This window comes from Paenibacillus chitinolyticus NBRC 15660 (assembly GCF_000739915.1).
Taxonomy (GTDB): domain Bacteria; phylum Bacillota; class Bacilli; order Paenibacillales; family NBRC-103111; genus Paenibacillus_F; species Paenibacillus_F chitinolyticus.
The window spans coordinates 1-57671 of record NZ_BBJT01000009.1; the positions used below are offsets into that span (position 1 = coordinate 1).

Consider the following 57671-nt stretch of genomic DNA (forward strand, 5'->3'; position numbering starts at 1 on the left):
CCGCGGGCGGCTCCGCGCAGCCGTCGTCGGCCCCCTCCGGCGGCACGGCCGCCGTGACCGCTCCTGCGGCAAGCGCGCCGCCGCAGAAGAATGCGTCCGCCGGGACCGGCGCCGCGGACAAGACTCCGGCCTCCGCGAAGCCGTCGGCGGCCCCTGCCAAATCTTCGTCCCCCGTGCTGAAGTGGACGGAGTTCTTCGACGACGAGAAGCAGGCGACGCCGTCGAACAAATTCTGGGATCTCAACGGGAAAAGCGTAGAGATCCGGGGGTTTATGGGCGAAGTCCTGTCCTTCGACAAACACTGGTTTCTGCTCATTCCCGCGCCCGGGGCGGAATGCCCTTTTGACAACGGGGACGAGACTTACTGGAACAAGATTATGATTGTATTCGTGCCGAAGGAAACGAAGCTGCGCTACACGTCAGGTCCCCTTAAAATCAAGGGCAGGCTCGACGTGGGCATTAAAGTCGACGAGTCCGGCTACAAAACGATGTTCCGGCTATACGACGCCTCTTTTGAATCGATAAAAGAATAGCTTATTCGTATTTCCGCCCGAGGATTGGCTCTAGCCAGCATTTCCCGTTTGCGATAAACTGGAAATAAAAAGCGTGTCGATACCGGGCGGAATTGCCTGCGGACGCGGAGGGGCGGACAGCCGGACTTCCAAGATACGGAGATGGCGATAAGAAAACCTGGCCGCTATTCCGGCAATCCGCAGATCCGAAGTCCGTCAAGGTGTCGTCCGAATACAGGGGGATCTCAGATGTCGAACAAACCGTTATCTATGGGAATCATTCTTGTCGGGGTGGCTCTAGTTCTACTGCTCGGAAAAATCGGCTTTTTCACGTTCATCGGGGCGCTTTTGTGGCCGCTTGTGCTGCTCGTGCTGCCCGGCCTCGTGCTGCACGCTCTCGTCTTCAACCGGACATTGCCATCCGCGGCGGTTTTTCCGGGCGGCGTTCTCGTTACGTACGGCATCCTCTTTTTTCTGTGCAGCTTGTTCGGCTGGGGGCTCATGTCCATTCTATGGCCGGGATTCATTTTCGGGATCGCGGTCGGGCTCTATGAACTCGTTTATTTCGAAAAGAGCCGGGATAACGGGCTGCGGATGATTGCCATCGGACTCGCGCTCATCTCCGTAGTGCTGCTGCTCTTCAACCTGGTGTTTACGGTGAGCATCTACGTGTTTATCGTGCTTCTGCTGGCTGCCGGCGCCGTACTGATCGTATCGGGCAAAAGAATCTGGTAGCGTGTAAAAAGTGCGGAAAGCGGAGAATAAAACCTCTTTTGCTGCCGAAAAATCTTGCTTTTAGAAGTTCTATCGCGTATAATCGGAACGTTGTAGCGTCGGAATGCATCCGGCGCTTATTTTGAAACAGATCCCGGTCGGGTGCTTCTGCGGTTCTCGCAACTGTCCCGGCAGACCGCCCGGTTTACAAAGCTGTCAAAGCTGTCAAAGCAGTCCCAGACAGGCATGTTCCCCGGAACGGCCGAAGCTCCGGCTTGCGGCTTTCCGCGTCACATACGGTACCACAACGTTTTTGCCAAGTTTCATGGCTTTGCCCATTCAATAAAAGCGCGCTGCGCCCAAGGAGAGAGGACCTACCTTTATGTTTCCCAGAGAGAAAATCCGCAACATCGCGATCATTGCCCACGTTGACCACGGTAAAACAACGCTAGTCGATAAGCTTCTCCAGCAGTCCGGTACATTCCGCGAGAACGAAGCCGTTCAGGAACGCGCCATGGATTCCGGCGATTTGGAACGGGAACGCGGCATTACCATCCTTGCCAAAAATACGGCCATTAACTATAAAGACCACCTGATTAACATCATGGATACTCCCGGACACGCCGATTTCGGCGGAGAAGTGGAACGGATTATGAAAATGGTTGACGGTGTTCTTCTGGTCGTCGATGCTTTCGAAGGAACGATGCCTCAGACGAAGTTCGTGCTTCGTAAAGCACTCGAGCAGAACCTGACTCCGGTTGTCGTCGTGAACAAAATCGACCGTCCGAACGCTCGCCCGCTCGAAGTTATTGATGAAGTGCTGGATCTGTTCATCGAACTGGGTGCCAATGACGATCAACTGGAATTCCCGGTTGTTTATGCATCCGCCCTGCAGGGCACGTCCAGCTTGGAATCTGATTCTCAAGGCGAGAATATGCTGGCTCTTTACGAGACGATCGTCAGCCATATCCCGCATCCGACGGAAAGCGTGGACGAGCCTCTTCAATTCCTCGTTACCCTGATGGACTTCAACGAATATCTCGGAAGAATCGGGATCGGCCGTGTGAACCGCGGTATCATCAAGCAAGGGCAGTCCGTAGCCGTTATGACCCGCGAAGGCGGAATGAAGCAGGCGCGCATCGAGAAACTGTTCGGTTTCCAAGGTTTGAAGCGTGTTGAAATCGAGCAGGCGGGCGCCGGTGACATTATCGCGATCTCCGGTATTAAGGACATCAACATCGGCGAGACGATTGCCGATCCGGCTAACCCGGAAGCACTGCCGGTTCTGAAAATCGACGAGCCTACGCTGCAGATGACGTTCATCGTCAACAACAGTCCTTTCGCAGGCCGCGAAGGCAAATGGGTTACTTCCCGCAAGCTTCGCGAGCGTCTGTTCAACGAGCTGGAAACGGACGTTTCCCTGCGCGTGGAAGAAACCGACAGCCCGGATATGTTTATCGTATCGGGACGCGGCGAGCTTCACCTCGGCATTCTCATCGAGAATATGCGCCGTGAAGGCTTCGAGCTTCAAGTTTCCAAGCCGGAAGTCATTATCCGTCACATCGACGGTCAAAAAATGGAGCCGATCGAGCGTCTTCTGATCGACGTACCGGAAGACAGCATGGGCTCCGTAATGGAAAGCCTCGGAACGCGCAAAGCCGAAATGGTGAACATGGTGAACCACGGCAACGGCAACGTTCGTCTGGAGTTCCTGATTCCGGCACGCGGCTTGATCGGTTACCGGACGAACTTCCTGACGCTGACACGCGGTTACGGCATCATGAACCATGCTTTCGACAGCTACGGCCCTTATGCCGGCGCGGGTGTCGGCGGCCGTCACGAAGGCGTGCTGGTTTCCATGGAGAACGGTGTAGCCACCACTTACGGTTTGATGTCGATCGAAGACCGTGGTACGCTCTTCGTAACGCCGGCTACTGAAGTGTACGAAGGCATGATCGTTGGCGAGCATACGCGCGACAACGATATCGTCGTTAACATTTGTAAAGAAAAACAGCTTAACAACATCCGTTCCGCAGGGAAAGACGATACCGTTAAGCTGAAAGTTCCGAGAATCTACTCTCTGGAGCAGGCTCTCGAATACTTGAACGATGACGAGTATTGCGAAATTACGCCGAAATCGATCCGTCTTCGCAAGAAGATTTTGAACAAGAACGAGCGTGAACGCGCGGAGAAGCAGCGCAAAACCGCTGACGCCAACGCGTAATAACTGAATCCATCTTTTCACCCACGAAGGGAAATAAGCGGGAATTTGTGTTCCTTCGCCTTATTTCCTTCTTTTTTAACTATACAAAGGGGGTTGCAGCATAATGTACCAATGGTTTGCCGAAAATTTTTGGCTGACGTGCCTCATTATCTTCATCATGATGTCCTTCGTGTATAACAAGGTTTTCCGGACACGCAGACTGCCGGTTTTGAAAGCGCTGATCGTTTACTTCCTGCTTGCGCTTGGTTCGTTTATGCTTACGTTTTTCCAAGTGCTCGGACCGCAAATTCCGATTGTTCCTTCGCTTGCCTTTGCGATTTTGCTTATGCTGATTCTGCGAATCCGTTATTTTATTGAGGGACGGCGCAAGAAGAAAGATTCCGGACCAGCAGGACAGTAAGGATATGCTGGTTAACATTTGATTTCAAACCGGGGGGCTGAATTCTATGACGCTTCAGGACGCTTTGTTTAACTGGCTGCAAATCCGCATTGTGGCCGATGCGAGACCTCTTGACGAGGCGGCAGGGAAGACGGTCGGCTTTTTCGAAGAGATTTTGCGGGAAGATCATGGTGTAAGCGAATTTGAGAAGACAGAGGCGGATGAGTACCGTCTGCGGATCGACTATGTGCGGCAGGGGGAGAAGCATTCCGTCTTTTTCGACCGTGAGCATGCCGAGCGCCTGCTTGCCGATATCGGTTCCAATCCCAAATATAACGAATAACTAGCGGTCTTTTTCATGCCGGGATAGACAGGGGTGACATATCTTCCTTGTGAAGACGAATACAATGGTTGTATCTGTCGCTAAAGGAGTGTGAATCCGTGTCTGACCGCTGCTGTACATAGCGTGAAGCTTTTTCCATATGATATAATGAAATCAGGCGGGCCTTGGTTCGCTAACAGCACTTATTTAAAATGATGCAGGAGGCGCTGCAGACATGGCGGAAGAAATTACAGCTCTCTCGGAACAATTGATTGCGGAATTTCAAAAGGAAAAGCTCGTCCTGCTGCATACGATCGACTCGGAAACGGGAGCACCTACGGCCAATGCCATTTCGTGGGTATATGCGCCGGACCCGGGAAGAATACGCTTTGCTGTTGACAAGCGCTCCCGTCTGATTGCTAACTTGGAGAAGAACCCGTCGGCTACCGTTACGATGATTGCCGCGGGGACCGTACACGCTATTTACGCGGAAGCCGCGCCGGCGGCCGAAGTTCTTGAAGGGGTTCCCTTCAAGCTGGCCTGCTATGATCTGAATATCCGTGCCGTTCGCGACGCGATGTTCTACGGCGCCCGTATTTCCGTTGACCCTGAATTCGAGAAAACTTATGACAAACGTGCAGCCGACAAGCTGGACGGACAAGTATTTGAAGCGATGAAAAAAGCCTAGGCACTTTTGTGCCCGGGCTTTTTGTCACTTTGGCGCTTTGTCTGAAAATGCCGTTTTCTGCGGAATCGGGGTATGCGGGCGAACGACGGGAAGACGCTGAGAGCTGGCGTAACCGCCGTAACCGCCGGGTATCGATCCGCGGGAAGGATGTAAACCTGTAGCTTTTCCCCAGGGGCCGTATCGTGGTAACCCCGTAAACATTTCAGATTCGGGAGGGAATTTCGGGAATGAAAAAAATTTTCGTGCTCGATACCAACGTACTGCTGCAGGATCCCAACGCGATGTTTTCTTTTGAAGATAACGAAGTTATCATTCCGGCCGTCGTGCTGGAAGAGATCGATTCCAAGAAGCGCAATGCCGACGAAATCGGACGCAACGCCCGGATGGTATCCAGACTGCTGGACGCGATGCGGACACGGGGACGGCTGCATGACGGAATTACGCTCGACAGCGGAGGCAGCCTGAAAGTGGAGCTTAATCATAAGAGCTTCAATAAAATGCAAGAAGTCTTCGCCGAGGTGACGAACGATAACCGGATTATAGCGGTGGCGCTTAATTACCGGACGGAGGAACAGACGAAATCCGAGCCGCGGCCCGTCATTCTGGTGAGTAAAGATACACTCGTCCGTATCAAGGCGGATGTGCTCGGTCTGACCGCACAGGACTACTTGAGCGACCGTGTCGTTTCCGATCACGAAATGTATGCGGGCTGCACGACGCTTCATGTCCATCCGTCCGTCATCGACGAGTTTTACTCGTTCCGGTTTCTGAGCGTGCCTACGCTGAATCTGGGCTACCGGTTGAACCCGCACGAATTCGTCATTCTCCGGGATGAGCTGGGCACCTCGAAATCGGCGCTGCTCAAAACGTCGTCCGACGGCAAAAAGCTGGAACCGCTCTTCTTGTCGAACGAGCCGGTGTGGGGAATTGCCGCCCGCAACGCTCAGCAGCGGATGGCACTGGAGCTGCTTCTGAACGACGACATTTCCTTCGTAACCCTTTCGGGCAAGGCCGGCACCGGCAAAACCTTGCTGACGCTGGCAGCGGGACTGCTCAAAGTGGAAGACGAGCGTAAATACAAAAAATTGACGATCGCGCGTCCTGTCGTTCCTATGGGGAAAGATATCGGCTACCTGCCGGGTGAGAAGGACGAGAAGCTCCGGCCTTGGATGCAGCCGATCTACGATAACCTGGAATTTCTCTTCGATACGAAAAAAGCGGGGGATATCGAGAAAATACTCGCCGGGCTCGGCAGTATTCAGGTGGAGGCCCTGACTTATATCCGCGGACGCTCCATTCCTGGACAGTTCATTATTATCGATGAAGCGCAGAATCTCTCCAAGCATGAAGTGAAAACGATCGTATCCCGGGTAGGCGAAGGCAGCAAAATCGTTCTGCTGGGTGATCCCGGCCAGATCGATCATCCTTACCTGGACGCGGCGAGCAACGGTTTGACTTATGCGGTCGAGAGGTTCAAGCAGGAAGAAATCAGCGGGCACGTAACGCTGGAAAAAGGCGAGCGCTCCCACCTCGCCCAACTGGCGGCCGATTTGCTGTAGCGCACGAAAAAGCGGCGGGCATTTAGCCCTGCCGCTTTTTGTTATGCCTGCCGGAGGTTTCCGGTGCAGCATTCATTAGTCAAGAGATGATAAAATCCACCGTGCAGCCGTAAGCCCGAGCCGTCCGGTCCATCAATTCGTCATGCTGGCGGTCAACCACGAAGTGAAGACCGTCCGCTTCGTGAAACCGGGCAATCACGTATTCGTCCATTTGCCGCTGGGCCAGCTCCGGTTCGGCTTCGGATGCGGTTTTCATGGGAGAATCCGTATCTTGTACAGCGCCCGTTCCGAGGCGGAAGACGGCGATGCCGGGTTCGTACAAGTAGAGGTGTCCGGCGCCGCTTTCAAAACCGTAATCCGAAAAATGTCCCGTCCGTTCCGCATGGGGAGGAAGCAGCACGAGATTCATCGTCTCGGCTTCGTAACCGTGCCGGCTGACCAGCTCCTTAGCTTGCCTTAGCTCCTCCTCACGGTTAAAAACAAAGACTTCTTCATCCTGATCGAACAGTTCGACCGTCTCTTTAAGTTCGGGATCAAACGGGGCGGAGTCTGCCGCCGGTCCGTCTTGGCGGAAATCTACGATTAGGGCGGGTTTTAGCTGCATAATCATTTCCTCGCTTTCGTATCCGGCGCATTCACGTTAACCCGATGAAGACTCTTCTTCCAGCGCACCTTATCATCCTTACGGAACAATAAACCATTGGCCTTACAAAAGCGGTGGATCACGACAGACGGGATCGGTTTACCAGTTTAGCCCGAGTTTAATGGCCAAAAGTCCGTCTTCCAGGGTAATATGTTCCACAGAAACGAAGGAGAAGAGTTTCTTCGGATAAATGCGCAGATTAAATTCCTTTTCCAGTGACTTACCCGTTGTATCAGGCAGTTTAAACCCGTTAAACACTAATTCCTGCACGCGGAAGGCGATGACGGGCTGGTCTCCGTCCTTTTCCATTTCGTAGGTGCCCTTTATGGAGACGTCCATATCGCCTTTGGTGCCGAAGGCCATGACACCGTCTGGCTTGAACTGGAACGTTAGATCGTCGAACTTGCCGTCTTTGCTGCGAAGGAATGCGTTAAGCTGATGATCGGTCATTTGAAACTTGCCTCCGCCCGATTCCAGGGTCAAATGACTGTCCTTGCCCCCCGGTGTCAGCAGTTCCGGGAAATAATCCATCACACCGGCGAGCGACCGGAAATAAGTACGGAACAACGGCAGTCCTTCCTGTTCCCAGCGTCCGTTGAGTTCCTGGATTAGAGCGAGAATCAGTTCGCTCCTTCCGCTTGCGTCCAGTTCCCGGTTCAGCTCGGACTGTAGAGCGAGAATCCGCTCCTTTTGCTTAAGATAGTTTTCTTTGGTTTTCTGCAAATCGGTGCGTTGATTCGCCAATTTCGTTTTCATGGCGCCCAGCTCGCGGTAAGCATCCTGATGAGCCGTCAGCGAACGGTGATCATGATCGAGAATGATGTCCAGATACTCGTACGTTTTGAGGAGATCCGGCAGCGAGCGGACCGACAGCAGGACGGACCAGAGCGATTCGCGCTCGCCGGCATAATAGGAGCGGATGACCTTGCCCGCCCGTTTTTTCGCATCTTTAACGACGATTTCCTGGGCGGCGATTTTTTTCTCTGTATCGGTCAGCTGCCCGCCAAGTTTGACGTCTTCCTCTGCGAGGCGGGCGACTTCACGGTCGATTTCATGGACCGTCAGCCCTTTCTGCAGAAGTGCTTCGGTTTCTTTCTTTTCCGCTTCCGTCCTGTTTTCCGCATGAACCGGAACGAAAAGGAGGCTTGTCCCGATCAGAAGGGCGCAGAAGGTGAGATAGAATTTTTTCAAAATCATGTGGCGACCCCTTTAATTCCGAAATTATCCCATTCTATGAGAACGGGTTCAAAAAAATACTTACCTCCCGCAGGCGGAAAGTAAGCAGCTTGCTCTATTGTTTGCCGGCGCTGCCAAGACTCTTGAGAACTTCATCGATAGACTTGGTTTGCCGGGGCAGCGGCTTCCGAAATTCCGGTGTTTGGTTTACGGCATCGAAAGACTGCTGGAAAGAGAAGGTCTGGACCGATGCGGAAGATTTATTCCCTCCGGGGCCCGTAAACTTAAATTCCATATCGAGCTTTCGTAAAAACCCTTCCTTGTCGACAATGACCGTCCATTTACCGGGGGCGGATAATTTAAACGAGTTTGCCGAACGCCCGAATTCGGCGGCCTGCGCCTCGGAAATAAGCCCGTTTGATTTCAGCGCTTCCAGAAAACGGGGAAGCTTCTCCTGTACCTTCTTATTCCAGGCGCCTGCGTTCATACGGGTTACGGAGGCCGTATACGACCGGGCTGCCGAACCGTCCGTCAGCTTGACTTCCCCGTCATGCTCAAACCAGGCTTCGTCGGCTCCTTCCTGCAGAAGCTTGGACAAATCGGAAGAAAGCCTGGAGAGATGCTCCAGCGCGGGAGAAGCCGCGGCTTTCGGAACCGTGCCCGTCTTATCCGCTGCGGAAGCCGGAGAGTCCGGCGGCAGCCCCAGCCGTGTCACGAAATATTCGTTATCCGGGTTAAGAAGTGGCATATGGAAAAACAATTTGTTATCTTGGAAAAGAAGAGGGACCGTCAGTTCGGCCGAACCGCTCCGCGAAGCTGCCTTGAGATCGGATTCCCACCGGACCGGATTTAAGGATGCGGCGCCTTTCCATTCCAGCTTGCTGTCCTTGAGAAACGAAAACAGCTGCCCCGGCACTGTGGACGAATCTCCTGCCGGAAGCCCGTCCAGGTGAAGATCGGCCTGGCCCGCGAAAGCGAAAGCGTTCATCTCCGTCTGCTTCTGCAGGGCGACTTTGACGGCGGCCTTGGCAGCTTTGCGCTCCGAACAGCCGGATATGAGAACGGCGGGAATGGCAATGGCTATAGAAAGTGAAATGAGTGCTTTGAACATGCTGGGAATCCCCTTCCTTTTCTACCTTTTCTATTATATCTATTCAGGTTCTATTTGTCTTTATCCCTACAATTTTCCTGGAGGCGAGAAAATGAGCGGATTTAATGGTCGTAGGGGCATTCCTTCGTCAGCCGGAGAAACCGCGGCGGATGCCGGCCACCCGGAAATCATCGCGATTTTGAAAAGAAAAATAGAAGAAGAGGGACCTCTTCCTTTTCGGGATTATATGACGATTTGTCTGTATCACCCGGAGTTCGGCTATTACCGCCGCGAAGAGACCAAAATCGGACGGGACGGGGATTTTTACACGAGCTCCAATCTGGGAAGCGTGATGGGAGAGATCATCGCCGGCGAGCTGTTGGCTTATGCCGTGAGCGTGCCGGCCGGCAGGCCCGTCGAATTCGTCGAATTCGGCGGAGGCACGGGCCGGCTGGCGAGGCACGTGCTGGACGCGCTGCGCAGCCGCAGCCCGGAGCGGTACGCGTCCGTTTCGATCACGGCGATCGAATCGAGCGCGTACCACCGCGCCCTGCAGCGGGAGACGCTGCGGGAGCATGCGGACCGCCTCCGGTTCCTGACGGAGGCGGAGTGGCTTGCCGAGCCGGCCGGCGGCGGAGTGTTCGCCGTCGCCAACGAGCTGGCGGACGCGATGCCGGTGCACCGCGTCCGCTGCCGGGACGGCCGGCTCGAGCTCGGTGCGGTCGGATGGGACGACCGCACGGGTTTTACCGAGCGGTGGCTGCCGCTCGGAGAAGGCCACCCGGCCGCGATGCATCTCGGCCGCGAGGGGATCCGCCTAGCCCACGGGCAGCAGGCGGAAGTGAATCTTGGCGCGGGGGAGTGGATCACCCGCACCGCGGGGCGCATCCGCAGCGGACGGCTGCTGCTGGTGGACTACGGCGATACCGCCGGAGAGCTCTATGCGTCCCACCGGATGAACGGGACGCTGATGTGCTACCGGCGGCATATCGCCGATGACAATCCTTACGCCGCCGCGGGGCGTAAGGATATCACCGCGCACGTCGATTTCACGGCGTGCATGCGCGCGGCCTGGGCGGCGGGGTGGACCGTCGCCCGGTACGAGACGCAGCGCGAGTTCCTCGTGCGCGGCGGCATCCTCGGCCGGCTCGTGGAGCATGCCGGCCGGGATCCGTTCAGCCCGGAAGCGAAAGCGAACCGGGCGATCCGGCAGCTGCTCATCAGCGACGGGATGAGTGAGCTGTTCAAGGTGCTGACGCTTGAGCGAGAAGAAAGCCGAATCCGCGATTGAAGTGCGCGGAAACCGATTTTTCCGGCACTCGTTGCGGCGTCTTATGACGGTAATCATCCGGCAATCTCTGCCCGATCCCTTCTGAGTCAGACCATCGGCCGGCCGGACAGCCGGTCATGCCGGGAAGTCTACCCTATGACCGAAGCAGGAATAGGGAAATGAAGTGATTCTCGTGCCGGCCGTACCTATCATGGTTTTTGGGGCCCGGTTCTATGGGACGGCGCAGAATCTGCACATATAAGTTTAAGAAGCAAAACCGGTTTAGCGGTGAGCGGACGCAAATTGTCTTCAAATCCAACGAAAAAAAGGTGATCCGCGAGTTCAATCGCGAATCACCTTTTTTGCTCAAGCGCCGTATGTAATTAGAGAGGCATTTTGAACACGGACCAGTACGTGAATCCGGTAAACGAAATAACCATATAGCCCCAGAACAGTACGATGTATGTACGTTCCGACAGCTTCAGATAGCCAAGTAGTACGAATACGACGGTTTGAAAAAAGAACAGCATGGACATGGGATACATTTCTCCCGCCAGACTCATCAGGGCGATCACCAGAGTCCAGAAACCCAGAACTCGGAACATGCGATCCATGAAAACTTCCCCCTCTCCTACCACGATGCGAAATAATCTAATCTTCATTATACCCAGCATACCCTGTAGTGTAAACATCCAATCGTCTACCTTTGTTAAAAAGTTGTGACAAGCATTGCCAATTCCGGAGGAAGCTCCCTCGGTTGTCTCTTAACCGGTCTTCTTTTTAGGTATGAGTGTCATAAAAATTGGAAATACCAAATAGTATCAAATAGATTCTATGAAATCTGCCAGGGGCATAGAGATATTACGAGCGGAACCGTTCACGGATAAATCTCCTGCCCGGCTTATGAACGGTCCGGCCGATTGGGCATGAAAGTCGAATGCGCGGTAGGACGTGATCTATTTTGGACACTAGGTTAGGAGGATTGTAAAACATGACGGCAATCAGGCAGGATGCTTGGAGCGACGAAGATGATTTGATGCTCGCGGAGGTAACGCTGCGCCATATCCGGGAAGGCAGCACTCAACTGGCCGCGTTTGAAGAAGTGGGGGAGCGTATCGGGCGGACGGCCGCGGCATGCGGGTTCCGGTGGAACAGCTTCGTACGCAAGAAATACGAGGCCGCCATTTCCATTGCGAAATCCCAGCGACAGAAAAGAGCGCAGCTCAAAAAGCACGCGGCCGTTTCTACTATTTCCGGGGGAGCCTCGCTAGCCGTTCTAGACGTTCTGGACCCGTCGGGCCGTGAAGTGACGGAAGAGGCGCTTTCCGTTGATGCGGTAATCCGGTTCCTGCGGCAGTGGAAGCAGACTTATCAGGATCTGATGCGCCATATCAAACAAATGGAGCGCTCTTTGAACGACAAGGAAGAGGAGCTTTCCAAATACCGCAGAGAGAACGAGCAGCTCAACAAGCAGGTCAATGAAGTTGAAACCGATTACCGGGTTGTCAACGATGATTATAAGGCACTTATCCAAATTATGGACCGTGCCCGGAAAATGGCCTTTTTAGTAGAAGAAGAGGAAGAAAGCAAGCCGAGGTTCAAAATGGACGCAAACGGTAATTTAGAGAGAATAGATTAAAGATCTTCCTGGAATCCTTCCGGTATAGTGCCGGGGGGATTTATTTTTTTGAAGCGTCAAGAAGGATTCCGCCGGCCTTGCGGTGAATGGCTGAAAAATGGCGAATCATGCAAACAAGGAATAAGGGGCAGAATGCAAAATAAGTATAAAGGAGTGGGGGCCATGCTGGTAGAAGTCGTCGGAGGAGGCTCGCTGGGACTGCTGTTTGCGGCTAAGCTGGCCGCAACCGGCTGCCGGGTAAAACTGGTAACGAGGAGCAGGGAACAGGCGGAAGCCGTAAACGAGAAAGGAATCCGTGTGGAAGGCTGGACGGAGTTAACGGCTGAAGTCCCCGCACTCGCTTTTCGGGATGCCGTGAGCGGTTTGAATTCCGCGGATCGATCCGAGGCAAGGTTTATTCTCCTGGCAGTAAAACAGACGGCTTTTACGAAGGAATTGGCGTCTTATCTGATTTCTTCCATGGAGAACGGCGCGGGGCTTGTTTCGCTGCAGAACGGCATCGGCCACTGGGAGAAGCTGGACAGCGAGAAAGCCCGTCCCTTCATGATCCAGGCCGTGACCACGGAGGGGGCAAGACGTTTGTCGCATTCGGAAGTGGCGCATACGGGCCGCGGCTGGACACGGATCGGCCATGTTCATGCTAAGGATACGGAACCGTATATAGAGAAGGCGCCGCAAATAAATTTGAAAACGGTTCAAGATTGTTTAAAGCAAGCAGGATTTGACGTTTTTGTGTCGAAGAGTATAGAGCGCCATATATGGAGCAAGCTTTTGATCAATGCGGTGATTAATCCGCTGACGGCTCTGCTCCGGGTTCCTAACGGGAAGCTGCCTGAGACTTCGGACTCACTGTTGCTGATGAGGAAACTCTTCGAGGAAGGAAGGGATTTGGCGCTTACACAGCACGTAACGGTTGAAGAATCTTTATGGGACGAAATCCTGGAAGTTTGCCGGAAGACGGCTGTCAACCGATCTTCGATGCTGCAGGATATCGCGGCGGGCAGGACGACGGAAATTGAGGCGATCACGGGTGGTCTGCTCGGAAAAGCGGAGCGGGCCGGGATGTCTATGCCCACTCATGAAACCGTATACCGGCTGATTAAAGCTGCGGAGCAAAGTGGGTGATGATGGGATTGGATTCATTCATAGACGGATTGTCCAGCATATATGCGGTACTCGCAATGCTCCCTTTTCTTTCCTTTGTGCTGATATGGATAATCGTATATATTGTAACCAAAGAAAAGAAAAAATCCACCCGGATTACTATGGATCTCACGACCTTCCTGCTGCTCGGATCCGTCGCATCACTGTGGAACTCTTTGTTCTCCAGCTCGTTCGGATTGTGGTTTCTTCTGCTGGTCATTCTTATCGTTTTCGGCCTTATAGGCGGACACCAGAACGACAGGAAAGGGAAGATGGAACTGGGGAAATCGCTGCGGATCGTATGGCGGCTCAGTTTTATGGGACTTTCTCTTCTGTATGTCATGTTTATGGTGGTTCGCATGGGGACGGCTGTTCTCGGATAGCGGTCTTCCTTTTTCGACATGAATTGACCGCAGTTCAACTAATTGCCGAATTAACGCTCTAAAGCAGCGCTGGCGCAGGCCAGGCGCGGTTCTGAAGTCTCAAATACTCGTACCTATGTAGAAAATTACAAGTAGATTTTATTGACCTTTGGTTGTATAATAGGTAATTAGTAACAGTTTAGCCTTTACAGCTTTTTAACATTTTTGCAAGAGAAAGTTCTTTTTCTAAAAAAAGATTCTGGACTTCCTGACAAACTGTGTTATAAAATGTAACATGTAAAGGCGAAAGGCCGATATTGTCGCTTTAGCTCGGAGAAGTGCCTCAATTAGGGGAAGCGGTGTCATTGGAAAATTCAAAATTTTCCGTCAAACACCTTTAACCATAAGATTTATTATTAAAGGGAGGAATAATTACCGTATGAAAGCTAAAAAGTGGGTTTCCACAGCGGTTGCACTGACGCTTGTCGGCAGTATCGCAGCAGGTTGTGGCAGTGACGACAAGGCAGCAACGGGGGACAACGGCGGTACAGACAAAGCAAATGCCGCTAAGCAAGAACTTCGCATTAACTTCAATGCCGAGCCACCGGTTCTAGACAGCTCCAAAGGTACTACAAACGCAGCATTTACGATGCTGAACGCACTGAATGAAGGCCTCTACCGTCTCGATAAAGACGGCAAACCGCAGCCTGGACTTGCAGCTGCCAAACCGGAAATTTCCAAAGACGGTCTCGTTTACACCATTAAGCTCCGTGACGCGAAATGGGCTGACGGTCAGCCGGTCAAAGCAAGCGATTTCGTTTATTCCTTCCAACGTACTCTCGATCCGAGCACCAAAGCGCAATACAATTTCATGACTGCCTGGATTAAAGGCGGAAATGACATCATCAAAGCAAAGCCTGAAGAAGTAGAAGCTAAGAAAAAAGCTCTGGGCGTTAAAGCGATTGATGAAAAAACACTCGAAATTACACTGGAAAAGCCGGTTACCTTCTTCGAAGATCTCCTTGCTTTCCCGATTTTCTTCCCGCAACGTGAAGATCTGGTTACCAAAAACGGTGAAAAATACGGCGGCGACGCTGACAAAATTATCGGTGCAGGTCCGTTCGTTCTGAAACAATGGAACCACGACCAAAACCTCGTATTCGAGAAAAACCCGAACTACTGGGATGCTGCCAACGTAAAACTGGAGAAACTGACGGTTAACATCGTGACAGACTCCAACAGCTCCTTGAACCTGTATGAAACCGAAGAGACAGACGTAACGAACCTGAGCAGCGACCAGTTCAAAGCGAAATCTCAAACGGACAAAGAAAACATCAAAGTGAAGAACGAATTGACTTCGATGTACTTCATGTACAACCAGAAGAACAAAGTTCTGGCCAACGCAAACATCCGTAAAGCACTGACGCTTGCGGTTGACCGTGACGCTTATGTACTGACGCTTGCCAACAACGGTACTGCAGCGGCAAGAGGTCTTGTAGCCGACGGTACTCAGGACGGCAACAAGAACGAATTCCGTAAAACTGCCGGCGACACGCTTCCGAAAGCAGATCCGGCCAAAGCGAAAGAATACCTGGCAGCAGGTCTGAAAGAACTCGGCATCGACAAACTTCCAGAACTGAAGCTCCTCGGCGACGAGCAGGGCTCCGGTAAGAAATCCATCGAATTCCTGATGGGCGAGTGGGAGAAAAACCTCGGTTACAAAGCAGTCGGCGAGCCGGTTCCGCACAAACTTCGTGTAGAACGTCAAAACAAAGGCGACTACGATATCGTACTTGCACTTTGGGGCGCTGATTACAACGATCCGATGACTTTCCTCGACATGTGGGTAACGGGCAGCGAGTTCAACAACGTTTATTACAGCAACCCTACCTATGACGAGAAAATCAAAGCCGCTGACAAAGAAGCGGATCCTGCTAAACGTTCTCAGCTGTTAGTAGACGCAGAGAAAATCCTGATGGAAGATATGGCTGTAGGTCCTGTCTATTCCCGTAAAGTTCCTTACCTCGTTCGCAACACGGTACAAGGTCTTGTACTGCCGAACTACGGTATGGAGTGGGATGTTAAAGGGGTAACAATTACGGAAGCGAAGAAGTAATTCTTTATTCCGCAGCTAGCTTAATAAGCAGCTAAAGTCAGAAGGGGACGCACCTCGCGGGACGTCCCCTTCCGGCTTCATTTTTCCAAAAGGAGGACCCTATGTGTTCAGATATATCCTACAGCGGCTGTTCTATGCCATCATTACACTTTGGCTCGTCATCACGGTCACCTTCGTTCTGATGAAGCTGCTTCCGGGCGACCCGTTCGGAGAAGCTGTACTGAAAATGTCCAAAGAAAACTATCAGATTCTGCTAGCACAATACGGGCTCGATAAGCCGCAATGGCAGCAGTACCTGCTCTACCTGAAACATGTTATACAAGGTGATTTGGGGGTATCCTTCCAATTCCCGGCTCGTGATGTAACAAGCATGATCAGTTCCGGTTTCAAACCGTCTTTTGAACTTGGTATTTACTCCATTTGTGTCGCACTCGTATTCGGTTTGCTGCTCGGTATCATCGCCGCGCTCAACCATAACAAATGGCAGGACCGCACGGCTATCTTTATCGCGGTTGTCGGTGTATCCATTCCATCGTTTGTTCTTGGACCGCTCCTTGCTTACTACGTCGGAAACAAGTTGGGCTTGCTGCCCGCCGCATTGTGGAAAGGTCCGTCCTACAAAGTTTTACCGACCCTGGCGCTTTCGTTCGGTACACTTGCCAACGTAGCCAGAATGATGCGTACGTCCATGCTGGATGTATTGAATCAGGATTATATCAAAACTGCGAAAGCAAAAGGTTTGGCGAGTCACACGGTTGTATGGCGTCACACGATTCGTAATGCCATCATGCCGGTTGTCACCATTATCGGACCGGTTTTTGCGGGATTGATTACCGGTACGCTTGTTGTGGAACAGGTTTTCTCCGTTCCGGGATTAGGTAAGCAATTGGTTAATGCGATCTACTCTAATGACTATACCGTTATTTCAGGTATGACCATTTTCTACTCTGCGATTCTAATTATCGTAATTCTTATTACCGACATCCTCTATGGTTATATTGACCCGAGAATTCGTCTGGGGAAAGGCGGGAAGTAAACTATGCAAAATCCAGGACAATCGACTGTAAACGCATCCGGTAAATTTGCGCCCTTGATTAAGGACGAACATTTACAGGAGCAAATCGTCCGCCCGTCGCTGACCTACTGGAAGGATGCTTGGCGTCGACTTAAGAAAAATCGACTGGCTATGGCCGGCTTGTTTATACTCATTCTTCTGACTCTCGTTTCGATCGTGGCTCCATTCTTGTCGCATTTTGAGTATAGTGCGACGAATCCGTCCATCGCCAACCAGAAGCCGAATTCCGTGCACTGGTTCGGTACGGACGATCTGGGCCGCGATTTGTGGACCCGCGTATGGTGGGGGACTCGTATCTCCCTGTTTATCGGGATTGTGGCTGCTGTCATTGACTTGATCGTCGGTGTTATCTACGGCGGTATTTCCGGCTACTACGGCGGCAAAGTCGATTCCGTCATGCAGCGTTTTATCGAAATTATTTATTCCATTCCGTTCCTGCTGATCGCCATCCTCCTTATGATGGTGCTAAAGCCGGGCATTACGTCCATTATCATCGCTTATTCGATCACCGGCTGGGTTCCGATGGCGCGGCTCGTACGCGGTCAGGTTCTTCAGCTGAAGGAACAGGAGTACGTTCTGGCTTCCCGCACGCTGGGCGCCAACACGGGCCGTATTATTCTGCGCCACCTGATTCCGAATGCGCTTGGTATTATCGTGGTTCAAATCACGTTCGTAGTTCCTTCGGCGATATTCGCGGAAGCCTTCCTGGGCTTCATCGGTATCGGTATCCGTCCGCCGCTCGCGTCGCTCGGATCCCTTCTGTCGGACGGAGCAGCTTCCATGCGTTACTATCCGTTCCGCCTGCTGTTCCCGACAGCCGTATTCAGTCTTATTCTGCTAAGCTTCAACGTGCTCGGTGACGGTCTTCGTGACGCGCTCGATCCGAAGATGCGTAAGTAAAGGGAGGGAGTACCTTGAGTAAGCCCAAAGAAAATATTTTGGAAGTAAATGATTTGAAGGTCTCCTTTAACACCTACGCAGGTGAAGTTCAGGCGGTTCGCGGTGTCACATTCGATCTTAGAAAAGGCGAAGTGCTTGCAATCGTAGGGGAGTCCGGCTGCGGTAAATCCGTAACCTCCCAAACGCTCATGCGTCTGATTCCTTCACCTCCCGGCGTTATTAAAGGAGGGTCCATCCTTTTTGACGGTAAAAAAGGCAAGGTGGACATCACCAAGCTTTCCAATAAACAAATGGAATCCGTTCGCGGTTCCGAAATGGGTATGATTTTCCAGGACCCGATGACATCGCTCAATCCGACCATGACCGTGGGCAGACAGATCAGCGAAAGCTTGATCAAGCACCAGGGGATGACGAAGGAGCAGGCGCGTCAGCGTTCGATGGAACTTCTTCGCCTCGTCGGTCTCTCCAACGTGGAAGGCCGTATCAAGCAGTACCCGCACGAGTTTTCGGGCGGTATGCGTCAGCGGGTTATGATCGCCATCGCCTTGGCCTGCAACCCGAAGCTGCTCATCGCGGATGAGCCTACAACGGCTCTCGACGTTACCGTACAAGCCCAAATCATCGATCTGATGAGAGAACTGTCCGTAAAAACGGGTTCCTCCATTATCCTGATTACGCATGACCTTGGCGTTGTTGCCGAAATGGCTGAACGCGTGGTCGTGATGTACGCGGGTAAAATTGTAGAAAAAGGGACTGTAGACGAAATTTTCTACGATCCGAGACATCCTTACACATGGGGACTTCTGAAATCCGTTCCCCGTCTCGATACGCGGGCGGACGAAGAGCTCATTCCGATCCCGGGAACGCCGCCGGACTTGTTCGCTCCGCCGAAAGGTTGCGCGTTCGCGGCACGCTGCCCATACGCCATGAAAGTGTGCGTAGAGGAAGATCCGGCACACACCCAGCTTTCGGCCGAGCACAGCGCAGCCTGCTGGCTGCTCCATCCGGATGCGCCTAAAGTCGAGCGTCCCGTTGAAGTAGGAGGGAAGCAGCATGTCTGATCAAACGATCTTATCCATCCGTAATATGAAGAAGCATTTCGACCTCGGCCAGGGCAAAATCCTGAAAGCGGTCGATAACTTCTCGATCGATATCAAACGCGGTGAAACTTTCGGTCTGGTCGGTGAATCCGGCTGCGGTAAATCCACGGCAGGACGTACGATTATCCGCCTCTACGAGGCGACGGACGGCGAAGTTATTTTTAACGGTGAGAACGTTCATAAACTGAGCGGCCGCAAAATGCGCGAATTTCACCGGAACATGCAAATGGTGTTCCAGGATCCGTACGCCTCGCTTAACCCGAGAATGACGGTAGGCAACATCATCGCGGAAGGTCTCGACATCCACGGTGTCGCTTCCGGCAGCAAACGCCGCGAGCGCGTAATCGAATTGCTGGATGCGGTAGGCCTTAACGCCGAGCACGCCAGCCGCTTCCCGCACGAATTTTCCGGCGGTCAGCGTCAGCGTATCGGGATCGCCCGCGCACTCGCAATCGAACCGCAGTTCATTATTGCGGACGAGCCGATTTCCGCACTTGACGTGTCCGTACAGGCACAGGTCGTCAACCTGTTCAAGAAGCTGCAAAAAGACCGGGGCCTGACTTACCTGTTCATCGCGCATGACCTTGCGATGGTGAAGCACATCTCCGATCGTATCGGCGTTATGTACCTGGGGAATCTGGTGGAAGTCACCACTTCCAAAGAGCTTTATGCAAACCCGCTTCACCCGTACACCGAATCTCTGCTTTCCGCGATTCCGATTCCGGATCCGGAAATCGAGCGCAAGCGTGAACGCATCATCCTGAAAGGCGAAGTTCCGAGCCCGCTCAACCCGCCTAGCGGCTGTCCTTTCCGGACCCGCTGCCCTAAAGCTATGGATCAATGCGCGGTAACGATGCCTCCGATGAAAGAAGTGGAACCGGGGCATTTCGTGTCCTGCCACCTGTACTAATCATTAATCGCTTTGTCATAGAACCGCCCGTCCGCTCTCCGGTCCAGGAGATGCGAGACGGGCGGTTTTTTTATCGTGCTGCCGCATATATCTATGGTAGGCGTAACGCGTTAGCCCGATACGGACGCGGCCCCTTGCACGGGTTTCTCTTGAGACTCTTTCGGAGCGGACTCTTCCTCGGCAGCCTGTTTGGGAAGCTTGAGAGTGTAAAAGACGGCCACGACAAGCATAAGCACGCCCAGTACTATGTAAATCCAGTCCAGCGAAACAAACCTCGGGTAGAACAAGGCGATAAGTCCGAGCGCCAGAGACTGTGCTCCCATCATCAGCGGATCGATCCACGCATTCACCCTTCCCATCATTTTGCCCTCCACAATTTGCGGCATCCAGCCGCCGATAGCTATATTGGCAGGTGCAATAAAAATTCCCATAAGGAGGAGGCCGAGTAGAAACAGCCAGACGTCATTGATATAACTGCCTCCGATCACCATAAGTCCGGTGGAGACGACGCTGCCTATGATCATGGCGTGCGGCTTTATTTTTTTGGCAAAAATGGTCCCGAGAGCGCTGCCGACCAACACCCCGACGCCCAGGCAAACGGAATAAAGCGAAGCGAATTTCTCATACTCGTCGACTGCGAGTTTATATTTCAGCGTGAACAAGGGAAGAACGGCAAAGCCCCCGTTAACGAAACCGAAAAGAATAAATCCGCTAATCATGGACAGTAGAAGAGGCTTCCTCCAGATATATCGCATGCCTTCGGCAAAATCTCCCCAAACGGTTTTAAGGCTCATATCCCGCCATTCTCCGGGTCCGTTAGGCTGCTGTACCTTCTCTTCAAAGCTGCAGGAACGGATAAGGAGAGCAGAAAGAACAAACCCCAATCCGTCGATTATGACGGCGCCTTCTACTCCGATCCAGTGATACGCCAGAGCTCCGAGGGCCGTTCCGAAGAGCATGAACAAGCCGAACACCGTTTGGTTCAAACCGGCAGCCTGCATATACTGCTCCTTGGATAAGATGCCCTGCACAAGGCCGATTTCGGCCGGGGCGAAAAATTTCGCGACTGCGCTGCGAAGGAACAGAATCAGGAACGTGAGCGGCAATATTTCCAGAAAAAGCGAGAGGAAGAGCAGGACGGTCAGTCCGATTCGGATATAATTGGAATATAAGCAAATGGACTTCCGGTTCATCCGGTCGGCCGCGACTCCGACGATAAAGAACACGAACAAGGTCGGTAGGGAATACATCATCTCCGCCAGCGTCATATAGAAGGGCTGGGAGCTGAAGCGATCGAGCAGGAAGAAGGCAAACGCCATGTTTCCGATCATGGTACCGAGCTGCGAGAAAAAGCTGGCGGTGAACAGTTTGACAAACATACGGTTATGGAACACATTCATCAGTATCGATCCTTTCTATTTTCGAGCGGTACGTTCTATATTCATAATAGAAGATATTGGAAGAAGATGAAAGAGGCGCGCGAATGAAGCTTTCAGCAGCCTGAGGCGGTAAGGGATCTAGGTCTGCAGACGGAGAGAAGGAACGGCATTTTTTGTACCCGATATAAAAAAATTAGCAACTTCCATTTTGACGTCAAGGTCATTGCCGTGTACAATCAATTAAGAGTAAAAATCCGACAGTGGTTACGGGGGAGGCGGCTGCAGAGAGATGCCGTGGAAAGCTTATCAATGGAAGAAGAGCCAACCTTTAACCGAGGATTACATCCATCATTTCGACCGTGTGTCGGCATTGTTTGATTATAATCCATGGGACAAAGGAAGTTTGCACCGCCGCGCCGAAGCGGTTCGCCATACGGAAGGAAACCGGGCGGACCGGAAGCGTCTGGCCGAGGTGCTTCTTGAATATAACCGCCGTATCGGCAATCAAGAGACGGCGCTCAGTGCGGCCGCCGGTCTGGCCGAGGAGAATTCGCTTACCGTAGTGGGAGGCCAGCAGGCAGGCTTGTTCGGTGGGCCGCTGCTTGTCATCTACAAAGCGATTACCGTTCTTATCGCCGCAAGGCAAGCCCAGGCGGAGCTGGGTACGCCGGTCGTACCGGTATTTTGGATCGCAGGAGAGGATCACGACTTCGATGAGGTCGATCACATTCAGGTACAGCGTCCGGAACTGGACGTACATAAGCTGTCGATCCGGCGTCCGTGGAATTTGCGGACATCGGTCAGCCGCTGGCAGGCGGACGAACAGGCTTGGGAAGACGCGTTCCGCCGGCTGGATGAGTCGCTGCCGGATAGCCCGCATAAGACGGAGCTGCTGAGCCGTATGCGCTCGTCGATGAACGGTCTGACCACGCTCAGCGACACGTTCGCCGGCTGGATGGCCGCGCTGTTCGGCGACAGCGGGCTAGTCCTCCTCGACGCGGACGATCCCGCCCTGCGCAAGCTGGAGTCGCCGATGTTCACGCGCCTCATCGGCGCTAACGAGCTTCTCGCGGACGCGCTGATGCGCGGCCGCCGCGAACTTGAGACGCTCGGCTATACGCCTCAAGTGGACGTGACGGACGAACAGTCGCATCTGTTCGTCATCGAGCCTGACGGCGAGCGGGTCCTGCTGCAGCGCAGCGGGGAAGGCTTCGCCGACAAGAAAGACCTGCGCGCCTACAGCAGGGAAGAACTGCTGGCCCTCGCGGAGAGGGAACCGGAACGCCTCAGCAACGGCGTTCTTTCCCGCCCGCTCATGCAGGAGTTCCTGCTTCCGGTGCTGGGCACCGTGCTCGGTCCCGCGGAGGTGGCCTACTGGGCGATGACGCGGGACGCGTTCGCGCTGCACGGCATGACGATGCCGATTCTCCTGCCGCGGCTGGAGTTCACGCTCGTCGAAGATGCCGTAACGAAATGGATGGACCGGTACGACCTGTCCATGGATGACGTTACGGAGGGCATTGACGAGCGTAGAGAAGCGTGGCTCCGCGCGCAGAGCCCTTTTCCGGTCGGGGAACGGTTCGAAGAAGCGCGCGTGCGCGTGAAAGAGGCATACACCCCTCTCGTGGACTCGCTTGCCGCTATCGAAGCGGGATTGCCGGAGCTGGGGCATACCAACCTGGATAAGATCCTTCACCAGATCGATTACCTGGAACGCAAGGCGGAGCAGGCGCTTGTCCGCCGGCATGATGCGGCCTTATCCCAGTGGAAGCGCATTGAGCTGGCTCTGATGCCGTTGGGCAAACCGCAGGAGCGGGTATACAACTTATGCGCCTATTTGAATCGATATGGGGATAAGTGGCTTAGCGAGCTGCTGGACGCGGATTTGCCGATGGACGGGGGCCACTACCTGGTTTATATTTAACTAGACAGCCTATATAGAAGAAGATTTTAGCAATCGAGGAGGAATAGTTGAATGAACGCAGTAGAACGCAGCATCGTAGCGGATCAATCCCTGGCGCCCGAAGGGCATTTGAAAATCGATTGGGTTAAGGCGCATATGCCGGTATTAAACCGTATCCGCGAGCAGTTCGAGAAAGAGCAGCCGTTCCGCGGACTTAAAGTAGCCATTTCTCTTCACTTGGAAGCGAAAACCGCCTATCTGGCGAAAGTCGTTCAAGCGGGTGGAGCGGAAGTGACGATTACGGGAAGCAACCCGCTATCGACGCAGGACGATGTTTGTGCGGCTTTGGCGGAAGACGGCATCACGGTGTTCGCCAAGTATAATCCGGATCCGAAGGAATACAAAGAGCTCATGATCAAAACGCTCGAAACGAAGCCGGACCTGATTATTGACGACGGCGGCGATCTGGTAACTATTCTTCACTCGGAGCGCAGAGATTTGCTGGCAGGCGTGCGCGGCGGAGCGGAAGAAACGACGACCGGCATTCTGCGCCTGAAGGCGCTTGACAAGGAAGGCCGTCTGGAATTCCCGATGGTGGCCGTGAACGATGCGTTCTGCAAGTACTTGTTCGACAACCGTTACGGAACCGGACAATCCGTATTCGACGGAATCAACCGTACGACCAACCTGGTGGTCGCCGGCAAAACCGTTGTCGTGGTCGGCTACGGCTGGTGCGGCAAAGGCGTTGCGATGCGTGCCAAAGGTCTGGGCGCTCAAGTTGTCGTTACGGAGATCGACGCGATTAAAGCGGTTGAGGCTTACATGGACGGCTTTACCGTTCTTCCCATGTCCGAAGCGGCTAAAATCGGCGATTATTTCGTGACGGTGACGGGCAACCGTGACGTGATCCGCGGCGAGCATTTCGAAGTGATGAAGGACGGCGCGATTTTGTCCAATGCGGGGCACTTCGATGTCGAGGTCAACAAACCCGAACTGGCAGCTCAGTCTTCTTCCGTTCGTACGGTACGCCGTAACATCGAAGAGTACCAGCTGAAAGACGGACGTAAAATTTATCTCCTGGCGGAAGGACGTCTGGTTAACCTGGCGGCGGGAGACGGCCATCCGGCGGAGATTATGGATATGACCTTCGCGCTTCAAGCGTTGTCGCTCAAGTACGTGAACGACCGTTACGAAGAGATCGGTAAAACCGTCGTGAATGTTCCTTATGAGCTTGATGAGCAGGTAGCGCGTTACAAGCTGGAGTCGCTCGGCATTTCCATCGACCGGCTTTCCGACGAGCAGAAGGCTTATCTGCAAAGCTGGCAGGAGCATTAATCTATTGAATGGTTAAAAATCGCTTCTTGTTTCCGGTGTATAACCGGAAGCGGGAGGCGTTTTTTTGTTGGCTGTACATGCGGCCGCAGATGGCTCCAAGGAGCGGAAAATTTCACTGGTCTGATTTTGCAACTTCCCCGATAAGAATGCGTCAAAAGGTTGAATAGAAAAATATGGAATAACCATAGGGGGTCTTATGAAACACAACCATGCGGTAAGGGGAAGGAAGCGGGAGAGTGACGGAGACGGCAAACGGGACAGTTTTAGAATAGCAAGGCGGGGATTGATCGTCGCACTGCTTGTAGGTGCAAGCTTGACGGGATGCAGCGCCGCCGATAAAGGGGCTTCAACGGCTGACCAGAAATCGGGAACCGCTGCAACTGCGTCTTTGAACACGGAAATGATGAAGAAAGAAGGCGCGTCCAAGCAAGCCGATGGGAATAGTGCCTCCCCGGCACCGGCCGCCGTTAATCCGTCCGCAACTCCGGCAGCCGCAGACGGATTTGACCGCAAGGTGATCTACAAGGGAAATCTCGTAGCCGAAGTGGAGGATTACGCCAAAGCGCAAAGGGCTTTGCGTGAGCTGGTGACAGCGAGCGGTGCGTATATCCTGCAGTTTACCGAAGACAACACCGCCTCCGAAATAGGGGGCACATTTACTATCAAAGTCGCAGCGGGAGGTTTTTCTTCGCTTCTCGACGGCATCGAGAAAATCAGCCCCACCCGGCAAAGAAATATAACGGGTCAGGACGTGACGGAGGAGTACGTGGACCTGACTTCCCGGCTTAAAGCGAAGGAGGTCGTGGAGGCCAGATTGCTCGCGTTTATGGAGAAAGCGACGAAGTCGGACGAGCTGCTCGCTTTTTCCGCGGAGCTTGGCAAAGTCCAGGAAGAGATTGAACGGATCAAAGGCCGGATGCGTTTTCTGGATCAAAACGTAGAGTACTCGACGGTGGAACTCAAGCTGGTTCAGCCGAAAGAAGGCGTTCTTTTAAAAGGGGCCGGAACGCCTTTTGGCAAGCAAATCGGAAGTACATTTACCAAAAGCATTGACTTTATTTTTACGCTTTTAAAAGGCCTCGTCATTTTTGTAACGGCATTGCTTCCTGTCGCGGCCATCGCTCTGGTTATCGGACTGCCGATTTATTTCGGGGTCCGGTCGAGAAACAGACGCAGAATGAAGCAAGTCGAAGCACAGAAGTTTACGCAAGCTTTCGAATCGCGGCAGCCTGACTCATCGTTTCATGAAAAAGGCAAGGCGTTAGAAGACAATACGGACCCGATTAGGCAGGACGAATCCACCGTTCCGGAAAAAGAAAAACAATAAAATTATCCACAGTCTGGTGCGCTGCACCGGACTTTTTTATTTTTTTAGCCGACTTATCCACAAAATGAGAAAAATTAATTTTGACGATTTATGCTTAATAGAAGGATTTTACGTGTAAATGAAGAAGTAAACATACTGAAGTGGAGAAAAGTGGCGCAAAGTGGGGCGAAAGGGGTGAGGGTCAATGTTTATGGGGGAATACCAGCATAACATTGACGAGAAGGGCCGGCTTATTATTCCGGCTAAGTTTCGCGAAGCCCTCGGAGTATCCTTTGTCGTCACCCGCGGTTTGGACCAATGTTTGTTTGTGTACCCTAAGTCTGAATGGAGCGTTCTGGAACAGAAGCTGAAAGCACTGCCGCTTATGAAAGCCGATGCGCGCGCTTTTACGCGTTTTTTCTTTTCCGGGGCTACGGAAAGCGAGCTGGACAAGCAGGGAAGGGTCAATATTCCGAACAACCTGGTGGAGCATGCCAAACTCGAGAAAGACTGCGTTGTGCTCGGCGTTTCCAATCGAGTCGAGATTTGGAGTAAGTCGGTTTGGGAAAGCTATTTTGAGCAGTCGGAACAGTCTTTTAACGAAATTGCCGAGAAGCTGGTTGATTTCGATTTTGACTTATAACATCACGAGTAAGCTCTGCGAGTTACTTAGGGAGGGAAATGGGTTTGTTTCATCACATCACCGTTTTAAAAGAAGAAGCAGTTGACGGTCTACACATACAACCTGACGGCGTATACGTGGATTGTACGCTGGGAGGAGCGGGGCACAGTTCCTTAATCGCCTCCAGGCTGGGTCCGGAAGGACTTCTGATCGCCCTGGATCAGGACGATGCGGCGCTTGCGAACGCCGAACACATACTTGCGCCCTACCGGGACCGGGTCAAAATTGTCAAAACGAACTTTCGACGAATTGAAGAAGTGCTCCGGGATGAGCCGAGAGCGTTCCGCGATGGGGTCCCGCAGGTAAACGGAATTTTGTTTGACCTTGGAGTTTCCTCGCCTCAGCTTGATGAGGCGGAACGAGGGTTCAGCTACCACCAGGAAGCCGAATTGGATATGCGCATGGACCGCAGTACGGAGCTTACCGCCAAAATCATCGTAAACGAATGGCCGGAGGCCGAAATCGCCCGCATTTTGTTCGTATACGGGGAGGAGAAATTTTCCCGCCGTATAGCAGGCGCTATCGTAAGAGCAAGGGCGGACGGCCCGATTGAAACGACGAGCCAACTGGTCGAGCTGATTAAGGAAGGCATCCCCGCAGCCGCGCGGAGAACAGGCGGACATCCCGCCAAAAGAAGCTTCCAGGCTTTGCGGATTGCCGTTAACGACGAGCTCGGGGCTTTCGAGGACGCGCTGCATCAATCGGTGCGGTGTCTGGCCCCTGGCGGGCGGATTTCCGTCATCACGTTCCATTCGCTTGAGGATCGTATATGCAAACAAATTTTTAGCAGCTATGTGGGACGGTGCACCTGCCCTCCGGATTTCCCCTTGTGCGTATGCGGAAACACCGGTGTGGTGAAGCTTGTGAACCGGAAGCCGATTACAGCAGGTTCTGCTGAACTCGAACACAATACTAGAGCCAGATCAGCCAAATTACGAATCGCAGAAAAGCTGTAATCAGGAGGAACTTATGCCCGGATATATCCAAGGAAATTTAGCCGAAAAGTCGACAGCAACCAGTCAACGCGTGACCGTTCGGGAAACGAAGAAAGTGATTGTCAAAAACAAGCCGCTGCCTGTCGGAGAGAAGCTCATGTATTTGCTTTTGGTTATAGTCTGCGTGCTCGTTGCCACCGGAATCGTATGGCGCTACACAACTATCTATCAGATCAACAGCGAGATTAAGACGACCAAGACCGAGATTACAATGCTCAAAGCGGAAAACGATGCCAACCAGCAGGAAGTTCAGAAGCTGAAAGATCCGGAAAGACTCGAAGCCATCGCAAAGGAAAAAGGGCTAAAGCCTGCCGGTGACAATCAGGTCAGACAAGTGACGCCTGGCTCGGGTCAAGCCTCCATAGATAAGAAAAGTTCCGTCGCGGCGGGTCGCTAGCGGGCAGGCAATTTCGATTTGAGGTGGGGACGTACATGGTTAAGAAAATGAAAATGCGCTCACTACTAATTGGAGGGTTTTTTACCCTTCTTTTTATTGTTTTTTTAGGCCGGATTTTATGGATCCAGGGAGTCAGCGCCAGCAAACTTCTTAATGAAGCGGAGAAAAGGTGGGAAACCGACCGGATCGTACCGGCCGAGAGGGGGAAGATTCTCGACCGGGAAGGCCGAATTTTGGCGGAAGAGGTTCCGGCTTACTCGGTTTCGCTGAATCCGAAAGTGATCTACCAGACAGGGCTCGCGGACGATATTACGGCCGGGCTGACGGAGATTTTAAAAGACAACTCGGATTCTCCAAACCTGTCCGATAAAATCAAAGGCCTGGCTACGAAGAAAAGAGCGGTAGATCCTGCAGCTGCCCAGTCAAATGGAGCCAACGCAGCCGCTGACGATAAGAAAGACAACAAAAAAGACGCGAAAAAAGAACCGAAGCCGGAGGACGCGTATCTCGTCAATGTCGAGGTCAATAACGAAGGCAAAAACATCGACAAGGCGAAAGCCGATGAAGTGCAGCAGCTCGTTAAGAAACTCCAGCAGCAATTGAACGACAAAGATAAAAAGAAATACGGTACGCAGGCCGATGTCGGCATTTATCTTACGACCGGGAAGAAGCGTTATTACCCGGGCAATTCTTTGGCCGCGCATATTCTCGGGTATACAAACCGTGAAGGCAAGGCGAGCATGGGAATCGAAGCGCAACTGGACGAACAGCTCAAAGGTACGCCGGGCTCTCTCAGCTATAACAGCGACAAAAACGGTGTCGAGCTCGTTCAGAGTAAATCCGTGTATGTGCCCCCCGTTAACGGGAATTACGTCAAGCTGACGATTGACAAAAACATTCAATACTACATGGAGAATGCCCTCTCCAAAGTTATGGATCAATGGCACCCGAAAAGTTTGATGGCGATTGCGGCCGACCCGAAGACGATGGAAATTTTGGGGATGGCGAGCTACCCGAATTACAACCCGAATGAATTTTGGAAGGGCGGGGACCAGACCAATCACAACGTCCAGTCCCAGTACGAGCCGGGTTCCACGTTTAAGCTGGTTACGCTGGCGGCTGCGGTGGAGGAGGGGGTTTTTAATCCCGGGGCTACTTTTAAATCGGGTTCCGTCCAAGTTCCCGGTCGAAAACCGGTTTATGATCATAACAAAATCGGATGGGGGCCTATTACGTACTTAGAGGGACTGAAAAGATCCAGTAACGTGGCTTTTGTCAACTTGGGTTATAAAATGCTCGGTGTCGAGCGTTTGAAGGATTATATCGACCGATTCGGTTTCGGTAAAAAAACCGGAATTGATTTATACGGCGAGGTTGCCGGACAGACGAACCTTGCCTACGAGGTCGACTATGCGGCGGCTACGTATGGACAAGCATTGACGGCAACGGCCATTCAGGAAGCGGCCGCGTACGGAGCGATCGCAAACGGCGGCAAGCTGATGTGGCCGCATGTCGTGAAGGAAATCATTGACCCGAAGACCCAGCAGCCTATCCAGAAAATAGAACCTAAAGTCGTAGGACAGCCGGTTAGCGCCGCGACGGCCAAAAAAGTCGGCGAATATCTGGAGCAGGTCGTAGCGGATCAAGTGAAGGGAACCGGTAAAGACGCCTACATCGAAGGCTACCGGATCGCGGGCAAAACCGGTACCGCCAACAAAGTCGTACCGGGACAAAAAGGATATGCCGCGAACAAGTGGGTCATTTCTTTTGCGGGTTTTGCGCCGGTGGAAGATCCGCAGTTCGTTCTCATTATCATCGCCGACGAGCCTGAGCTCGGAAATAACTACCTGCTCGGCCACTATGTGGCGGCTCCGGCTTTCAAAGAAATCATGCAAAATTCCCTTCGTTACCTGCGCATCCCATCCAGCAAGCAGCAGGCTCAGGTTGCGCCGGTTCAGACGTCCACGCAGAAAGCCGTGGATTTCGGCAACATGACGGCGGCCCAGGCGAAAGCCGCGGCGGAACGCGCCGGAGTGGACATTGAAACCGTAGGCCAGGGCGCCAAGGTGGTAGCCCAGTACCCGAAAGCCGGCACCGAGATCGGCCCTTACCAGCGGGTATACCTTGCCATGCAGGCTCCCGCGGAGATCGCGGTACCGGATATGAAAGGCAAGGCGTTGCGGGATGCGCTCGAGCTCTGTGCGCTGCTCGGCATCCGCACTGCCAGTACCGGCGAAGGCTACGTCGTCTCCCAGGTTTTGCAGGGCGAAGGAAGCGACCGCGTGCTCACGCTGCAGCTCCAGCCTCTGGGAGGAGAAATCGTAACGCCGCCGGAAGAGAAGCAGGTCGTTCCGGAAAAGTCCGAATAAGTCGGACGTGCCTGTTCTATCCCCTGCTTGTTCGGAATAGTCATGAGAAGAACGGTCATGACTTGTCTGGAAGGGGAGCGAATCCATGCGAGTGTCCAGCTTTACCGTGCGGCGCCGGTTGTTTGCCGCACTCATTTTGGGAACGGTCTTGTTCGCCGCTCTGATCATCCGGCTGGCGTATGTGCAGCTTTGGCTCGGCCCCGGTTTATCGGCCAAAGCGGAGGACTCCTGGCGGCGGGAGATTCCTTTTATGGCCAATCGCGGCGAGATATGGGACCGCAACGGAGAGAAACTGGCGTATAATATCAGCACGCCGTCCATAATGGCCATCCCGGTCCAGCTTAAAGATCCGAATGCAACGGCGGCCAAGCTTGCGGAAGTTTTGCAGGCGCCCGTCGATTCGATTTACAAGCAGATTACGAAGCGGGAACGCATTAACGAGATCAAGCCCGCCGGACGGAAAATTACGCTGGAGAAGGCGCAGGAGATTAAAGCCCTGAACCTGCCCGGTATCGTGGTAGCCGGCGATAACCGCCGCTATTACCCGTTCGGCAGCCTCGCGGCGCATATTCTCGGTTTCACGGGAACGTACAACCAGGGGCTTACGGGTGTGGAGAGCAAGTACGATAAGCTGCTCACGGGCATCAAAGGCAATGTCTCTTATCTGGCAGACGCTGCCAATCGCAAAATGCCGGGTTCCACCGAACAGTATAGTGAGCCGAAAGACGGTCTGAACCTGCAACTGACGATCGACCAGCACTTGCAGGCGGTGCTTGAACGGGAGCTGGACCAGGCAATGGTGAAGTATCAGCCGAAGCATGCCATTGCCATTATGATGGACCCGAACAACGGGGAGATTCTCGCCATGGGAAGCCGGCCGACTTATGAGCCCGGTAATTTTGGGAAATACCCGGTGGAGACCTATAACCGGAATCTTCCGATCTGGATGACGTACGAGCCCGGCTCTACGTTTAAGATCATTACGCTGGCGGCCGCGCTGGAAGAGAAGAAGGTCGATCTGAAAAACGAGAGGTTCCATGATCCGGGAGCTATCGAAGTAGGCGGAGCGAGGCTGCGCTGCTGGAAGCGCGGCGGACACGGAAGCGAATCGTTCCTGGAAGTCGTGGAAAACTCCTGCAATCCCGGTTTTGTCGTTCTGGGACAGCGCCTGGGCAAGGAGACTCTTTTCGACTATATCAAACGTTTCGGCTTCGGAAGAAAAACCGGAATCGACCTCGGCGGAGAAGAGAACGGAATTATGTTCAAACCTTCGCAAGTGGGTCCGGTCGAGCTTGCGACGACCGCTTTCGGACAGGGGGTATCCGTTACGCCGATTCAGCAGATCACAGCCGTTTCGGCGGCGATTAACGGGGGTAAGTTATTCAGGCCGCATGTCGCCAAATCATGGATAGAACCCGAAACGGGGCGTGTGATCGAAACGGTCAAACCGGAGCTGGTGGATACGGTAATCTCGGAAGCGACGTCGAAGCAAGTCCGCGAGGCGCTGGAAAGCGTCGTGGCGAAAGGGACCGGCGGCAATGCGTTCATTGACGGCTACCGGGTCGGAGGCAAGACGGGGACCGCCCAGAAAGTCGTAAACGGCCGTTATTCGCCGAATGAGCACATCGTATCCTTTATCGGGTTCGCTCCGGCCGACAATCCCAAGGTGGTTGTCTATGCGGCGGTCGATGATCCGCAGGGTATTCAGTTCGGGGGATTGATCGCCGCTCCGCTTGTCAAAAACATCATGCAGGATGCGCTTCGGTACATGAAGGTGGAACCGGACAAAAACCAGTTGACCAAAAAATATAAATATGGCGAAACGCCGATAGTAGAAGTGCCCGATCTGGTGGGAGCCACCGTTCAGGATATCTACGAAGACCTGAACTCCGACTTCCTGATTGCCAAGTCCGGCACGGGAAATACGGTGATCAGCCAGGCGCCGAAGCCGGGGACGAGAGTAGACCGGGGTTCAACAATTCGTGTATACTTATCTAATCCGCCGGAAGGCGCTATGGACAAAAAAGAGGGGCGCTGATTGTTTCGGCGCTTCTTTCTTGTCAGGCTTTTGTCCATACTGATAGAAAGAACACATAGAATAGCAAATGAAACGTGCCAATGGTGGGAGGCGATTTGACATGGAGCTGAAGGAATTGGCTTCTCAGCTTTTAATTTGTCAACTCATAGGTGAAGAGACAACAGAAATATCAGGCATCGCTACCGATTCCCGTCAAGTACGTCCCGGTGATTTATTCGTCTGTGTGCCCGGATTCGTGTCCGACGGCCACGACTTCGCTCCGAAGGCGATAGAGCTCGGGGCGGCAGCGCTTGTGACGGAACGGAAACTGGAGCTTGATGTTCCGCAACTGATCGTAAAGGATGCCAGATACGCGATGTCGGTTTTATCGGCCTGCGTTTACGGATACCCGAGCCGGAAGATGAAAGTGATCGGCATTACGGGGACGAACGGCAAAACGACGACAAGTTTTCTGGTCGAACATATTTTACGTGACCAGGGCTTCCGGACGGGGCTCATGGGAACGATTTCCGCCAAGATCGGTTCGGAGTTTATTCCAATGGAACGCACAACGATGGAAGCGTCGGATCTGCAGAGGACCTTCCGGCTTATGGCGGACGAAGGAACCGACTACTGTGTCATGGAAGTGTCTTCCCATGCGCTTGATTTGGGCCGGGTCAAAGGAGTCCGTTTCCGCGGAGGCGTTTTTACGAACCTGACGCAGGATCATCTGGATTATCACGAAACGATGGATAAATACGAATCAGCCAAAGGACTTCTGTTTTCACGCATGGGGAACGAGTTTACAGGAGATGCCGGAGATAAACAGTATGCGGTTTTAAACGCGGATGACCCTTCGTCGGAACGTCTGGCCAAATTGACCGCGGCTGAAGTCATTACATACGGAGTTAACCGGGATTGCGACGTCAAAGCGGCCAACATAAGCATTACGGCCAAAGGGACGGAATTCGACGTGGTTTCCTTTGCGGGAACGGAGCCGATGCGCATGAAGCTCGTAGGTTTGTTTAACGTTTATAATGCGCTGGCAGCCATTTCCGTATCCCTTGCCGAAGGGCTCTCTCTGTCCCAAATCCGGGAAAGCCTCGGCAGCATGCCGGGAGTGGACGGCCGTATGGAGATTGTCGATGAAGGCCAGGAATTTCTCGTTCTGGTGGATTACGCCCATACGCCGGACGGTCTCCGGAACGCGCTCGGTTCGATACGCGAATTCGCGCAGGGCCGGATCAAATGCGTGTTCGGATGCGGGGGTGACCGAGACCGGACGAAGCGTCCTCTCATGGGAAAAGTGACGGGGGAGCTGAGCGACGATGTGTACGTGACCTCGGACAATCCGCGGACGGAAGATCCCGGTGCGATCCTGCTCGACATTGTTCCCGGACTGGTCGAAGCGGGCGTCGACGAGAGCCGTTATAAGCTTCTTGTCGACAGACCGGAAGCGATCCAAAAGGCTATTGAAGAGGCAGGCCCTCAGGATGTAGTATTGATAGCGGGAAAAGGACATGAAACCTACCAGGATATTGCCGGAGTCAAGCACGATTTCGACGACAGGCTTATAGCCCGTGCCGCATTAAGGAGGCTACAGTCATGAAAAAACTTCCATTATCGACTATAGCCGAGCTGGCCGGTGCGAAGCTGCTGATTCCGCCGGGAGCGGATAACGGCGCCGGCGGAATCGTGATTGACGCGGTATCCACGGATACGCGTACGATCGCGCCCGGAAGCTTGTTCGTTCCTCTTGTCGGAGAACGCTTTGACGGGCACGAATTTGCGCCGGATGCCGCCGCCAAAGGCGCTTCAGCCGCTTTGTGGCTGGAAAGCCGGCAGGAAGGCCGTCCGGAAGGACTGCCGCTTCTTCTGGTTGACGATACGCTGACCGCTCTGCAGAAGCTTGCGCACGCATATCGGAAAACCTTGAACGTTAAAGTGGTCGGCATTACGGGCAGCAACGGGAAAACGACGACGAAGGATATGATGGGAGCCGTTCTAGGCACGGTATACAACGTACACAGAACTAAAGGCAACTTGAACAATCACATCGGTCTTCCGCTTACGCTTCTCCAGCTTGACGATACGACGGAAGTGGCCGTGGTCGAAATGGGGATGAGCGGCCGCGGGGAAATCGAGCTGCTTTCCGAGATTGCCGAGCCGGATATCGCGGTCATTACGATGATCGGTGACGCTCATCTGCTGCAGCTCGGCTCCCGCGAAGAGATTGCCCGCGCGAAGACGGAAATTTTGAGCGGCCTGAAAGACGGCGGCACCTACGTGTTCCACGGGGATGAGCCGCTGCTGCCGCTTGTGCTGCCGGAAATGAAGCAGCCGGCCCGTATGAGCCAGATCCGCTTCGGACGCGGCCATACGAACGATTTGTACCCGACTCTTATCCAAATGGACGGGGAAGGCACCCATTTTTCGATCAACCCGCGCGATACGGAAAGCGACAAGGATGCGCAGAAGTACTACATCCCGCTTCTTGGCGAGCACAATGTCGACAACGCTTTGGCGGCTATCGCCGTAGGCACCGCGTTGGGAGTTCCCGATGCGGACATACGCAGAGGACTGGCCGGCATGCAGATGACCGGCATGAGAATCGAGAAGCGTCTGACCCCCGGTGGAGTGACCGTACTTAACGACGCTTACAACGCTTCGCCAAGCTCCATGAAGGCTTCCATCCGGCTCGTCGAGCAGTTGGAGGGGTATCCGCGCAAATATGTGGTCCTTGCCGACATGCTGGAGCTGGGCGAGGACGAAATCCGGTATCACCGGGAAATCGGCTCCCTTCTGTCGCCGGACGCTTTGGCGGGCGTATATGCCTACGGCTCGCTCGGCAGACATATCGCGGAAGCGGCCGGAGAGTCGTTCGGGCCGGAACGCGTCCGCTGGTTCGAGGACAAAGCGGAATTAACCGCAGCGCTCCACGCCGCGTTGAAATCCGGGGATCTCGTTCTGATCAAAGGGTCCCGGGGGATGAAGCTGGAGGAAGTGGCGGAGGCGCTCTTGGCAAAATAGGCGCTATCGCCGCAACCTGGCGGCGTCTGCCGCCGTCAGAGAAGCATGAGAGCAAACTCATCCGGCTTGGACGGCAGCTGCTGAATCGGCAGGCTTCACCCGCTTGCCGTGTCTATACCCGAATCGAAACACGGAGCAGCTTTCCGGCAGGAGAGCTTGTAGGAGGATATCAAACGTGGAGTTAAAAGTGATCTTATTCACGATGGGAGTCGCATTTCTGCTTGCTCTTATCATGGGCCCTCTGTTCATTCCGCTTCTTCGGAGACTGAAGTTCGGACAGACCATTCGTACGGAAGGCCCGCAAAGCCATCAGAAAAAACAAGGAACGCCTACCATGGGCGGCATTATCATATTGATCGCGCTCGCGATAGCGGCGCTCCGGTTTTCCGACAGCAACACCGAGCTTTGGATTCTGCTGATCGCGTCGCTCGGATACGGGCTCGTCGGTTTTCTCGATGACTATATCAAAATTGTGTTCAAACGCTCTCTCGGCCTCACAGCCAAACAGAAACTAATCGGCCAACTGGTCGTATCCGCCGTAGTCTGCGTGCTGCTTGTTACGTCCAATCACAGCACGACTTTGTTCGTGCCGGTGCTGGATGTCTCCTTCGACACAGGCTGGCTGTATTTCCCGCTGATGACGATTCTAATGCTTGGCGCATCCAACGCGGTTAACTTTACGGACGGCCTTGACGGGCTGCTTGCAGGCACGAGCGCGATCGCGTTCGGCGCTTTTACGATCATCGCGATGAACAATACTCAACCGGAAGCGGCTATCTTTTCTGCAGCTATGGTGGGAGGCGTTCTCGGATTTCTTGTGTTCAACGCGCATCCGGCGAAAGTATTCATGGGCGATACCGGCTCGCTGGGAATCGGCGGAGGTCTGGTTGCGGTGGCGATCATGACCAAAGCGGAGCTCCTGCTTGCGGTTATCGGCGGCGTTTTTCTGATTGAGATCTTATCGGTTGTCATCCAGGTTATTTCGTTTAAAACAACAGGCAAACGCGTCTTTAGAATGAGCCCGATTCACCATCACTTTGAACTGGTCGGCTGGTCCGAGTGGCGGGTTGTCACCACTTTCTGGGCAGCGGGTCTTGTTTTGGCGGCACTGGGACTATACATGAATGAGGTGTTGTAGCAAATGAAGCATCCGAGTGAGTACCGGGGTGAGAAAGTGGTCGTACTCGGCCTGGCCCGCAGCGGGGTTGCGGCGGCTAAGTTTTTTCATGAAATGGGAGCGGACGTAACGGTCAATGACCGGAAAACGCGTGAAACGAGTCCCGAGGCCGACGAATTGGAAGCCTTGGGAATTTCTGTTGTGTGCGGGGGGCACCCGCCTGAACTTGTGGGAGAGGACACGGCTCTAATCGTCAAAAATCCCGGCATCCCTTACGGGGCGCCGCCGGTCGTCCAGGCGGCTGAGCGCGGAATCGAAGTGGTGACGGAAGTGGAAGTGGCGTACCATATCTGTGCGGCTCCGATGATCGGGATTACGGGAAGCAACGGCAAAACCACGACGACGACGCTTATCGGCCTTATGCTCGAAGCGGGCAAGCTGAACCCGATTGTTGCGGGCAACATCGGCCGGGCTTTGACGGAGGCGGCGGCGGAAGCGAAGCCATCCGATTGGATGGTCGTAGAGCTGAGCAGCTTTCAGCTTAAAGGCACGAAGGAATTCAGGCCGAAAATCGCCTGCCTGCTCAACTTGTACGAAACTCATCTGGATTATCACGGCTCCATGGAAGACTATGTGGCCTCGAAAGCCAAGCTGTTTGCGAATCAGAAGCAGGATGATGTTGCGGTGCTGAACGCCGATGACGAGGTATGCAGGAAGCTGGCCGGTGAAGTATCTTCGGAAGTCCTTTTGTTTTCCAGGCAGCGGGAGCTGGACAAAGGGGTTTATCTCTCCGGGGACGGCGTGCTGACTTACCGGGATGCAGAGGGCGGTACATACCCGATTTTACCTGCCAAAGAGCTGGGCATTCGCGGTTCTCATAACATCGAGAACGCCCTTGCGGCATCCGCAGTCGCCTTGAGCGCAGGCGTGCCGGTCGAGGCGATCGCAGACGTCCTGCGGACATTCCGCGGCGTGGAACACCGTCTCGAATTCGTGGGGGAATTCGGCGGCGTGGCTTATTACAACGATTCGAAAGCGACGAACCCCGCCGCCACGACGAAGACTGTCGAATCGTTCGAACAGAAGGTCATTCTGATCGCAGGCGGTTTGGACCGCGGTTCGGACTACAAAGAAATGCTTCCGCTGCTTGCTTCGCGCGTGAAAGCCGTCGTAACGCTCGGCGAGACGAGGGAGAAAATAAACCGCGTTGCCCGTGAAGCCGGATTGGCCGCCGTCGAAACGGTCGATACTGCTAACAGCACGGAAGCAATCGGCGAGGCCGTTCACGCTGCGAGCAAGCTGGCAGGGGAAGGGGACATCGTTCTGCTCTCTCCGGCATGCGCCAGCTGGGATATGTTTGCTTCTTACGAGGAACGGGGACGCATGTTTAAGGAGTCCGTGCATAATCTGTAAGGAACGGGTAGTCAAGCCTCCTTCGTCCGCTTCCGGATTGCGGCAGCGTCAGTCATCTTAGTTTTCAGGCTGTAGGCACCCGATATTCTTATTCGTAAGAGGTGTCCCTATGGCTAAAGCGCGTTCCGCTCCGGATGTATGGATTCTGGTTTCGACACTGCTCATTTTGACGATTGGCGTAATTATGGTGTACAGTGCCAGCGGAGTGCTGGCCTTCCGTGAGTTTGGCGACTGGTTTTATTATTTGAAAAGGCAGCTGCTTTTCGCGGTGCTCGGTATCGTGGCCATGTTTTTTACGATGAACACCGACTACTGGGTGTGGAAAAAGTACGCGAAGCTCGGCCTGCTCATTTGTTTCGGCCTTCTGCTGGCGGTTCTGATCCCGGGGATAGGCGTGGTTCGCGGGGGCGCCCGGAGCTGGCTCGGAATAGGGTCGTTCGGGATTCAGCCTTCCGAATTTATGAAAATCGGCATGATTGTTTTTCTGGCCAAGCTTTTGTCCGACAGGCAGTCCCAGATCACGCTGTTTACGAAGGGGCTGCTGCCTCCTCTGGGGCTTGTGGGACTGGCCTTCGGCTTGATCATGCTTCAGCCGGATCTTGGCACCGGAGCGGTTCTTGTCGGCGCTTCCCTGCTCGTGATCTATACGGCGGGGGCCCGCATTCTTCATTTATCCTATCTTGCCATGGCCGGCGTCGCAGGCTTCGTCGGTCTGATTATTGCGGCCCCATACCGGCTGCAGCGGATTACGGCCTTTATGGACCCGTGGTCCGACCCGCTGGGAGCGGGCTATCAGTCCATCCAGTCGCTTTACGCGATCGGACCGGGCGGGCTGGCGGGACTGGGACTCGGAATGAGCAGGCAGAAGTACAGCTATCTGCCCGAGCCCCAGACGGATTTTATCTTCTCGATCATCGCCGAGGAGCTCGGTTTTATCGGCGGTGCGGCCGTACTGATCCTGTTCACGATTCTCATATGGAGAGGGATGCGCACCGCTATTACAGCACCCGACACGTTCGGCAGCCTGGTTGCCGTAGGTATTGTGGGAATGATCGCCGTTCAGGTGATTATCAACATCGGCGTGGTGATCGGAATGTTTCCGGTTACGGGAATTACGCTTCCGCTTATAAGCGCGGGAGGCTCATCCCTTACCCTGATGCTGACGTCGATCGGCGTGCTGCTCAACATATCCCGCTATTCGAGGTGAAACGAATGCGTATCGTATTCAGCGGAGGAGGAACCGGCGGGCATGTTTACCCGGCTTTGGCCATTGGGGAACAGTGCCTGCAGGACCACCCCGATTCGAAATTTTTATACATCGGCACAAGCTCCGGCCTGGAGCGTGACATTGTCGCGCGTTCCGGGCTGGATATGCCTTTTGAAGCCGTAGAAATTACAGGGTTCCGGCGTAAGCTGGCGTCTTTGGATAATGTCAAAACCGTGCTGCGCTTTCTGCGCGGTGTGGGCCGTGCCAAAAGCTTTCTCAGAGAATTCAAGCCCGATGCGGTGGTAGGGACGGGAGGATACGTTTGCGGCCCGGTCCTGTATGCGGCCGCCAAACTGGGCATTCCTACACTCGTGCATGAACAGAATGCCATCGCGGGACTTACGAACCGTTTTCTGAGCCGCTACGTGTCGACGGTAGCCGTCAGTTTTCGGGGAACGGAAGGAATCTTCCCTCAGGCCAAAAAAGTCGTCTACACGGGCAATCCGCGCGCGACTTCTATGGTAAATGCGGATGCGGCACGCGGGTTCTCCTCGCTCGGATTAACGCCGGATGCGAGACTCGTTGTCGTTGTGGGAGGGAGCCGGGGAGCCAAAGCCATTAACGAAGCGATGGTCGAACTGGCCCCGCTTGTACATGAGCTGCCCGGTGTGCAGTTTGTATTCGGAACAGGCCAGCCCTATTTCGAATCAACCGCGCAGCGGATTCAGGAGGCGGCGGGTTCGGTTCCGGTTAATCTTCAAGTCCTTCCGTATATTCATAACATGCCGGAGGTTTTGGCGGCGTCCAAGCTTGTCGTGAACCGTGCCGGAGCGTCTACTATGGCAGAGATTACCGCCCTTGGAATTCCTTCCATCTTAATTCCGTCGCCAAACGTGACGAACAACCACCAGGAGCATAACGCCCGTTCTCTTTCCGACGAGGGCGGCTCCGTAACGCTGCTTGAGAAAGATTTAAGCGGCCGGGTTCTTTTCGATCAGATCGGCAAAATCATGGAAGATTCCGTCCGCTGGGAACATATGGCGAAGCAATCCGCGAAGATGGGCCAGCGGGATTCCGCCGCACTTGTCGTCCGGGAGCTGGAACAGATTGTATCCGCCGGGCAACGGAGGCGTTAAAAGGCTGCCGGATGAAGCTTTTACGGGGAACTAGATGGGCCATTGTCACACTCTATCCGATTTAACATAAACTACACTATAACCGTGGCAGACACCTAAGGCAAAGCCGCCCGTACCGACTCCCGCTCTTGCCGGTAACGATAACCGGGAACCGAAGAATGCCGGGAAAGGGGCTTTTCAACCTTGAGTTCTGTGAAGGAGGTTTTCCCATGCACCAGTTAATTACAGACTTGCAAGCGGCTCAGGTGGGTGAGGTCCTGAAGAACGAGAAGCTGGCACCGTACACAACCTGGAAAATCGGCGGTCCTGCCGATCTGCTCGTTATCCCGCAGGATAAACAGAAGTTGGTTGAGACGATCCGGCTGCTCGGGCAGCATAAGGTTCCCTGGACAGTCGTCGGGCGCGGATCCAACCTGCTTGTGGGGGATAAGGGGATCCGGGGCGTTGTCATCAAATTAAGCCGGGCACTGGAAACGCTGCGTTTCGACGGCAGCACCGTCTACGCGGGAGGAGCCTACTCGTTTATCAAATTATCCGTCATGACCGGCAAGGAAGGGTTAACGGGTCTCGAATTCGCCGGAGGTATTCCGGGATCGGTGGGAGGCGCCGTTTACATGAACGCGGGGGCTCATGGTTCTGATGTGTCACGCATTCTTAAACAGGCTGAAGTGCTGCTGGACACAGGGGAATTGATCATCATGCAGAACAGCGACCTGCAGTATGCTTACCGGCATTCGGTGCTGCATACGCTGCCGGGCATCGTAACGGAAGCGGTCTTCGAGCTGCAGCCGGGCGACCGGAAGGAGATCGCGGGTGCAATGGCGGCGTACAAGGACCGCCGGCTCAGAACGCAGCCGCTGCAGCTCGCCTGCGCAGGCAGCGTATTCCGCAATCCGCCGGGCAATCATGCCGCCAAGCTGATCGAAGAAGCAGGCCTGAAAGGCACGCGGGTAGGCGGTGCGGAGATTTCTCCGCTGCATGCCAATTTCATTGTGAATACCGGAGATGCATCGGCCGAGGATGTTCTGGCCCTCATTGCTTTGGCGCAGAAGACTGTACGGGAGAAATCCGGTGTGGAGCTGCAGCCTGAGGTACTGGTGGTGGGCGAGAGGTAATTCGGAGGTGAGACATTGGAGAAGTTGGTAATCGAAGGCGGCATTCCCCTCTCGGGAGCCGTTCGGATCCAAGGTGCCAAAAATGCGGCGCTTCCTATTCTTGCAGCCAGCATAATGGCGTCTGGAACCCACACGCTGCGCAATGTCCCGAAGCTGCTCGACATTGAAGTCATGCTCGGCATACTCCGTTCCCTGGGGTGCGGCGCCGAGCACAAAGAGGACACGGTTGTGCTGGACACAACCGGTTTGAACAGCACGCACGTTCCCGAAGAACTGATGAAGCAGATGCGTTCGTCTATTTTTCTGATGGGTCCGCTGCTTTCGCGCTTCGGAACCGTCCAGGTTTATCAGCCCGGCGGCTGTGCGATCGGTGAACGGAAGATCGATCTGCATCTGAGAGGGCTGCAGGCGCTCGGAGTTACGATCGAGGAAACCGGCAGTACGATTATTTGTACCGCCGAGGACCTGAAGGGCGCCGATATAACGCTTGATTTTCCAAGCGTGGGGGCCACGGAAAACATTATGATGGCTGCCGTTCTAGCCGACGGGATCACAACCATCTCCAACGCCGCACGGGAGCCTGAAATCCAGGACCTCCAAAACTTCCTGAACGCGATGGGAGCGGACATAATCGGGGCGGGGACCGATACTATCACTATACGTGGCGTCCGCTCTTTACATGCCTGCACGTACCGGATCATTCCGGACCGTATCGTGGCCGGCACCTTTATGGTGGCGGCGGCCGCAACGAAGGGCAGCGTAGCCCTGGAAGGAGTGTGTCCCCAGCATCTGAATGCCGCCATTCATGTGCTGAGGCGCGCAGGTGTTCAAATTACGGTGCACGATGATATAATAAATGTGCACGCTCCAATAAGACCGCGGGCGGTCGAGCGTATCGTTACTGCACCTCATCCGTCTTTTCCGACAGACTTGCAGTCGCAAGTTATGGTGCTTCTTTCCCTAGCAGATGGAATCAGTATAATGAAAGAAACGATTTTTGAGAGCCGATTCAAGCATGTGGATGAACTCACCCGGATGGGAGCGGACATTCGCGTGGATTTCAACTCGGCGTTTATACGCGGGGTACCGAGGCTCTACGGGGCCACGGTAGAGGCTACCGATCTCCGTGCCGGCGCTGCGCTTGTCATAGCGGGGCTGGCCGCTCACGGCACTACCGTCGTGGAACAAATCCACCATGTCGACAGAGGGTACGACCGGATCGAAGAAATGCTCACCCGGTTGGGTGCGCGCATTCGCCGGCAGGCTCCCGTACCGGATCAAGCGCCGGTCACCGGTGAATAATGCAGTGCCTCTAGTCCCTTCCTGTTTACCAGGAGGGGATAAGAGGGTTTAACACGTTCACAAGGTTATGCAAAAGGAAGCGGGGGTGTCAGGCTTGCCAGAAGAGAATAAAGTTCCGGTGCTGCCGAACCCTAAACCGAGAAGGACGCGCGCCAACCGGAAGCTGCTTACGCTCTTGTTCCTGTTTTTCGTAACGATTCTGGCCGTTCTCTTTTTTCGCTCGTCCTTGAGCCGGGTCAGTGAAATCAAGATCGCAGGCAACGAACTGCTTTCTTCCGAAGAAATCGGACAAGCCGCCGCCGTCCGGAAGGGCGATCATTTTTTTGCGGTCGGGTCAGAGAGCGTACGCGGTAGGGTTGCGGCCCTCCGTATGGTTCAGTCCGTTGAAGTTTCCAAGCATTTTCCGGGACAAATCAGCATCGTGGTGCACGAGTATCCGCGCGTTGCGTTCCAGTTCGGGGCGGACGGCGTGAAGCAGGCGGTGCTTGCCGACGGTTCCACCGTTCCCGTAGTCAAAGAGGACATGCCGGTGGACAAACCCATTTTGACCGGATGGAAAGAGAACGATCCCAACCGCATCGCTCTTTGCAAAGCGTTGGCAGCCATTCCGGCCGGGTATTTATCGGACATTTCGGAGATACGCCCGGACCCGTCGGAAGCCTACAAGGACAAGATCAAGATGTACACCCGCACCAAGTTCGAAGTCGTGACGACAGTCGGTTATCTGCCGAATAAAATTATGAATTTGTCCGCTTACATCACGAGCATGCAGGGAAGCGAAGTGAATTCCGGCATTCTGATGCTGCTGGAAACAGACGATCACTTGCCGCTGGATACGAGCGCCGCCGGAAACAAAGGCAAAGCCGGAACCGGCTCAACCAAAAAACCCGATCCCACTCCGAAACCAGGCGGTAGCGTGAAACCGACTTCCACTCCCCAAAAGGATACCCGCTAATCCGATACGGGCGGTAAGGAAGACAAAACGGACGCTGCAGGAAAAACGAAGGGATCGCCTGCTCCTAATTTAGGAAGGGAATTCCGCCGGACAGGCCTCTTTATTTAAAGGAAGGGATTGGTAACAGGCGCCGTTGCGCCCTGTAATCTATGAGACTTTCAAGGGAGGAATCGATAGGGAAGCTGCGAGCTTTTCGAACGGCCGAAAGCCCGTATGAAAGGCGCTAGATTCATGAATTTTTCAGGGTTTTCTCAGGAAAATATTACTATCCACCCTATTAAATTAGTGTTAGAATCGATTTTATGGTATTCTATTTTTACCGGTTTAGAAGGCAAAAAAAGAGGAAATACAGCGTTCACAAAAAAAATACGCAAATAAAGAGGGAAACCAGCCGTCATGTTGAATAAGTAGAAAGCAGACGGGCTGTGCCCTGATTTCATTTAACAGGAGGTGCCAAAGCTTGAGCAACAATGACATCATTGTTAGTTTAGACATCGGTACATCCAAAGTTCGTGCTATTATTGGGGAAGTCGTAAACGGAACCATTAATATAATAGGGGTAGGATCAGCCGACTCGGAAGGCATCCGCAAAGGTGCCATCGTCGATATCGACCAGACCGTTCAATCGATCCGATCCGCGATCGATCATGCCGAACGTATGGTGGGCATACAAATTTCTGATGTTTACGTCGGGATTACGGGAAACCACATCGCGCTTCAGGACAGCCACGGGGTTGTGGCCGTGTCCAATGAAGACCGCGAGATCGGCGAAGAAGACATCGAACGAGTTATACAAGCGGCTAGAGTCATAGCGCTGCCTCCTGAGCGCGAAATTATCGGAGTAGTACCTAACCAATACTTAGTGGACGGCCAAGAAGGCATACACGAACCAAGAGGAATGATCGGGGTCAGACTTGAAGTCGAATCCACGATTATTACCGGAGCCAAAACAGGCATACATAACCTGCTTCGCGTTGTTGAGAAATCCGGACTTAAGGTGGCAGGACTCATATTGATGTCTCTGGCTTCCGGACAGCTTGCGCTTTCCAAGGATGAGAAATCGATAGGAACCGTATTGGTCGATATCGGAGCAGGTTCGACAACGATTGCCGTTTTCGATCAAGGTAATCTTGTTGCAACATCCACGCTGCCTATCGGCGGCGATTTCATTACCAACGACATATCAATCGGGCTCCGCACCCAAATGGATATTGCGGAAAAAATCAAGCTTAAATACGGCTGCGCGACGATTCAAGATTCCGCGCCGGATCAGGTGTTTAAAGTCAACCGGATCGGCAGTCAGGTGGATAAGGAATTTTCCCAGGTCGATCTGGCGAATATCATTGAACCCCGTGTTCAGGAAATTTTCCACCTGATTCGCGCGGAAGCCAGCCGGTTAGGATACAGTGATCCCGCCGGAGGTTATGTCCTCACGGGAGGTACCGTATCCCTGCCGGGGACTCTTGTCATTGCACAGGAAGAGCTGGCTGCTCCCGTACGTATCGCAGTGCCCGATTACATCGGTGTCCGCGACCCGGCTTATACGAGCGGAGTAGGGATCATCCAGTTTGTTTGCAAATTTTTGCGTAACCGTCCGGTTACGGCGCCCAAGAAGCAAACGGCCAACAAACCTGCCAGTGTCAAAACACCCCAGACTGAAGCGAGCCCTGGCTGGTTCGACAAAGTCAAAAATTTCCTTAAGGAATTTATCTAACGGGACGAGCTCTGCTGTTTCTGAATGCATCTTTCCCGGTTATGGATACAAGTGTCCCGTCACTGGCTCTGCAGCCTGCAACCAGGGGGACACGCGCACAGACACGCTTCAGAACCATGTTCGGGCTATGTGCGAGCTCTTACGATTACCGTGCCGTCAGGCGCGTTACCCATTTTGAGCTTACAGCTCACGGAAAGTTAAGTTAGGGGGACATTGACTGCTATGTTTGAATTTGATCTGGATATGGAACAATTGGCCCAGATAAAAGTCATCGGTGTGGGCGGCGGCGGCAGTAATGCAGTTAACCGGATGATCGAGAATGGAGTGCAGGGTGTCGAGTTCATTACGGTCAACACCGATGCACAGGCACTTCATCTGGCCAAATCGGAGCACAAGCTCCAAATTGGTGATAAATTAACGCGCGGCTTGGGAGCCGGCGCCAACCCCGATGTGGGGAAGAAAGCCGCTGAAGAATCACGCGATTTAATTATGAACACGCTCAAAGGCGCGGACATGGTATTCGTAACCGCAGGTATGGGCGGGGGAACCGGTACGGGTGCTGCTCCGGTTATCGCGGAAATCGCGAAAGAGTGCGGCGCGCTGACGGTGGGTGTCGTAACCCGCCCGTTCACGTTCGAAGGGCGCAAACGCGCCGCTCAGGCTGAACAGGGCATCGCGGCGCTCAAAGAAAAAGTGGACACGCTGATCGTAATTCCAAACGACCGTCTCCTTGAGATTGTAGACAAGAAGACGCCTATGCTGGAAGCGTTCCGCCAAGCGGATAACGTCCTTCGTCAAGGGGTACAGGGGATTTCCGACCTGATCGCCGTGCCGGGTCTTATCAACCTTGACTTTGCCGACGTAAAAACCATTATGACCGAGCGTGGTTCGGCTCTTATGGGTATCGGTATCGCGACAGGCGAGAACCGTGCCGCCGAAGCCGCCAAGAAAGCCATTATGAGTCCGCTGCTTGAAACCTCTATCGAGGGTGCTCGCGGGGTTTTGATGAACATCACGGGCGGTACAAATCTTAGCCTCTACGAAGTAAACGAAGCTGCGGACATCGTTGCTTCGGCTTCCGATATTGAGGTGAATATGATTTTCGGTGCGGTGATCAACGAGAATCTCAAAGAAGAGATTATGGTTACCGTTATCGCTACCGGATTCCAGGACAATCCGCAGCAGCAGCAGCCTCCTCAGCCGAATAACCGCCGTCAAGGCGGCGTACAGTCGCAGCAACAGCAGCAACAGGAGACACCTGCCGAAACTCAGCAGCGTGTGAACAATTTGCGGCCGTTCGGCGGTCAACCGGGAGACCTGGAAGTCCCGACGTTCCTGCGCAACCGCGGACGTAACAATCTCGACAAATAATTCCGCTAACGGAATGGCATAGGTGGAGAGCAGCAAGCTGAGCCCTCCCGGAAAAGCCGTCACAACTGACCTAAGGTCAGTTGTGACGGCTTTTTTCTTTTCCCCACTATGCGACAAAAATAGTTGGCGGACTCCGGCACGTTTAGACAGACTTTGAATTCGTCTTTTAATATACTAATCTCATCCGCTTGGGGGTGAGGAAAATTGGTCGTATACGCGGATCTGATTTTCCTGGTGAATGTCGTCATGGATGCCGCCGTTTTACTAGTGACCGCGCGGACGCGACGATTGTCCTTCAAACCTTGGAAACTGGTGGTGTCCTCTGCGCTGGGCGGATCTTATGTACTGCTTATGTTCGTACCTTCCTTGTCGTTCTTGTTTACTTTTGCGGCAAAGATCATTATGTCTCTCTGCATGGTATGGATTGCTTTCGGCTATGGCAGCTTGCAGCACTTTTTGCGCAACACGGGCACCTTCTATGTAGTCAACTTTGTGGCGGCGGGGGGCGTTTTCGGCCTGAACTACGTGTTTCAAACATCGGGCGATGTGATGAACGGGCTTCTGTTCAGCCAAACGGGTGCGGCGAGGTTCAGTATCCGGATCGAGACTTGGGCAGTCATCGTGTTAGGAGCAGGTTCTCTGGTGCTGCACAGACTGGTGATGGCGGGAGTAAAGAAGAAGGAAGAACTGGCCGTCCATCTGGCGGAAGTAAGTGTGATCGTGGACGGTGCGGATTTCCGTTGTACAGGCTTGATCGATACGGGTAACCAGCTCTACGATCCGCTGACACGGACTCCGGTGATGGTCATGGAGGCTTCGCAGCTTGCGAGTATGCTGCCGGAATCGTGGTTGAAACGAATCCGGGCAGCCGAGGTGGAACAGATTATCACGGCGATAGGTACGGAAGAAGACTTTGTATGGCAGGACCGTTTGCGGTTGGTGCCTTACCGGGGAGTAAACCGGAATACGCAGTTCATGCTGGCGATTAAACCCGACAAGGTGGTCATCACGTACGGCAGCGGTCAAGTGGAAACGACGAAAGTACTTGTAGGGCTGGACGGAGGTCAACTCTCCGGTGACGGGGCGTATCATGCCATTATTCATCCGACGCTGGTTGCTGCCGGCTAAAGAAAGGTTATGAGTGGGAGGAAGCGGTTATGCGGATCAAATGGAAATTGCAGATGCTAATTTTTTATTACAAGATTCTTATCTTTTTCGGTCTGAAAGGTGAAGAAATTTATTACATAGGAGGAAGCGAAGCACTGCCTCCTCCGCTAACGCGGGAAGAAGAGGAATATTTGCTTGGAAAACTGCCCTCCGGGGACGCGGCCATCCGTGCCATGCTGATTGAACGCAACCTCCGGTTGGTTGTCTATATAGCCCGTAAATTTGAAAATACGGGCATTAACATTGAGGATCTGGTCTCCATAGGAGCGATCGGTCTTATTAAAGCGGTTAATACGTTCGACCCTGAGAAAAAAATTAAATTGGCGACTTATGCGTCACGCTGCATCGAGAATGAAATTCTCATGTATCTCCGCCGCAACAGCAAAATACGGACAGAAGTGTCGTTCGACGAACCGCTGAATATCGATTGGGACGGAAACGAGCTGTTATTGTCCGATGTGCTGGGCACCGAGAACGATACGATCTACCGCAACATCGAAGAGCAGGTAGACCGCAAGCTGCTGCATAAAGCGCTCGATAAGCTGACGGACCGGGAGCGAACGATCATGGAACTTCGTTTTGGTCTCCAGGACGGTGAGGAGAAAACGCAGAAAGACGTTGCGGATCAGCTCGGCATTTCCCAGTCCTATATTTCCCGGCTGGAAAAGAGGATCATCAAACGGCTGCGCAAGGAGTTTAATAAAATGGTTTAACCCAAAGCCTATCACCTGTGTGGTAGGCTTTTTAGTATGACATTTCCATACGATTTTAAGGAGGTGCCGGATAATCTCCCCGAACGGGAGACGTATCTGCCTTCTTTTAAAAAAATTATCGGAAACTGAAAGCGAATACGGGCCAACAGCGGCAGGAGAGAGCAAGCATCCGGGCACTTGTCAAGGGGGGAGACACGCTCTTCACAGCGCATAAAAACACGGGTCGCGGAGATAATTAACAGTAATGTTTCTCCTTGGGAGGTAAATCACCGTGACCCGAAATAAAGTCGAAATATGTGGTGTCGATACCGCCAAACTTCCTGTTCTGACGAATGTGGAAATGCGTGAACTGTTCACCAATCTGCAGACGAAGAACGACCGATCCGCAAGAGAGAAACTGGTCAATGGCAACCTGAGACTGGTACTCAGCGTGATTCAGCGTTTCAACAACCGAGGCGAGTTCGTCGACGACCTTTTTCAAGTGGGCTGCATCGGCCTGATGAAAGCGATCGATAACTTCGATCTGGGCCAGAACGTGAAGTTTTCAACGTATGCGGTGCCGATGATCATCGGAGAAATACGCAGATATCTGCGGGATAACAATCCGATCCGTGTCTCCCGTTCTTTGCGGGATATTGCTTACAAAGCGCTTCAGGTCCGCGACAGTTTAACGAACAAAAATTCCCGCGAACCGACGATTTACGAAATTTCCGAAGTGCTGAATGTTCCGAAAGAGGATGTCGTGTTCGCGCTTGACGCGATTCAAGACCCCGTTTCCCTGTTTGAGCCGATTTACCATGACGGCGGGGACCCGATCTATGTGATGGATCAGATCAGCGATGAACGCAACAAAGACATGTCGTGGATTGAAGGAATCGCGTTGAGAGAAGCGATGAGAAAGCTCGGCTCCCGCGAAAAAATGATTTTGTCGATGCGCTTTTTCGAAGGCAAAACCCAGATGGAAGTCGCCGATGAAATCGGAATTTCGCAGGCGCAGGTGTCAAGGCTGGAGAAATCGGCGATCACCCAGATGCAGAAACATGTCAAAAGCTGATTGATCACCGCCTGCCCGATTTACTTGCACGCACATCTATCGAAAGCCCGGATTCCGGGCTTTTTGTTATGCCCGCTTTTCCGGTTGGACCCCGTGAGCCGCTTTTCTTGGTTTTTCAGGACATTTTGGCCGTGTCCCTCATATACTAGAACAAACGGGCGAATAACCTGAAAGCGTGGGGTAAGCAGATGAAAATATCCGACTTTCAAACGAAAGACGTTATTAATATTGTGGATGGCAAGAAACTGGGCCAGATCAGCGATTTGGAGCTTGAACTCCGTCAAGGCCGGATCGATTCCATTGTCGTTCCGAACAGCAGCAAGTTTTTCGGTTTGTTTGGGGGAGGAACGGATCTTATCATTCCCTGGAAGAATATCGTCAAAATCGGAGCCGACGTCGTTCTGGTCAAACTGGAGGAAGCGAAAACTTACCGGGCCGTCGAGGAGAGCGATTCCGCTGATTATAACCGCAGCCCACGCGGGTAATAGAAGTGGATATGAGGACGGTCGTACTTTCGGGCGCTTCGTTAGAAGGCATCGGTTATAAAACATCGGCTATAAAACGAAGACGCCCCTTTTTCATAACTGCCGCACCGCCAATTTTTGTCGTCTTATGACCGATATGGTAAACTTGAACAAGCAGAAAAGGCCGCTGTAGGCCGGGGATACGGAGGGGACAAGCAGTGGAACCGTTTGTACGCAAGAAATCAAATTCCGGTGAACCGGAGCTTTTTGTGCTGGAAAGGCTTCAGGAACGTTTTCCTTTCGTTCAGGCCGGATTTACATCGCGTCACGGAGGAGTGAGTTCGGCTCCTTTCGATTCGCTTAATCTGGGCTTGCATGTAAACGATGCGGACGAGGATGTCGTCGAGAACCGGAAGAGACTTGCCGCAGCGCTCGGAGTGCCCTTTGAAGCGCTCACGTTCGGCGAACAGGTGCACGGCAAAGAGGTAGCGGTCATCGAAAAGAAACAGATGGGAAGCGGACGCATATCGCGTGCCGATGCGATTCAGGGCAAGGACGCTTTTATCACGGCCGGAAAAGGAATCATGCTCTGCGCCTTATACGCGGACTGCGTTCCGCTTTATCTGATCGATCCGGTGAACAGGGTCGTAGGAATCGCCCACGCCGGCTGGAAAGGAACGGTCCAGAATATCGGCGCGGCCGCGCTTGCTTCAATGACCCGCTCCTTCGGAAGCAGGCCGGAAGACGTGCACGCCGTAATCGGGCCTTCCATAGGCGGCTGTTGTTACGAAGTGGATGATTTTGTCGCGGGCCGCGTTTACGAGAGCCATTTGGATACCGGCATTTCCAAAAAACAGACGGAAACTGTCGTTATCCCCCGTAAAGAAGGCAAATATCAGTTGAATTTGCAGGAATGCAACCGACAATTTCTTGAGAAAGCAGGAATTTTGTCGTCGCATATAGAAGTAACAGAGTTATGTACGAGCTGTTCGACCGATCTGTTCTTTTCCCATCGTAAAGAAGGGGGTTCGACCGGGCGTATGGCAGCCTGGATTGGTCTCAGAAACGACTGATCCGGCCCGACAATATATAGACAGCATGGAGGGAGTGAACCGCTGCTGATGAATTTGCAGGCGCGTATTGAAGATGTGCACCACCGCATTGAGGCGGCTTGCCGGCGGTCCGGCCGCAGCCCTGAAGACATAAACGTGATCGCGGTTACGAAATATGTATCTCTGGAAGCCACGCGCGAGGCTCTCGACCATGGGTTAACACAGGTGGGAGAGAACCGCTGGCAGGATGCCAAAGAAAAATGGGAAGCACTCGGGGACCGGGGCGACTGGCATTTTATCGGGCATTTGCAAACGAACAAGGTGAAGGACATTATAGGGAAATTCGCGTATATCCATTCTCTGGATCGTGCTTCGCTGGCCAAAGAACTGGAAAAAGAGGCCGCCAAGCGGGATCTTTTCGTCAAATGTTTTATACAAGTGAACGTATCCGGCGAGGAATCCAAATACGGACTGCCCCCGGAGGAGCTGGAATCCTTCGCGAAGGATTTGAAGCAGTACCCCCATCTTCAGATCGTCGGCTTGATGACCATGGCCCCGCTGGAGGCCGAAGCGGAAGCGACCCGGCCCGTATTCAGGAAGCTGCGCGAGCTGAGGGACGCGCTCAACGCCGAGCGGATTCTGCCGGAACCTTTGCGGCATTTGTCCATGGGGATGTCGGGAGATTTTGAAGTGGCGATCGAAGAGGGCGCAACTTGGGTGCGTTTAGGTACCGTGCTTGTCGGAAAGTCTTGAATGAATACCATCTTTTCCACAGAGGAGGAGCGTCGGATGGGCGTTATGAATAAATTTATGAATTTTATCGGACTTCAGGAAGAAGAAGAGGTCGTAGAACGGGAAAGAATTGTAGAAACTCCGGAAGAACCTGAAACCCCGGTGCAGGAACAACGTACGAAACAGAGTAAGAATAACATTGTGAGCATTCATTCGCAGAAAAACAGCCGTGTTGTTCTTCACGAACCTCATTCTTTCGACGATTCCCAGGAGATCGCGGATCATCTGCGTTCCCGCCGGACCGTCGTCGTGAATTTGCAGCGGGTTCGTCCCGAACAAGCGGTACGTATTTTCGATTTCCTGAACGGGACCGTTTATGCGCTGAACGGATCGATCTCCAAGATCGGCCCGAATATTTTCCTGTGCGCCCCGGATTCCGTAGAAATTCAGGGATCGATCTCGGATTTTTTGCATGAAGCTTAGCATTGGACAAAAAGGTTGAGGTGAAAGCGGTTGGTCATGAACATTTACGGGTTAATCGATACATTGGCCCAAATTTACTTTTATATGATTTTCGGTTACGTGCTGCTTTCCTGGTTCCCGAATGCACGCGAGAGCTTTATCGGCGAACTGCTGGCGAAACTCGTGGAGCCCTATCTGAGCGCATTCCGCCGCTTTATCCCGCCGATCGGCCCGCTTGATATTTCTCCGATCGTTGCCATGGGCGTATTCTGGCTCGTCGTCGCAGGCCTCAAAGTCGTGGTCGGCTACATCGTGGGGATATTCTAGTGGCCAAAGAAATTTACGGGCATTTCCATCCCGATGAGCATGCTTTCGTGGACCGGGCCCAGGAGTGGGTCGAGAACGCCGCCCATCACAAAGTGAAGCGGACGGACTTTCTCGATCCCCGGCAAGCTTTTATCCTCCGCACACTGGTTAACCGCAATCCCGACGTGAACTGCAGATTGGATGGCGGGTACCCGGATGCGGAGCGCCAGAGAGCGATTCTCGGGCCGGATTACCTGAATCTCTCGGGCGAAGATATGGGGCTGAGAGTTCTGTCCGTAGAATCCGGCGACAGCAAGTTTCAGGCGCTTAGTCACGGCGATTATATGGGAGCGATTCTGGCGCTCGGCATGAAAAGGGACAAGGTAGGGGATATTAACGTATCCGAACAGGGCTGCCATTTCGTCGTGGCGGAAGAAGCGGCCGATTATCTTCATCTCAATCTCAGCCAAGTGCATCGCGTGCATGTGACGACCGAGATTTTGCCCATCGATAAGTTGAGACCGTCCGCCGTTAAACTGGAGGAGATGTCGCTATCCGTAGCTTCTCTTCGTCTGGATGGAATTGTAAGCGATGTATTCCGATTAAGCCGGGCCAAAGTTCTCATTCCGATCGGGGCCGGCAAATGCAAAGTGAACTGGAAGCCCGAAGAGAATCCGAGCGTCCCCCTACAGGAGGGCGACGTCGTTTCTTTACAGGGCTTTGGGCGTTTTCGTGTCCTGGAAATAGAAGGAGTGACGAAGAAAGGCAGAACCCGCATGAAAGTAGGCAAATACGTTTAACCTATTTTTAAGTGCGAGGAATGAAGGAATTTTCGCTTTTCCGTCGAAATTCTATTTCTTAACTGAACCGTACAAACTCTCCACCGGTTAACATTCTAGGAGGTGCACCATGCCCTTAACACCACTCGATATACATAACAAAGAATTTGCGCGCTCTTTCCGCGGCTATGACGAAGATGACGTGAACGAATTTCTGGACCAGGTCATCAAGGACTACGAGGCCGTTATTCGTGAAAACAAAGAGCTCCAAAACCAAATTCTGGCGCTGCAGGAACGGCTGGATCACTTCTCCAATATTGAAGAAACGTTGAGCAAAACGATTATTGTCGCGCAGGAAGCCGCCGATGAGGTGAAGAACAACGCGAAGAAAGAAGCGCAGCTTGTACTCAAGGAAGCGGAAAAGAACGCCGACCGGATTATCAACGAATCGTTGACGCGTTCCCGTAAAGTTTCGATGGAAACCGAAGAGCTGAAGAAGCAGGCGAGCATTTACCGCACACGCTTCCGCACTCTGCTCGAAGCGCAGCTGGAACTCCTTCAGGATGAAGGCTGGAAGACGCTCGATCACGACAAGGTGCTTGAACTCGAGAAGTAATCGGCTTACAAGAACGGGTTTCATTGACTACCAGACCCGGATTCGATATACTTCGGGTAACTGAATCTTTCGTAAAGCGATGACTGGGCCAAGTATTCCGTACAGCAGTGTCAGCGAGTTAGGGTGGGTGTGAGCCTAATCTCTGCAGCGGACGAAAATCCCCCAGGAGCGTCTCTTGAAAAGCGAAGTAGGGAGCATCGGGTAATTCCGTTATCGATTCGTCGAGTGAGACTGACAACCGGTCGTCATTTCTTTTTTCACACGGGAACCGGATTTCTGTGTGTGGGGATGGCAGCGGGCTGGAACGGTCTAACAAGGGTGGTACCGCGAGCTTAACTTCTCGTCCCTTTTGGGATGGAGAAGTTTTTTGCATTTTAGAGAGCTAGAGGGAATTGTCCCGGAAGGGATCAGCGTACTAAGACTAGGGAGTGAATGGATTTGGATTACGGAAAAACATTACAACTGCTGAAAACGGACTTTCCGATGAGAGGTAATCTGCCCCAGGCGGAGCCTAAAATGCAGGCGCATTGGGCAGAAAACGACATCTACGCGAAAGTGCAGGAAAGCCGCAAAGGGCGGGAGAAGTTCATTTTGCATGACGGCCCCCCGTACGCCAACGGCGACATTCATATCGGCCATGCGCTGAATAAGATTCTTAAGGATATCATCGTCCGCTTCAAAACGATGCAGGGCTATGATGCGCCGTATGTTCCGGGCTGGGACACGCACGGACTGCCGATCGAGCAGGCTATCGCCAACAGCGGCAAAGTGGACCGTAAAAAGATGTCCGTTGCCGAATTCCGCAAATACTGCGAAGAATACGCGCTCCAGTGGGTGGAACGGCAGAAGGAACAGTTCAAGCGCCTCGGAATCCGCGGAGACTGGGATCATCCTTACATCACGCTGCAGCCGGAATATGAAGCCGAGCAAATCCGGCTTTTCGGTGAAATGGTCAAAAAAGGCTATATCTACAAAGGCCTGAAGCCGGTGTACTGGTCTCCTTCTTCGGAGAGCGCTCTGGCTGAAGCCGAGATCGAATACAAAGAAAAAACGTCTCCGTCCATCTATGTCGCATTCGATGTAGCGGACGGCAAAGGCAAGCTTCCTCAGGATGCGGCTTTCGTCATTTGGACGACCACTCCGTGGACGCTCCCTGCGAATCTGGGCATCTCCGTTCACCCGGACTTTACGTACGCTGTTGTGGAAATGAGCGGCAAAAAATACGTACTGGCCGAAGGTTTGCTGGAATCGGCTGCGAAAGCAATCGGCTGGACCGACTACAGCATCGTGTCCACGGTGAAAGGAAGCGAGCTGGAGAACGTGACCTGCAAGCATCCGTTTTACGACCGGGAGTCGCTTGTCATGCTGGGCGAGCACGTTACGCTGGAAGCCGGTACAGGCTGCGTTCATACCGCTCCCGGCCACGGTGAGGACGACTTTATCGTCGGGCAAAAATATAAGATCGGCGTCCTTTGTCCGGTGGACGATCAAGGACACTTCACGGCGGAAGCGCCGGGACTGGAAGGCGTTTTCTACGAAAAAGGAAACAAAACGATTCTGGAGTGGCTGGAAAACAGCGGTCATCTGCTGCACGCTTCCTCCATCAATCACCAATACGCGCATGACTGGCGTACGAAAAAGCCGGTTATTTACCGGGCGACGGAGCAGTGGTTTGCTTCCATCGATAAATTCCGCGATGAAATGCTGGAAGAAATCAAAAAAATCAAATGGACGCCTAATTGGGGCGAGATCCGTCTTCACAACATGATCGCGGACCGCGGAGACTGGTGTATTTCCCGCCAGCGCGTGTGGGGCGTACCGATTCCGATTTTCTACTGCCGCAGCTGCAATCATCCGATCGTTAACGATCAAACCATCGAGCATGTGGCCAAGTTGTTCGAAAAAGAAGGCTCCAACGCGTGGTTCACGCTATCTGAGAAGGAGCTTCTGCCGGAAGGCCTTTCCTGTCCGGAATGCGGCCATGGCGAGTTCCGCAAAGAAACGGACATCATGGACGTCTGGTTCGATTCGGGTTCCTCCCATGCGGGAGTGCTGGCCAAGCGTCCCGAACTGCAGTGGCCGGCCGATCTGTATCTGGAAGGTTCCGACCAATACCGCGGCTGGTACAACTCCTCCCTGATCACGGGTGTGGCGGTAAAAGGCCAATCCCCTTACAAGGGAATTTTGAGCCACGGCTTTACTCTGGACGGAGAAGGCCGCAAAATGTCCAAGTCGCTCGGCAACACGGTCGATCCGAGTCAAGTGTGCAACAAGCTTGGCGCCGACATTTTGCGTCTGTGGGTATCTTCGGTGGATTATCAGTCCGACGTGCGGATTTCCGACAACATCCTGAGCCAGATTACGGAAGTGTACCGTAAAATCCGCAATACGCTCCGTTTCCTGCTGGGCAATTTGAGCCATTTCGATCCGGTGAAGGATCGTGTGGATTTCGCCCAAATGAGCGAGCTGGACCAGTATGCGGTTATCCGTCTCAACAGAATGACGGAAAAAGTAATCAAAGCCTATGACGCCTATGAATTCCACGTCGTCTATCAGGCGGTTCATCACTTCTGCGCCGTGGAGATGAGCTCGTTCTACCTGGATATCATCAAAGACCGCCTGTACGCGGACGCGGCCGACGATTCCGCCCGCAAAGCTTCGCAGACGGTTCTCTACGACGCCCTGCTTGCCATTACGAAGCTCATTGCGCCGATCTTGCCGCATACGGCCGACGAAGTGTGGAAATACATTCCGGGCGTGGAGCTGGACAGCGTACAGATCAGCGAACTGCCGGAGATCAGAACGTATGTGTATAACCAGGAACTGGAACAGAAGTGGGACGGCTTCCTGAATATCCGCGACGAAGTACTTAAAGCGCTGGAAGAAGCGCGCCAGAACAAAACAATCGGCAACTCGCTGAGTGCCGCGGTTGATTTGTATCCGAGCGAGGCGGCGTTCGAGCTGCTCAGCGGTTTCGACAAGCTTGATACGCTCTTCATCGTCTCGGCCGCAACCCTGCACAATCCGTCCGAGAAAGCGCCGGAAGGAAGCTACGAGGCTCAAGATCTTGCCGTGCAGGTGTCCGTCGCAGAGGGAGAGAAATGCGAACGCTGCTGGATAGTCACACCTGAAGTTGGGCAGAACAAAGAACACCCGACTCTGTGCGCCAGATGTGCGGAAGTAGTTTCCCGCCTCGAATAACGCAGCCCAGGTAATGGAATTCGCCGCCGTGTGGAGATAGGGGAGACCAAATCTGCAGGAGCGATTTTCATGGATAACCTGAATGAAGAACGGAACAAACGAAACGAACGAAACGAACCCGTTAAGGCCAGGCCTCCGGAGGAACATGCGGAGCCGGAGCATCCGGATTTGCCGGCCAATGCCTCCCTTACGGGCGATGAGGAAAAACGGCTGATTCATCATATCCATGAGAAAGTAAGCGAAATAGCGACCAATATCGAACGGACGCAAATTGCCGATTACGTGACGCTGATGAACAAGCCGCGCAGACTCATTTTTGCGAATCTTATAGCGGGGATTTCCAGAGGAGTGGGGCTCGGTCTCGGCATTACCGTATTCGCCGGTACCATCCTCTACGCACTGAAAGCTCTGGGCGCTTTGAACCTGCCCATTATCGGCACCTACATTGCGGACCTTGTGGAGTATGTCCAGTTTCAGCTGGAAGGGCGCCGGTTTTATTAACCGGGCGCGTTACGAAGGAAAACGCAGAGCCGCTTGTTCAGCTCTGCGTTTCTTCCGAT

52 protein-coding genes, 1 pseudogene and 1 other annotated feature (1 of these 54 running past the window's edge) are annotated in these 57671 nt (G+C 53.4%); of the genes and pseudogenes, 47 read left to right on the forward strand and 6 right to left on the reverse strand.

What is annotated here, in order from left to right; all coding sequences use genetic code 11:
• The 7 genes and pseudogenes from PCH01S_RS20145 to PCH01S_RS20175 all read left to right on the forward strand — a co-directional run.
• Positions 1-533: pseudogene (locus PCH01S_RS20145) on the forward strand (hypothetical protein); the annotation flags it as partial.
• A gap of 228 nt (positions 534-761) precedes the next feature.
• Entirely contained in the window at positions 762-1247 is a 486-nt protein-coding gene (locus PCH01S_RS20150; RefSeq protein ID WP_042232402.1) for a hypothetical protein, read from the forward strand.
• 361 nt (positions 1248-1608) lie between these two features.
• Positions 1609-3450, forward strand: a complete 1842-nt coding sequence (gene typA / locus PCH01S_RS20155) for a translational GTPase TypA (protein WP_042232405.1) — start codon at positions 1609-1611, stop codon at positions 3448-3450.
• A 103-nt stretch (positions 3451-3553) separates the two neighbouring features.
• A complete protein-coding gene (locus PCH01S_RS20160; protein ID WP_042232407.1) occupies positions 3554-3850 on the forward strand; it encodes a YlaH-like family protein in 297 nt (98 codons plus the stop codon).
• Positions 3851-3896: 46 nt separating this feature from the next.
• The gene (locus PCH01S_RS20165) at positions 3897-4172 is read left to right on the forward strand and encodes a hypothetical protein (RefSeq protein WP_042232409.1); all 276 of its coding nucleotides are present in this window, start codon (positions 3897-3899) and stop codon (positions 4170-4172) included.
• Positions 4173-4386: 214 nt separating this feature from the next.
• A complete protein-coding gene (locus PCH01S_RS20170; RefSeq protein ID WP_042232411.1) occupies positions 4387-4839 on the forward strand; it encodes a pyridoxamine 5'-phosphate oxidase family protein in 453 nt (150 codons plus the stop codon).
• Positions 4840-5066: 227 nt separating this feature from the next.
• The gene (locus PCH01S_RS20175; RefSeq protein ID WP_042232413.1) at positions 5067-6398 is read left to right on the forward strand and encodes a PhoH family protein; all 1332 of its coding nucleotides are present in this window, start codon (positions 5067-5069) and stop codon (positions 6396-6398) included.
• A gap of 79 nt (positions 6399-6477) precedes the next feature.
• Here the strand turns inward: PCH01S_RS20175 and PCH01S_RS20180 are convergent, their stop codons facing one another.
• From PCH01S_RS20180 to PCH01S_RS20190, 3 genes are all read right to left on the reverse strand, one after another.
• Positions 6478-7002, reverse strand: coding sequence for a hypothetical protein (locus PCH01S_RS20180; protein WP_042232415.1), 525 nt, complete (start codon positions 7000-7002; stop codon positions 6478-6480).
• Positions 7003-7140: 138 nt separating this feature from the next.
• Positions 7141-8238, reverse strand: a complete 1098-nt coding sequence (locus PCH01S_RS20185) for a coiled-coil domain-containing protein (protein WP_042232416.1) — start codon at positions 8236-8238, stop codon at positions 7141-7143.
• 94 nt (positions 8239-8332) lie between these two features.
• The gene (locus PCH01S_RS20190; RefSeq protein ID WP_042232418.1) at positions 8333-9328 is read right to left on the reverse strand and encodes a hypothetical protein; all 996 of its coding nucleotides are present in this window, start codon (positions 9326-9328) and stop codon (positions 8333-8335) included.
• A 91-nt stretch (positions 9329-9419) separates the two neighbouring features.
• On the opposite strand from PCH01S_RS20190, the gene PCH01S_RS20195 reads away from it, so the two are divergent.
• Positions 9420-10598 (forward strand): class I SAM-dependent methyltransferase, encoded by a 1179-nt coding sequence (locus PCH01S_RS20195; protein WP_042232420.1) that lies wholly within the window; start codon positions 9420-9422, stop codon positions 10596-10598.
• A 362-nt stretch (positions 10599-10960) separates the two neighbouring features.
• Here the strand turns inward: PCH01S_RS20195 and PCH01S_RS20200 are convergent, their stop codons facing one another.
• Entirely contained in the window at positions 10961-11191 is a 231-nt protein-coding gene (locus tag PCH01S_RS20200) for a DUF2626 domain-containing protein (protein ID WP_009671348.1), read from the reverse strand.
• A gap of 377 nt (positions 11192-11568) precedes the next feature.
• Here PCH01S_RS20200 and PCH01S_RS20205 point away from each other — a divergent pair, with 377 nt between their 5' ends.
• From PCH01S_RS20205 to PCH01S_RS20240, 8 genes are all read left to right on the forward strand, one after another.
• Positions 11569-12216 carry an RsfA family transcriptional regulator gene (locus tag PCH01S_RS20205; protein ID WP_042232423.1) on the forward strand — a complete coding sequence of 216 codons (648 nt, stop codon included), beginning with the start codon at positions 11569-11571 and terminating at the stop codon, positions 12214-12216.
• Between the two features lie 162 nt (positions 12217-12378).
• Entirely contained in the window at positions 12379-13341 is a 963-nt protein-coding gene (locus PCH01S_RS20210; protein ID WP_042232425.1) for a ketopantoate reductase family protein, read from the forward strand.
• Positions 13342-13343: 2 nt separating this feature from the next.
• Positions 13344-13742 (forward strand): DUF3397 domain-containing protein, encoded by a 399-nt coding sequence (locus PCH01S_RS20215; RefSeq protein ID WP_241688916.1) that lies wholly within the window; start codon positions 13344-13346, stop codon positions 13740-13742.
• A 418-nt stretch (positions 13743-14160) separates the two neighbouring features.
• Positions 14161-15837 (forward strand): peptide ABC transporter substrate-binding protein, encoded by a 1677-nt coding sequence (locus tag PCH01S_RS20220; RefSeq protein WP_042232429.1) that lies wholly within the window; start codon positions 14161-14163, stop codon positions 15835-15837.
• A gap of 103 nt (positions 15838-15940) precedes the next feature.
• Positions 15941-16873: an ABC transporter permease gene (locus PCH01S_RS20225; RefSeq protein WP_042232431.1), complete on the forward strand. Its 933-nt coding sequence runs from the start codon at positions 15941-15943 to the stop codon at positions 16871-16873.
• Between the two features lie 3 nt (positions 16874-16876).
• On the forward strand, positions 16877-17812 hold the full coding sequence (locus PCH01S_RS20230; RefSeq protein WP_042232433.1) for an ABC transporter permease: 936 nt from the start codon (positions 16877-16879) through the stop codon (positions 17810-17812).
• A 14-nt stretch (positions 17813-17826) separates the two neighbouring features.
• On the forward strand, positions 17827-18873 hold the full coding sequence (locus PCH01S_RS20235) for an ABC transporter ATP-binding protein (protein WP_042232435.1): 1047 nt from the start codon (positions 17827-17829) through the stop codon (positions 18871-18873).
• Positions 18866-19822: an ABC transporter ATP-binding protein gene (locus tag PCH01S_RS20240; protein WP_042232437.1), complete on the forward strand. Its 957-nt coding sequence runs from the start codon at positions 18866-18868 to the stop codon at positions 19820-19822. The genes PCH01S_RS20235 and PCH01S_RS20240 overlap by 8 nt, the downstream gene beginning before the upstream one ends.
• A 110-nt stretch (positions 19823-19932) precedes the next feature.
• Here the strand turns inward: PCH01S_RS20240 and PCH01S_RS20245 are convergent, their stop codons facing one another.
• A complete protein-coding gene (locus tag PCH01S_RS20245) occupies positions 19933-21222 on the reverse strand; it encodes an MFS transporter (RefSeq protein WP_042232439.1) in 1290 nt (429 codons plus the stop codon).
• Between the two features lie 268 nt (positions 21223-21490).
• On the opposite strand from PCH01S_RS20245, the gene bshC reads away from it, so the two are divergent.
• From bshC to PCH01S_RS20400, 31 genes are all read left to right on the forward strand, one after another.
• On the forward strand, positions 21491-23125 hold the full coding sequence (gene bshC, locus PCH01S_RS20250; RefSeq protein WP_042232440.1) for a bacillithiol biosynthesis cysteine-adding enzyme BshC: 1635 nt from the start codon (positions 21491-21493) through the stop codon (positions 23123-23125).
• Positions 23126-23176: 51 nt separating this feature from the next.
• Positions 23177-24439 carry an adenosylhomocysteinase gene (locus PCH01S_RS20255; protein ID WP_042232442.1) on the forward strand — a complete coding sequence of 421 codons (1263 nt, stop codon included), beginning with the start codon at positions 23177-23179 and terminating at the stop codon, positions 24437-24439.
• Positions 24440-24635: 196 nt separating this feature from the next.
• Positions 24636-25766: a DUF4349 domain-containing protein gene (locus PCH01S_RS20260; protein WP_042232444.1), complete on the forward strand. Its 1131-nt coding sequence runs from the start codon at positions 24636-24638 to the stop codon at positions 25764-25766.
• A gap of 184 nt (positions 25767-25950) precedes the next feature.
• Complete coding sequence (gene mraZ, locus PCH01S_RS20265; RefSeq protein ID WP_009671842.1) at positions 25951-26388, forward strand: division/cell wall cluster transcriptional repressor MraZ; 438 nt, start codon at positions 25951-25953, stop codon at positions 26386-26388.
• 44 nt (positions 26389-26432) lie between these two features.
• Positions 26433-27383 (forward strand): 16S rRNA (cytosine(1402)-N(4))-methyltransferase RsmH, encoded by a 951-nt coding sequence (gene rsmH, locus PCH01S_RS20270; RefSeq protein WP_042232445.1) that lies wholly within the window; start codon positions 26433-26435, stop codon positions 27381-27383.
• Positions 27384-27396: 13 nt separating this feature from the next.
• On the forward strand, positions 27397-27819 hold the full coding sequence (gene ftsL / locus PCH01S_RS20275; protein WP_042232447.1) for a cell division protein FtsL: 423 nt from the start codon (positions 27397-27399) through the stop codon (positions 27817-27819).
• Between the two features lie 35 nt (positions 27820-27854).
• On the forward strand, positions 27855-30188 hold the full coding sequence (locus PCH01S_RS20280; RefSeq protein WP_042232449.1) for a penicillin-binding transpeptidase domain-containing protein: 2334 nt from the start codon (positions 27855-27857) through the stop codon (positions 30186-30188).
• An 85-nt stretch (positions 30189-30273) separates the two neighbouring features.
• The gene (locus PCH01S_RS20285) at positions 30274-32226 is read left to right on the forward strand and encodes a stage V sporulation protein D (RefSeq protein WP_042232451.1); all 1953 of its coding nucleotides are present in this window, start codon (positions 30274-30276) and stop codon (positions 32224-32226) included.
• A gap of 100 nt (positions 32227-32326) precedes the next feature.
• On the forward strand, positions 32327-33814 hold the full coding sequence (locus PCH01S_RS20290; protein ID WP_042232453.1) for a UDP-N-acetylmuramoyl-L-alanyl-D-glutamate--2,6-diaminopimelate ligase: 1488 nt from the start codon (positions 32327-32329) through the stop codon (positions 33812-33814).
• On the forward strand, positions 33811-35235 hold the full coding sequence (locus tag PCH01S_RS20295; protein ID WP_042232454.1) for a UDP-N-acetylmuramoyl-tripeptide--D-alanyl-D-alanine ligase: 1425 nt from the start codon (positions 33811-33813) through the stop codon (positions 35233-35235). Before PCH01S_RS20290 ends, PCH01S_RS20295 begins: the two co-directional genes overlap by 4 nt.
• Positions 35236-35410: 175 nt before the next feature.
• Positions 35411-36373 (forward strand): phospho-N-acetylmuramoyl-pentapeptide-transferase, encoded by a 963-nt coding sequence (mraY, locus tag PCH01S_RS20300; protein WP_042232456.1) that lies wholly within the window; start codon positions 35411-35413, stop codon positions 36371-36373.
• Between the two features lie 3 nt (positions 36374-36376).
• Entirely contained in the window at positions 36377-37765 is a 1389-nt protein-coding gene (gene murD, locus PCH01S_RS20305) for a UDP-N-acetylmuramoyl-L-alanine--D-glutamate ligase (RefSeq protein WP_042232458.1), read from the forward strand.
• A 109-nt stretch (positions 37766-37874) separates the two neighbouring features.
• Positions 37875-38972, forward strand: a complete 1098-nt coding sequence (gene spoVE / locus PCH01S_RS20310) for a stage V sporulation protein E (RefSeq protein WP_042232460.1) — start codon at positions 37875-37877, stop codon at positions 38970-38972.
• A gap of 5 nt (positions 38973-38977) precedes the next feature.
• Positions 38978-40108, forward strand: a complete 1131-nt coding sequence (gene murG / locus PCH01S_RS20315; RefSeq protein ID WP_042232462.1) for an undecaprenyldiphospho-muramoylpentapeptide beta-N-acetylglucosaminyltransferase — start codon at positions 38978-38980, stop codon at positions 40106-40108.
• Positions 40109-40317: 209 nt separating this feature from the next.
• The gene (murB, locus tag PCH01S_RS20320) at positions 40318-41223 is read left to right on the forward strand and encodes a UDP-N-acetylmuramate dehydrogenase (RefSeq protein ID WP_042232464.1); all 906 of its coding nucleotides are present in this window, start codon (positions 40318-40320) and stop codon (positions 41221-41223) included.
• Positions 41224-41238: 15 nt separating this feature from the next.
• Complete coding sequence (murA, locus tag PCH01S_RS20325; RefSeq protein ID WP_042232466.1) at positions 41239-42525, forward strand: UDP-N-acetylglucosamine 1-carboxyvinyltransferase; 1287 nt, start codon at positions 41239-41241, stop codon at positions 42523-42525.
• A 94-nt stretch (positions 42526-42619) separates the two neighbouring features.
• Positions 42620-43480, forward strand: coding sequence for a cell division protein FtsQ/DivIB (locus PCH01S_RS20330; RefSeq protein ID WP_241688719.1), 861 nt, complete (start codon positions 42620-42622; stop codon positions 43478-43480).
• 460 nt (positions 43481-43940) lie between these two features.
• Positions 43941-45194, forward strand: coding sequence for a cell division protein FtsA (ftsA, locus tag PCH01S_RS20335; RefSeq protein WP_009671845.1), 1254 nt, complete (start codon positions 43941-43943; stop codon positions 45192-45194).
• A 222-nt stretch (positions 45195-45416) separates the two neighbouring features.
• On the forward strand, positions 45417-46565 hold the full coding sequence (gene ftsZ, locus PCH01S_RS20340) for a cell division protein FtsZ (RefSeq protein WP_042232471.1): 1149 nt from the start codon (positions 45417-45419) through the stop codon (positions 46563-46565).
• A 204-nt stretch (positions 46566-46769) separates the two neighbouring features.
• Positions 46770-47693 carry a sigma-E processing peptidase SpoIIGA gene (spoIIGA, locus tag PCH01S_RS20345; protein WP_042232472.1) on the forward strand — a complete coding sequence of 308 codons (924 nt, stop codon included), beginning with the start codon at positions 46770-46772 and terminating at the stop codon, positions 47691-47693.
• A 29-nt stretch (positions 47694-47722) separates the two neighbouring features.
• A complete protein-coding gene (gene sigE, locus PCH01S_RS20350) occupies positions 47723-48445 on the forward strand; it encodes an RNA polymerase sporulation sigma factor SigE (RefSeq protein ID WP_042232474.1) in 723 nt (240 codons plus the stop codon).
• Positions 48446-48716: 271 nt separating this feature from the next.
• A complete protein-coding gene (sigG, locus tag PCH01S_RS20355) occupies positions 48717-49499 on the forward strand; it encodes an RNA polymerase sporulation sigma factor SigG (protein ID WP_009671832.1) in 783 nt (260 codons plus the stop codon).
• A 188-nt stretch (positions 49500-49687) separates the two neighbouring features.
• Positions 49688-49984 carry a YlmC/YmxH family sporulation protein gene (locus tag PCH01S_RS20360; RefSeq protein ID WP_042232476.1) on the forward strand — a complete coding sequence of 99 codons (297 nt, stop codon included), beginning with the start codon at positions 49688-49690 and terminating at the stop codon, positions 49982-49984.
• A gap of 197 nt (positions 49985-50181) precedes the next feature.
• Positions 50182-51036, forward strand: a complete 855-nt coding sequence (gene pgeF, locus PCH01S_RS20365; protein WP_042232478.1) for a peptidoglycan editing factor PgeF — start codon at positions 50182-50184, stop codon at positions 51034-51036.
• 48 nt (positions 51037-51084) lie between these two features.
• Complete coding sequence (locus PCH01S_RS20370) at positions 51085-51768, forward strand: YggS family pyridoxal phosphate-dependent enzyme (protein ID WP_042232480.1); 684 nt, start codon at positions 51085-51087, stop codon at positions 51766-51768.
• A gap of 36 nt (positions 51769-51804) precedes the next feature.
• Positions 51805-52230: a cell division protein SepF gene (locus PCH01S_RS20375; RefSeq protein WP_009671786.1), complete on the forward strand. Its 426-nt coding sequence runs from the start codon at positions 51805-51807 to the stop codon at positions 52228-52230.
• Positions 52231-52260: 30 nt separating this feature from the next.
• A complete protein-coding gene (locus PCH01S_RS20380) occupies positions 52261-52536 on the forward strand; it encodes a YggT family protein (protein WP_042232483.1) in 276 nt (91 codons plus the stop codon).
• Positions 52536-53315: a YlmH family RNA-binding protein gene (locus PCH01S_RS20385; RefSeq protein ID WP_042232485.1), complete on the forward strand. Its 780-nt coding sequence runs from the start codon at positions 52536-52538 to the stop codon at positions 53313-53315. Before PCH01S_RS20380 ends, PCH01S_RS20385 begins: the two co-directional genes overlap by 1 nt.
• Before the next feature lie 109 nt (positions 53316-53424).
• Positions 53425-53910, forward strand: coding sequence for a DivIVA domain-containing protein (locus tag PCH01S_RS20390; RefSeq protein ID WP_009671797.1), 486 nt, complete (start codon positions 53425-53427; stop codon positions 53908-53910).
• Between the two features lie 70 nt (positions 53911-53980).
• Positions 53981-54261, forward strand: a binding site (T-box leader).
• A gap of 87 nt (positions 54262-54348) precedes the next feature.
• The gene (gene ileS, locus PCH01S_RS20395) at positions 54349-57111 is read left to right on the forward strand and encodes an isoleucine--tRNA ligase (RefSeq protein ID WP_042232488.1); all 2763 of its coding nucleotides are present in this window, start codon (positions 54349-54351) and stop codon (positions 57109-57111) included.
• A 69-nt stretch (positions 57112-57180) separates the two neighbouring features.
• Complete coding sequence (locus PCH01S_RS20400; RefSeq protein WP_042232490.1) at positions 57181-57612, forward strand: DUF5665 domain-containing protein; 432 nt, start codon at positions 57181-57183, stop codon at positions 57610-57612.
• 37 nt (positions 57613-57649) lie between these two features.
• Here the strand turns inward: PCH01S_RS20400 and PCH01S_RS20405 are convergent, their stop codons facing one another.
• Positions 57650-57671 carry the 3' end of a TraR/DksA C4-type zinc finger protein gene (locus tag PCH01S_RS20405; protein ID WP_042232492.1) on the reverse strand. 716 nt of this gene lie beyond the right edge of the window, so only the last 22 of its 738 coding nucleotides appear in the window; its start codon lies beyond the right edge, outside the window — the gene reads right to left on this strand; it ends in the stop codon at positions 57650-57652.

Bases quoted from the DNA above. Each gene is read 5' to 3' on its own strand.
- PCH01S_RS20150 (WP_042232402.1), top strand. From the start codon at position 762: ATGTCGAACAAACCGTTATCTATGGGAATCATTCTTGTCGGGGTGGCT.
- typA (WP_042232405.1), top strand. From the start codon at position 1,609: ATGTTTCCCAGAGAGAAAATCCGCAACATCGCGATCATTGCCCACGTT.
- PCH01S_RS20160 (WP_042232407.1), top strand. From the start codon at position 3,554: ATGTACCAATGGTTTGCCGAAAATTTTTGGCTGACGTGCCTCATTATC.
- PCH01S_RS20165 (WP_042232409.1), top strand. From the start codon at position 3,897: ATGACGCTTCAGGACGCTTTGTTTAACTGGCTGCAAATCCGCATTGTG.
- PCH01S_RS20170 (WP_042232411.1), top strand. From the start codon at position 4,387: ATGGCGGAAGAAATTACAGCTCTCTCGGAACAATTGATTGCGGAATTT.
- PCH01S_RS20175 (WP_042232413.1), top strand. From the start codon at position 5,067: ATGAAAAAAATTTTCGTGCTCGATACCAACGTACTGCTGCAGGATCCC.
- PCH01S_RS20180 (WP_042232415.1), bottom strand. From the start codon at position 7,002: ATGCAGCTAAAACCCGCCCTAATCGTAGATTTCCGCCAAGACGGACCG.
- PCH01S_RS20185 (WP_042232416.1), bottom strand. From the start codon at position 8,238: ATGATTTTGAAAAAATTCTATCTCACCTTCTGCGCCCTTCTGATCGGG.
- PCH01S_RS20190 (WP_042232418.1), bottom strand. From the start codon at position 9,328: ATGTTCAAAGCACTCATTTCACTTTCTATAGCCATTGCCATTCCCGCC.
- PCH01S_RS20195 (WP_042232420.1), top strand. From the start codon at position 9,420: ATGAGCGGATTTAATGGTCGTAGGGGCATTCCTTCGTCAGCCGGAGAA.
- PCH01S_RS20200 (WP_009671348.1), bottom strand. From the start codon at position 11,191: ATGGATCGCATGTTCCGAGTTCTGGGTTTCTGGACTCTGGTGATCGCC.
- PCH01S_RS20205 (WP_042232423.1), top strand. From the start codon at position 11,569: ATGACGGCAATCAGGCAGGATGCTTGGAGCGACGAAGATGATTTGATG.
- PCH01S_RS20210 (WP_042232425.1), top strand. From the start codon at position 12,379: ATGCTGGTAGAAGTCGTCGGAGGAGGCTCGCTGGGACTGCTGTTTGCG.
- PCH01S_RS20215 (WP_241688916.1), top strand. From the start codon at position 13,344: ATGGGATTGGATTCATTCATAGACGGATTGTCCAGCATATATGCGGTA.
- PCH01S_RS20220 (WP_042232429.1), top strand. From the start codon at position 14,161: ATGAAAGCTAAAAAGTGGGTTTCCACAGCGGTTGCACTGACGCTTGTC.
- PCH01S_RS20230 (WP_042232433.1), top strand. From the start codon at position 16,877: ATGCAAAATCCAGGACAATCGACTGTAAACGCATCCGGTAAATTTGCG.
- PCH01S_RS20240 (WP_042232437.1), top strand. From the start codon at position 18,866: ATGTCTGATCAAACGATCTTATCCATCCGTAATATGAAGAAGCATTTC.
- PCH01S_RS20245 (WP_042232439.1), bottom strand. From the start codon at position 21,222: ATGAATGTGTTCCATAACCGTATGTTTGTCAAACTGTTCACCGCCAGC.
- bshC (WP_042232440.1), top strand. From the start codon at position 21,491: ATGCCGTGGAAAGCTTATCAATGGAAGAAGAGCCAACCTTTAACCGAG.
- PCH01S_RS20255 (WP_042232442.1), top strand. From the start codon at position 23,177: ATGAACGCAGTAGAACGCAGCATCGTAGCGGATCAATCCCTGGCGCCC.
- PCH01S_RS20260 (WP_042232444.1), top strand. From the start codon at position 24,636: ATGAAACACAACCATGCGGTAAGGGGAAGGAAGCGGGAGAGTGACGGA.
- mraZ (WP_009671842.1), top strand. From the start codon at position 25,951: ATGTTTATGGGGGAATACCAGCATAACATTGACGAGAAGGGCCGGCTT.
- ftsL (WP_042232447.1), top strand. From the start codon at position 27,397: ATGCCCGGATATATCCAAGGAAATTTAGCCGAAAAGTCGACAGCAACC.
- PCH01S_RS20280 (WP_042232449.1), top strand. From the start codon at position 27,855: ATGGTTAAGAAAATGAAAATGCGCTCACTACTAATTGGAGGGTTTTTT.
- PCH01S_RS20285 (WP_042232451.1), top strand. From the start codon at position 30,274: ATGCGAGTGTCCAGCTTTACCGTGCGGCGCCGGTTGTTTGCCGCACTC.
- PCH01S_RS20290 (WP_042232453.1), top strand. From the start codon at position 32,327: ATGGAGCTGAAGGAATTGGCTTCTCAGCTTTTAATTTGTCAACTCATA.
- PCH01S_RS20295 (WP_042232454.1), top strand. From the start codon at position 33,811: ATGAAAAAACTTCCATTATCGACTATAGCCGAGCTGGCCGGTGCGAAG.
- murD (WP_042232458.1), top strand. From the start codon at position 36,377: ATGAAGCATCCGAGTGAGTACCGGGGTGAGAAAGTGGTCGTACTCGGC.
- spoVE (WP_042232460.1), top strand. From the start codon at position 37,875: ATGGCTAAAGCGCGTTCCGCTCCGGATGTATGGATTCTGGTTTCGACA.
- murG (WP_042232462.1), top strand. From the start codon at position 38,978: ATGCGTATCGTATTCAGCGGAGGAGGAACCGGCGGGCATGTTTACCCG.
- murB (WP_042232464.1), top strand. From the start codon at position 40,318: ATGCACCAGTTAATTACAGACTTGCAAGCGGCTCAGGTGGGTGAGGTC.
- ftsZ (WP_042232471.1), top strand. From the start codon at position 45,417: ATGTTTGAATTTGATCTGGATATGGAACAATTGGCCCAGATAAAAGTC.
- sigE (WP_042232474.1), top strand. From the start codon at position 47,723: ATGCGGATCAAATGGAAATTGCAGATGCTAATTTTTTATTACAAGATT.
- PCH01S_RS20360 (WP_042232476.1), top strand. From the start codon at position 49,688: ATGAAAATATCCGACTTTCAAACGAAAGACGTTATTAATATTGTGGAT.
- PCH01S_RS20370 (WP_042232480.1), top strand. From the start codon at position 51,085: ATGAATTTGCAGGCGCGTATTGAAGATGTGCACCACCGCATTGAGGCG.
- PCH01S_RS20375 (WP_009671786.1), top strand. From the start codon at position 51,805: ATGGGCGTTATGAATAAATTTATGAATTTTATCGGACTTCAGGAAGAA.
- PCH01S_RS20390 (WP_009671797.1), top strand. From the start codon at position 53,425: ATGCCCTTAACACCACTCGATATACATAACAAAGAATTTGCGCGCTCT.
- PCH01S_RS20400 (WP_042232490.1), top strand. From the start codon at position 57,181: ATGGATAACCTGAATGAAGAACGGAACAAACGAAACGAACGAAACGAA.